Annotated in this window: 37 protein-coding genes (2 of these 37 running past the window's edge); 24 read left to right on the top strand and 13 right to left on the bottom strand. The window is 48.2% G+C overall.

Translation table 11 applies throughout. From position 1 onward, the window contains the following. The 3 genes in view from KVT36_RS09020 to KVT36_RS09030 are tightly spaced (at most 40 nt apart) and all read left to right on the top strand, a layout consistent with a single transcriptional unit that may run on beyond the window. Window positions 1-8,826: the end of a Calx-beta domain-containing protein gene (locus KVT36_RS09020; protein ID WP_217603163.1), read on the top strand. The gene continues 15,963 nt to the left of window position 1, outside the view; only the last 8,826 of its 24,789 coding nucleotides appear in the window; its start codon lies off the left edge, out of view; the stop codon is at window positions 8,824-8,826. A gap of 40 nt (window positions 8,827-8,866) precedes the next feature. Continuing rightward, a complete protein-coding gene (locus KVT36_RS09025) occupies window positions 8,867-9,859 on the top strand; it encodes a type IX secretion system membrane protein PorP/SprF (RefSeq protein ID WP_217603164.1) in 993 nt (330 codons plus the stop codon). 18 nt (window positions 9,860-9,877) lie between these two features. Next, window positions 9,878-11,701, top strand: coding sequence for an OmpA family protein (locus KVT36_RS09030; protein ID WP_217603165.1), 1,824 nt, complete (start codon window positions 9,878-9,880; stop codon window positions 11,699-11,701). 126 nt (window positions 11,702-11,827) lie between these two features. Here KVT36_RS09030 and KVT36_RS09035 read toward each other — a convergent pair whose 3' ends face one another. From KVT36_RS09035 to KVT36_RS09070, 8 genes are all read right to left on the bottom strand, one after another. Next, complete coding sequence (locus KVT36_RS09035; protein ID WP_217603166.1) at window positions 11,828-12,217, bottom strand: 4-fold beta flower protein; 390 nt, start codon at window positions 12,215-12,217, stop codon at window positions 11,828-11,830. 202 nt (window positions 12,218-12,419) lie between these two features. After that, window positions 12,420-13,475: a hypothetical protein gene (locus tag KVT36_RS09040; protein WP_217603167.1), complete on the bottom strand. Its 1,056-nt coding sequence runs from the start codon at window positions 13,473-13,475 to the stop codon at window positions 12,420-12,422. A gap of 169 nt (window positions 13,476-13,644) precedes the next feature. Then, entirely contained in the window at window positions 13,645-14,976 is a 1,332-nt protein-coding gene (locus tag KVT36_RS09045) for a DEAD/DEAH box helicase (protein WP_217603168.1), read from the bottom strand. A gap of 133 nt (window positions 14,977-15,109) precedes the next feature. Beyond that, on the bottom strand, window positions 15,110-16,000 hold the full coding sequence (locus KVT36_RS09050; RefSeq protein ID WP_217603169.1) for a right-handed parallel beta-helix repeat-containing protein: 891 nt from the start codon (window positions 15,998-16,000) through the stop codon (window positions 15,110-15,112). Between the two features lie 149 nt (window positions 16,001-16,149). Further along, on the bottom strand, window positions 16,150-17,430 hold the full coding sequence (locus KVT36_RS09055; protein WP_217603170.1) for a mandelate racemase/muconate lactonizing enzyme family protein: 1,281 nt from the start codon (window positions 17,428-17,430) through the stop codon (window positions 16,150-16,152). 22 nt (window positions 17,431-17,452) lie between these two features. After that, window positions 17,453-18,400 carry an RraA family protein gene (locus tag KVT36_RS09060; RefSeq protein ID WP_217603171.1) on the bottom strand — a complete coding sequence of 316 codons (948 nt, stop codon included), beginning with the start codon at window positions 18,398-18,400 and terminating at the stop codon, window positions 17,453-17,455. A 10-nt stretch (window positions 18,401-18,410) separates the two neighbouring features. Beyond that, on the bottom strand, window positions 18,411-19,967 hold the full coding sequence (locus KVT36_RS09065; protein ID WP_217603172.1) for a gluconokinase: 1,557 nt from the start codon (window positions 19,965-19,967) through the stop codon (window positions 18,411-18,413). 11 nt (window positions 19,968-19,978) lie between these two features. Beyond that, window positions 19,979-20,866, bottom strand: coding sequence for an AraC family transcriptional regulator (locus KVT36_RS09070; protein WP_217603173.1), 888 nt, complete (start codon window positions 20,864-20,866; stop codon window positions 19,979-19,981). A 162-nt stretch (window positions 20,867-21,028) separates the two neighbouring features. On the opposite strand from KVT36_RS09070, the gene KVT36_RS09075 reads away from it, so the two are divergent. From KVT36_RS09075 to KVT36_RS09120, 10 genes are all read left to right on the top strand, one after another. Further along, window positions 21,029-24,205 carry a SusC/RagA family TonB-linked outer membrane protein gene (locus KVT36_RS09075; RefSeq protein ID WP_217603174.1) on the top strand — a complete coding sequence of 1,059 codons (3,177 nt, stop codon included), beginning with the start codon at window positions 21,029-21,031 and terminating at the stop codon, window positions 24,203-24,205. 11 nt (window positions 24,206-24,216) lie between these two features. Beyond that, window positions 24,217-25,758, top strand: a complete 1,542-nt coding sequence (locus tag KVT36_RS09080; RefSeq protein ID WP_217603175.1) for a SusD/RagB family nutrient-binding outer membrane lipoprotein — start codon at window positions 24,217-24,219, stop codon at window positions 25,756-25,758. Between the two features lie 352 nt (window positions 25,759-26,110). Beyond that, a complete protein-coding gene (locus KVT36_RS09085; protein WP_217603176.1) occupies window positions 26,111-26,677 on the top strand; it encodes an RNA polymerase sigma-70 factor in 567 nt (188 codons plus the stop codon). A 63-nt stretch (window positions 26,678-26,740) separates the two neighbouring features. Further along, complete coding sequence (locus KVT36_RS09090; protein WP_217603177.1) at window positions 26,741-27,943, top strand: FecR family protein; 1,203 nt, start codon at window positions 26,741-26,743, stop codon at window positions 27,941-27,943. Window positions 27,944-28,117: 174 nt separating this feature from the next. Beyond that, entirely contained in the window at window positions 28,118-31,366 is a 3,249-nt protein-coding gene (locus KVT36_RS09095) for a SusC/RagA family TonB-linked outer membrane protein (protein ID WP_368670013.1), read from the top strand. Between the two features lie 33 nt (window positions 31,367-31,399). After that, window positions 31,400-33,190: a RagB/SusD family nutrient uptake outer membrane protein gene (locus KVT36_RS09100; protein ID WP_217603179.1), complete on the top strand. Its 1,791-nt coding sequence runs from the start codon at window positions 31,400-31,402 to the stop codon at window positions 33,188-33,190. A 41-nt stretch (window positions 33,191-33,231) separates the two neighbouring features. After that, window positions 33,232-34,200: a discoidin domain-containing protein gene (locus tag KVT36_RS09105; protein ID WP_217603180.1), complete on the top strand. Its 969-nt coding sequence runs from the start codon at window positions 33,232-33,234 to the stop codon at window positions 34,198-34,200. 43 nt (window positions 34,201-34,243) lie between these two features. Next, window positions 34,244-37,417 carry a glycoside hydrolase family 2 TIM barrel-domain containing protein gene (locus KVT36_RS09110; protein ID WP_254639918.1) on the top strand — a complete coding sequence of 1,058 codons (3,174 nt, stop codon included), beginning with the start codon at window positions 34,244-34,246 and terminating at the stop codon, window positions 37,415-37,417. Window positions 37,418-37,594: 177 nt separating this feature from the next. After that, window positions 37,595-38,629: an SGNH/GDSL hydrolase family protein gene (locus KVT36_RS09115; protein ID WP_217603181.1), complete on the top strand. Its 1,035-nt coding sequence runs from the start codon at window positions 37,595-37,597 to the stop codon at window positions 38,627-38,629. A 28-nt stretch (window positions 38,630-38,657) separates the two neighbouring features. Next, window positions 38,658-40,064 (top strand): S41 family peptidase, encoded by a 1,407-nt coding sequence (locus KVT36_RS09120; protein ID WP_217603182.1) that lies wholly within the window; start codon window positions 38,658-38,660, stop codon window positions 40,062-40,064. A gap of 18 nt (window positions 40,065-40,082) precedes the next feature. Here the strand turns inward: KVT36_RS09120 and KVT36_RS09125 are convergent, their stop codons facing one another. Further along, entirely contained in the window at window positions 40,083-40,382 is a 300-nt protein-coding gene (locus KVT36_RS09125) for an antibiotic biosynthesis monooxygenase (RefSeq protein ID WP_256449953.1), read from the bottom strand. Window positions 40,383-40,593: 211 nt separating this feature from the next. Between KVT36_RS09125 and KVT36_RS09130 the strand changes: the two genes are divergently transcribed. Both KVT36_RS09130 and KVT36_RS09135 read left to right on the top strand, forming a co-directional pair. Beyond that, complete coding sequence (locus tag KVT36_RS09130; protein ID WP_217603184.1) at window positions 40,594-41,073, top strand: DUF2975 domain-containing protein; 480 nt, start codon at window positions 40,594-40,596, stop codon at window positions 41,071-41,073. A 3-nt stretch (window positions 41,074-41,076) separates the two neighbouring features. Then, window positions 41,077-41,301, top strand: coding sequence for a helix-turn-helix transcriptional regulator (locus KVT36_RS09135; RefSeq protein WP_217603185.1), 225 nt, complete (start codon window positions 41,077-41,079; stop codon window positions 41,299-41,301). On the opposite strand, the gene KVT36_RS09140 is transcribed toward KVT36_RS09135, so the two are convergent. The 3 genes from KVT36_RS09140 to modA are packed head-to-tail and all read right to left on the bottom strand — an operon-like array spanning window position 41,296 to window position 43,595. Then, window positions 41,296-42,144 (bottom strand): ABC transporter ATP-binding protein, encoded by an 849-nt coding sequence (locus KVT36_RS09140; RefSeq protein WP_217603186.1) that lies wholly within the window; start codon window positions 42,142-42,144, stop codon window positions 41,296-41,298. The genes KVT36_RS09135 and KVT36_RS09140 overlap by 6 nt on opposite strands. A gap of 24 nt (window positions 42,145-42,168) precedes the next feature. Further along, window positions 42,169-42,843, bottom strand: a complete 675-nt coding sequence (modB, locus tag KVT36_RS09145) for a molybdate ABC transporter permease subunit (RefSeq protein WP_217603187.1) — start codon at window positions 42,841-42,843, stop codon at window positions 42,169-42,171. After that, on the bottom strand, window positions 42,840-43,595 hold the full coding sequence (modA, locus tag KVT36_RS09150) for a molybdate ABC transporter substrate-binding protein (protein ID WP_217603188.1): 756 nt from the start codon (window positions 43,593-43,595) through the stop codon (window positions 42,840-42,842). The genes modB and modA overlap by 4 nt, the downstream gene beginning before the upstream one ends. Window positions 43,596-43,805: 210 nt before the next feature. Between modA and KVT36_RS09155 the strand changes: the two genes are divergently transcribed. The 6 genes from KVT36_RS09155 to KVT36_RS09180 all read left to right on the top strand — a co-directional run bounded on the left by KVT36_RS09155 (window position 43,806) and on the right by KVT36_RS09180 (window position 52,987). Beyond that, complete coding sequence (locus KVT36_RS09155; RefSeq protein WP_217603189.1) at window positions 43,806-44,753, top strand: hypothetical protein; 948 nt, start codon at window positions 43,806-43,808, stop codon at window positions 44,751-44,753. A gap of 125 nt (window positions 44,754-44,878) precedes the next feature. Continuing rightward, window positions 44,879-45,454 (top strand): RNA polymerase sigma factor, encoded by a 576-nt coding sequence (locus KVT36_RS09160; protein WP_217603190.1) that lies wholly within the window; start codon window positions 44,879-44,881, stop codon window positions 45,452-45,454. 42 nt (window positions 45,455-45,496) lie between these two features. Beyond that, a complete protein-coding gene (locus tag KVT36_RS09165; RefSeq protein ID WP_217603191.1) occupies window positions 45,497-46,648 on the top strand; it encodes a FecR domain-containing protein in 1,152 nt (383 codons plus the stop codon). Window positions 46,649-46,746: 98 nt separating this feature from the next. Next, entirely contained in the window at window positions 46,747-50,082 is a 3,336-nt protein-coding gene (locus tag KVT36_RS09170) for a TonB-dependent receptor (RefSeq protein WP_217603192.1), read from the top strand. Between the two features lie 11 nt (window positions 50,083-50,093). After that, window positions 50,094-51,743 carry a RagB/SusD family nutrient uptake outer membrane protein gene (locus tag KVT36_RS09175; protein WP_217603193.1) on the top strand — a complete coding sequence of 550 codons (1,650 nt, stop codon included), beginning with the start codon at window positions 50,094-50,096 and terminating at the stop codon, window positions 51,741-51,743. A gap of 86 nt (window positions 51,744-51,829) precedes the next feature. Next, complete coding sequence (locus KVT36_RS09180; RefSeq protein WP_217603194.1) at window positions 51,830-52,987, top strand: glycoside hydrolase family 130 protein; 1,158 nt, start codon at window positions 51,830-51,832, stop codon at window positions 52,985-52,987. Between the two features lie 20 nt (window positions 52,988-53,007). On the opposite strand, the gene KVT36_RS09185 is transcribed toward KVT36_RS09180, so the two are convergent. Next, window positions 53,008-53,916, bottom strand: coding sequence for a DUF6268 family outer membrane beta-barrel protein (locus KVT36_RS09185; RefSeq protein ID WP_217603195.1), 909 nt, complete (start codon window positions 53,914-53,916; stop codon window positions 53,008-53,010). 183 nt (window positions 53,917-54,099) lie between these two features. Between KVT36_RS09185 and KVT36_RS09190 the strand changes: the two genes are divergently transcribed. From KVT36_RS09190 to KVT36_RS09200, 3 genes are all read left to right on the top strand, one after another. Further along, window positions 54,100-55,128: a sensor histidine kinase gene (locus tag KVT36_RS09190; protein WP_217603196.1), complete on the top strand. Its 1,029-nt coding sequence runs from the start codon at window positions 54,100-54,102 to the stop codon at window positions 55,126-55,128. A 1-nt stretch (window position 55,129) separates the two neighbouring features. Beyond that, a complete protein-coding gene (locus tag KVT36_RS09195) occupies window positions 55,130-55,885 on the top strand; it encodes a LytTR family DNA-binding domain-containing protein (RefSeq protein ID WP_217603197.1) in 756 nt (251 codons plus the stop codon). A gap of 271 nt (window positions 55,886-56,156) precedes the next feature. Continuing rightward, window positions 56,157-57,671, top strand: partial view of a PSD1 and planctomycete cytochrome C domain-containing protein gene (locus KVT36_RS09200; RefSeq protein ID WP_254639919.1) — the 5' portion only. The gene runs 759 nt beyond the window's last position; 1,515 of the gene's 2,274 nt are visible here — the first part of the coding sequence; it begins with the start codon at window positions 56,157-56,159; the stop codon falls past the right edge of the window.

The following is a 57,671-nucleotide window of genomic DNA, read 5'->3' on the forward strand; positions in this document are numbered from 1 at the left end:
AGCTCCGAAGACGTGGTAATTACTTTCAACACTACAGGCACTGCTTTCACCACAACCGATTATACCTTGTTGGGTCTGTCCTCCGGCAATATCGTTATCCCTGCAGGGGCCAATGAAGTGTACATTGATGTAGATGCCGGTAACGACGGCATCATAGAAGGCCCTGAAACCGTGGTGCTCAATCTCACAGGTGCTGCTTCTTCCAGTTATCCGTTCACAATAGACCCTTCAGGCAATGGGGCGGTGGTGAACATTGTGGATGCCAATGCTGCAAGCAGTACCCCATTACAGGTGATCACCGGCACTAATGCAGCAGAACCGGCCACCAACGGTACCTTCACCGTGAAGCTGGCAGGCGTTGCTACATCAGCATGGCCCGTTACAGTAGGGTATCGTGTGTCCGGTACCGCTGTTTCCGGCCTGGACTACGCGGGCATCGGTAGTGTCGTGATCCCCGCAAACACCAACAGCGTAACAGTCAACCTCAATGTGCTGGATGACCAGATCATTGAGCCTGCTGAAACAATGACGTTCACGCTCTTGTCCGGCAGCGCTACAGATGGCGGCGGTAATGCCTTCATTTTCCCGCCGGATCCGGCTAACGATGATATTACCGTGAACATTGCGGATAATGACGCCACTGCCGCCAACCAGGTGCTGGCTGTAGTGAAAACCACCGATGCCGCCGAACCAGGCACCCCGGGTACTTACACCGTGAGCCTGCCTGCCGGTTATACTTCCAGCGCCAATCTTACACTTTCATACACCATGAGCGGCACTGCTACCCGCAATACCGACTATACTATCTTCACGATCACACTGCCGGCTAACTCCAACAGCATAACGCTGCCATTAAACGTAACAGACGATAAGATCATAGAGAATACGGAAACGGCTATACTCAATCTCAGCGGTGGTACCGATGGTAACAGCTTTACCTATACCGCTGCTCCGGGCAGTAACACTGCAACGCTGAACATTGCAGATAACGATAACACCGCCGCTAATAAGGCACTGCTGGTAACCAATACGGCAGATGCTGCCGAACCGGCCACCAATGGCGCCTTCAGTATCAGCCTGCCAGCAGGTTATACATCGGCTGAACCGGTTACCGTGAGCTATACCGTAGCAGGTACCGCCACCAGCGGCACTGATTACGCTGCACTCAGCGGAACAGTGGTATTACCTGCCGGTGCTAATAGTGTAAGTGTACCCGTAACCGTAATAAACGACAACCTGATAGAAAATACCGAAACCGTAGCGCTCACCCTCACCGGAGGTGCATCTGCCAGCTTTACATTTACACCGGCTACCGGCAACGACAATGCCATTGTAAATATCACAGATGATGAAAATACCCCGGCTAACCTGGTGCTGGCTATAGATCCCGTAAACAATGGAGCAGAGGGCGGCGCCAATGCTGATTTCAGGGCCTACCTGGCAACAGGTGTTACCACTGCTGAAGCCATTACGGTAAATTATACCATTAGCGGTACGGCCATAAACGGCACGGATTATACTACCCTGAGCGGTACAGCAACAATCCCTGCGGGAGCGGGCAGCGTGATCATAAACGCAGTGCCTGCAGATGACCAGATCATAGAAGGTACGGAAACCGTAGCGCTTACCCTTACCGGCGGCGCCTCTAACAGCTTTACCTTCACCGCCAGTACTACGAATGCCAGCGCTACGCGCAATATTGCAGATAATGACAACACCGCCGCTAACCAGGTGCTCAGCATTGCTAAAACAGCCGATGCATCAGAACCGGGTACCAACGGCGCCTTCCGTATTAACCTGCCTGCAGGTGTCACCGCAGCAGAGCCCATTACGGTAAATTATACAATTACAGGTACAGCCATCAACGGCACGGATTATACCACCCTGGCTGGTACAGTGCTGATACCTGCGGGCCGGAACGGCGTAAATGTAACAGTACCTGTACTGGACGACGACATCATAGAAAATACCGAAACAGTGATCTCAACGCTGACCGGCGGCGCCAGCACCAGCTTTACGTTCACCGCCAGCAGCACCAATGGTACCGCCACGGTAAATATTGCAGATGACGATAACACCCCGGCTAACCAGGTACTGAGCGTGGTAAGGACCACGGATGCCGCAGAACCGTCTACTAATGGCGCCTTTACCATTAGCTTACCGGCAGGTGTAACAGCAGCAGAACCTATTACAGTGAATTATACCATGGGCGGCAGCGCTGTTAATGGAACAGACTATGCAAACCTGGGTGGAACTGTTGTGATACCGGCAGGACAAAACGGTATAACCGTACCCGTAACTGTTACCGATGACCAGATCATTGAGAGCACAGAAACTGTTGTACTGACCCTTACCGGTGGCGCAAGCACCAGCTTTACATTTACAGCCAGCACTACCAGTGGCAATGCAACCGTAAATATTGCCGATGATGATAATACGCCGGCTAACCTGGTGTTGAATGTGGCCAAAACGGCCGATGCTGCAGAACCGGGCACTAACGGTACATTTACCATCACCCTGCCGGGAGGCGTTACAGCTGCCGAAGATATTACGGTGAACTATACCGTATCCGGTACAGCCACCAGTGGAACAGATTATACATCCATCGGCAGCTCCATTGTATTACCGGCAGGTCAGAACAGTGTAACCGTACCGGTTACTGTAACAGATGACCAGATCATTGAAAATACAGAAACCGTAATAATAAGCCTTAGCGGCGGTACCTCTGCCAGCCTCACATTAACGGCCAGCGCTGCCAATGGCAATGCCGCAATGGATCTTGCAGATAACGATAATACCCCGGCCAACCTGGTGCTGAGCATTGCCAACACCGGCGATGCGGCAGAACCGGCCACCGATGGCAGCTTTAGTATCAGCCTGCCTGCAGGCATTACCGCAGCTGAAAGCATTACGGTGAATTATACCGTAACAGGTACTGCCACTGGCGGTACCGACTATACGCCTTTGAGCAGCTCCGTAACAATACCCGCTGGTCAGAATAGTGTGTCCGTGCCAGTTACCGTAACGGATGATAAGCTGATAGAAAATACAGAAACAGTAATAACAACGCTCACCGGTGGCGCCAGCACCAGCTTTACGCTTACAGCCAGCACTACCAGTGGCAATGCAACTGTAAATATTACAGATGATGATAACACGGCAGCTAACCGCGTGCTGAGTGTTGTAAAAACAGGCGACGGTGCAGAACCAGGCACCAACGGCACTTTCAGCGTTAGTCTTCCGGCCGGTATTACCGCCGCTGAAGATATTACCGTGACTTACACCATAGGTGGCACTGCTACCAGTGGTACAGACTATACAGCCCTCAGTGGTACAGCAGTAATAACAGCAGGTCAGAACAGCGTGGCCATACCCGTGCCTGTGCTGGATGATCAGCTGATAGAAGGCACGGAAACCGTAATGCTCACCCTCACAGCCGGCGCCAGCACCAGCTTTGCATTCACTGCCAGCAGCACCAGTGGTAATGCTACTGTGAATATTGCAGACAATGACAATACCGCTGCTAACCGTGTGCTGAGCGTAGTGAAAACAACCGATGCCGCAGAACTGGGCACCAATGGTACCTTCACCATTAGCCTGCCTGCAGGTATCACAGCCGCTGAAAACGTAACAATAACTTATACAGCCGCAGGTACAGCCACCAGCGGTGCTGATTACACCGCATTGAGCGGATCAGTAGTGTTACCGGCGGGCCAGCATAGTGTAACCGTTACCGTGCCGGTGCTGAACGACCAGATCATAGAAAACACCGAAACGGTGATATTAACGCTTACCGGTGGCGCATCTGCCAGCTTTGCGTTCACTGCCAGCAGTACCAGTGGTAATGCTACAGTAAATATTACGGATGATGACAACACCCCAGCTAACCTGGTACTAAGCATTACCAATACAACCGATGGGGCAGAACCGGCTACCAATGGCGCCTTTAACGTAAGCCTGCCCGCTGGTATCACGGCAGCAGAAGCCATTACCGTAAATTATACGGTAAGTGGTACAGCCACAGGTGGCGCCGATTACACCACCTTAAGTGGTACGGTGGTAATACCTGCCGGCCAGAATAGTGTGGCAGCACCAGTAACAGTAACGAACGATCAGATCATTGAGAATACGGAAACGGTTATAGCAACCGTTTCGGGGGGATCTTCTGCCAGCTTTACGCTTACGGCAAGCACTACCAATGGCAATGCTACGGTAAATATTACCGACGATGATAATACCGCGGCTAACCTGGTATTAAGCGTAAACAATGCAGGTGATGCTGCAGAACCGGCTACAAACGGCAGCTTCAGCATCGCCCTGCCTGGTGGGGTAACGGCATCTGAAGATATTACTGTGAATTATACCATCAGCGGCACAGCGGTGAATGGTACTGATTATGCCACCCTGAATGGCTCCGTAGTAATACCGGCCGGCCAGAATAGTATAACCGTACCGGTTACTGTGATCAATGACCAGCTCATTGAAAATACCGAAACCGTGATCATGACGCTTACCGGCGGCGCCAGCACCAGCTTTACACTTACCGCCAGCGCCACTAACGGTAATGCCACGGTGAACATTACAGATGATGAGAGCACACCTGCCAACCTGGTACTGAGCGTTGTAAAAACACTGGATGCCACAGAACCGGGTACCAATGGCGCCTTTACGGTTAGCCTGCCGGTAGGTGTTATTAGCGCTGAGGACATTACTGTGAGCTACACCATCAGTGGTACGGCTATTGGCGGCACTGATTACACCACCCTGAGTGGTACCATTACCATTCCTGCCGGCCAGAATAGTGTGAGTGTTCCCGTAGCTGTGATCGATGACCAGGTTATTGAACCAGCTGAAACCGTGATCCTGACCCTTACCGGTGGTACCTCTGCCAGCTTTACATTCACGGCCAGCACCACCAATAGTAATGCTACGGTGAATATTGCAGATGATGATAACACAGCGGCCAACCGTGTGCTGAGTGTTGCCAAAACAACCGATGCGGCAGAACCAGGTACCAACGGCGCCTTTAACATTAGTTTGTCCGCAGGCGTAACAGCATCTGAGGACATTACCGTGAATTACGCGGTAACAGGTACTGCTGCAAACGGTACGGATTATACTACCCTAAGTGGTACAGTAGTAATACCGGCGGGCCAGAACAGCGTTGCCGTACCGGTAACTGTTACCAATGACCAGATCATAGAGGCCACAGAAACAGTAGTGCTTACGGTCACCAACGGTACATCTGCCAGCTTTGCATTTACGGCAAGTAGTACCAATGGTAACGCCACCGTGAATATTGCGGATGACGACGCCATACCGGCTAACATGGTACTCAGCGTAACAAAAACAGCTGATGGAAGCGAGCCAGGTACCAATGGAACATTTACTATCAGCTTACCTGCCGGTATAACGGTAGCAAATAACCTTACCGTAAACTATACCATCAGCGGCAGCGCTACAGCCGGTGCAGACTACAGCACCCTGGGCGGAACCGTAGTGATCCCGGCCGGCCAGAATAGTATAACCGTTCCAGTTACCATACTGGACGATCAGCTCATAGAACCAACAGAAACAGTGATCCTCACCCTTAACGGCGGTACGGCTGCAACCTTCACCTTTACGGCCAGCAGCACCAATGGTAATGCTACCGTTAATATAACAGATGATGAGAGCACCCCGGCTAACCTGGTGTTGAGTGTAACCAAAACAACCGATGCAGCAGAACCAGGCACTAATGGCGCCTTTAGCATTAGCCTGCCTAACGGCATCATACCATCTGAAGACATTACGGTAAATTATACCATAGCTGGTACGGCTGCCAGCGGCACGGATTATACTGCCATCAGTGGTACGGCCACTATCCCTGCAGGCGCCAACAGCGTGAGCATACCGGTTATTGTAACAGATGACCAGGTGATAGAGCCAACCGAAACCGTAACCCTGGCGCTCACCGGTGGTACATCTGCCAGCTACAGCTATACCGTAAGCGCTGCAAATGGCAACGCTACTGTGAATATTACAGACAACGAAAGCGCCACACCTGCAAACCTGGTGCTGAGCATAACGAAGGACACTGACAGCGCCGAACCGGCTACGAACGGTAGCTTTAATATCAGCCTGCCTGCCGGTATCACTTCATCAGAGAACATTACGGTGAATTATACCATTGCAGGTACCGCTACCGCAGGCACAGATTACACTACCCTGAATGGCACAGTAGTAATACCGGCCGGCCAGAATAGTGTAGGCGTACCGGTTACCGTGATAAACGACCAGGTGATAGAGCAAACAGAAACCGTGATAGCAACACTCACCGGCGGCACTTCTACCAGCTTTACATTTACTCCTGGCACAACGAATGGTAATGCCACCGTGAATATTACAGATGATGAAGCCAGCACTCCGGCTAACCTGGTGCTGAGCGTTACCAAAGGAACTGACGGCGCAGAACCGGCTACTAACGGCAGCTTTAACATTAGCCTGCCGGCAGGTATCACTTCATCTGAAGCCATTACCCTGAGCTATACCATAGCAGGTACAGCCACCGCAGGTGCAGACTACACAGCTCTTAGCGGCACAGTAACCATCCCTGCAGGTACAAACAGCATAAGCATACCGGTTACCGTAACAGATGATCAGGTGATAGAACAAACAGAAACGGTGATCATGACGCTTACCGGTGGCAGCAGCAGCAGCTTTACATTCACAGCTGGTGGCAATGCTACCGTGAATATCACCGATAATGAAGCCAGCACACCAGCTAACCTGGTGCTTACGGTAACCAAAGGTGCCGACGGCGCAGAACCGTCCACTAACGGCAGCTTTACCATCAGCCTGCCGGTAGGTATCACTTCATCAGAAGACATTACGGTGAACTATACCATAGCAGGTACGGCTACCGCAGGTGCAGACTATACCGCCCTTACCGGCACCGTAACTATCCCTGCAGGCACAAACAGCGTAAGCATACCGGTAACCGTAATGAGCGACCTGCTGATAGAGCAAACCGAAACCGTGATCATGACGCTTAGCGGAGGTACCTCCACCAGCTTTACTTTCACCGCCACAGGCAATGCCACGGTGAATATTACAGATGAAAGTAACCCGGCTAATCTGGTGCTGAGTGTAACAAAAACAACCGACGGCGCAGAACCGGCTACCAGCGGCAGCTTTAATATTAGCCTGCCCACCGGTATAATGGCTGCTGAAGCCATCACTGTAAATTATACGGTAAGCGGTACGGCTACAGCCGGCACAGATTATACCACGCTTACCGGCACGGTTGTAATACCCGCAGGCGCCAATAGCGTAAGTGTGCCGGTAACTGTAACTGACGATCAGGTGATAGAGGGAACCGAAACAGTGATCCTGACACTGACCGGCGGCACATCTGCCAGCTTCACCTATACACCCAGCACTACGAATGGTAATGCTACGGTAAATATTACGGATGATGAGAACATCCCCGCTAACCTGGTGCTGAATGTAACCGGTACCAGTGCAGCAGCAGAACCAGCTGCCAATGGCTCCTTTACCATTGGCCTGCCGGCAGGGCTTACTGCAGCTCAGGATATTACGGTTACCTATACCATAGGTGGTACTGCCACCGCTGGTAATGACTATACAGCGCTTACCGGTACCATTGTGATACCGGCTGGCCAGAACAGTGTAACCGTACCAGTTAGTGTACTGGATGATGACCTGATAGAACCATCAGAAACAGTAACAGCCACTATAACAGGCGGCACTGCCACTGGCTTCACCTTTACGCCGGGCAGCACGAATGTAGCCACGGTAACCATTGCAGATGATGACCATGCAAACCTGAACCTGGTAATAAGAGCCAGCAAGCCGGATGCAGCAGAACCAGCCACTAATGGTGAATACACCATCAGCCTGGCTGGTGGTAAACGCACGGCAGCACCCATTACCCTGCAATACATGATAAGTGGTACCGCTACACTGGATGCAGATTACAGGGCCATTACCGGCACCACCACTATCCCGGCAGGTGCGAACAACGTGAGCATTCCGGTAACAGTGATAGATGACAGCGAAGTTGAACCTGCAGAAACGGTGGTATTTATGCTCACCGGCGGACAATCAGCTGACTACACGTATACGGTAACCGCACCAACAGAGGCTACCGTAACCATTACGGACAATGATAAGCTGGCAGGCGACCTGCTGATCACCAAAGAAGTAGTAGTGCCCGCAGTAGGTCCCTACCGGATGGGACAAGACCTGACCTACCGGATAACGGTAACGAATAAGGGTAACATAGCCGTAACGGGCATAAAAGCAGAAGACCGCTTGCCGGTACAGCTGGATGTACCTACGCATACCTCTGCGGAAAGAGGCGTGGTAACAGTAACGCCCAATACCAAGCTGGTAGAATGGAGCATAGGCGATCTGCAGCCGGGCAGCACCGTACAGATGACGCTTACCTCCCGTGTAATAGAAGGCGGACAGCTGATCAACGAAGCATCAGCCTACAGCGCAGACATGCCGGATGCAGATTCTTCCGATAACGTTGCCGCTTCCAGCATAGCAATAGAAGGTACAGACCTGTCCTTCCCGAATACGATCACACCCAACGGCGATGGCAAGAATGAAAGGTTCATCATCGGCGGTCTGGAAAAGTATCCGGGTTCAGGCCTGTATATCTATAACCGCTGGGGTGGTATGGTGTACCAGTCAAAAGATTACCGTAATGACTGGAATGGATCGGACCTGAATGAAAGTACATACTACTATATACTGGAAGTGAAGAAGCCGGACGGCATCAGGAAGTATAAAGGCTGGGTAACAATAGTACGGTAAAAGACAACAATATCATCTGCGGATCTAAAAAGTGTTAAAGATGCAAACAGTAATCAGAGCAGGAATAATTGTCTTGCTGTTAAACATAGGATTAAGCGTAAATGCGCAACAGAACATACAGTTCAGCCAGTACGTCTTTAACGGCTTAAGTATAAACCCTGCTTATGCCGGATATAAGGAAGACCTGTATGTGAATGCCGTGTACCGTCATCAGTGGGCCGGCTTTCCCGGCGCGCCGCGTACCGGTGGCGTATCTATAGATGGTATTACAGGTGAAAAGGTAGGGCTTGGGCTACAAATGTTATTTGACAAGCTGGGGCCGCAGGAAGCGCTGTCCTTATATGGCTCTTACTCATACCGCATACCATTGGACGATGAGGGCACACGGCGTTTATGTTTTGGTATAGGCGGCGGCGTTACCCAGTATTCCATAGATGGCAATGCCCTGCGGTATACCGACAATGACGATGTAGCCTTACCACTGGGTAAAAAGAGCGTTTGGGTGCCGGATGCCCGTTTCGGGATCTACTATTACACACCGCGGTTTTATGCCGGGGCTTCTGTTATGGACCTGTTTTCGCTGTATACAGATGCCTCCCGCTATTCCTGGAAAGGGAACAATTATTCCACCATCCGGAAAACGCAGCACCTGTATGTTACTACCGGAGCCATGTTCCCCTTATCGGAATACCTGCAGCTAAAACCATCCATACTAATAAAAGAAGACTTTAAGGGGCCAACAAATGTAGATGTGAATGCATTTCTTTTGATCAATGAAATACTATGGATAGGCGCCTCTTACCGCACCGGCGTAAAATTGTGGAATAAAAATAACCTGCCGGGTGATCTGAACCAGCTGGATGCTGCCAGTGCAATGGTGGAATATTATGTTTCAGAGAAGCTGCGCATCGGTTATTCCTATGACCTGAACGTGAATAAAATGGCAGGTTACCAGGGCGGCTCCCATGAAATATCCCTCGGTTTTTTATTCCCTTCCAAAAAATATACTGTGCAGAACCCCCGATATTTTTAAACACCTTACTTACGTTCTATGATACGTTGCAGTTTAACATTAGCCCTGGTAATGATACTTAGCGCCAGGCTGTATAGCCAGGAACAGAAAAGCGTATTGCGGTCGGCAAATGAAGCATATGCCCGGGAGGAATATGCGGTGGCAGGTGCGCTTTATAAGCGGCTGGCACGTAGCAAGGGAGATAAAATGCCGGTTGACCAGTGGATGAGAATGGCCCGCTGTTACCAGGAGATAGGTGATTTTAAGGAAGCAGCTGATTTTTACCAGCATATCATAAGCCGGCCGGACCATCCTTCCTCCGCATATTTTGCATATGGGGAAGCCCTGCGGCAGCTGGAACAGTATGATTCAGCCAGGCAGCAATATACCCAGTTCACCACCGGCAATACAGACAGCCTGCAGCTGAAGGCAGTGGCATTGCAAAGCTGCGACAGCGCTGCCATATGGGCCAGGCATCCTGCTTCCGTACAGCTGAAGGCGTTAAAGGAGCTGAATACATCCGGCTCCGACCTGGTAAGCGGTGTGGTACAACGGGGTTTGCTGTTAATGTCAAACGGTTACCGTTCACTGGGGCTGAACGGTGGGGCAGAGGCGCACCCGGCAACGGATAAACGTACGGAACAACCTTATTATAAAGCATACATTTATAAACAGTATTCGCAGGGTAACGCTAATATGTTCCTGGAAGAGCTGGTACCTGCACTTTTAGGGAAGGCCGACTATCATATAGGGCCGGTTTGCCTTAACAGAACAGAAGACACCCTGTATGCCACTATCAATATACAGGGGAAAGATATACCCTACACCGGCAAAGGCCCTGTTAATGGTATCAGGCGCCTGCAGATCTTCCAGTCCGTAAAAAAAGACGGGAAATGGACACCATTGGTGATGCTGCCGGGTTTGAACGTAGCCGGCTATTCATCCAGCCATGCAGTGCTGAACAGCAACGGAAGTATCTTATACTTTGTATCAGACCGGCCGGGAGGGTATGGACAAACAGATCTCTGGTACTGCGAAAAGCAGGCAGATGGCAGCTGGGGCCAGCCGGTTAACTGCGGGGACAAGGTAAATACCGTAGCCGCAGAAATTTTTCCCACGGTTAATGAAGAAGGTATCCTGTATTTTTCCAGCAAGGGATACGCCGGTTTTGGAGGATATGATATCTATCGCGTAAAAGGCAGTAAAGCCAGCTGGGAAGTGCCGGTGAACATGAAAGCCCCGTTCAATTCCGGCGCCGATGATATAGGGCTTATACTAAAGCAAAATAATTATGAAGGGTACCTGGCATCCAATAAACCAGGCGGTATGGGCCGTGATGATATTTATTATTTCGCTGACCCCAATTACATTAACCGCGTTAATGGGAACCCTTCTCCGTATGATGAGCATAAAATCCCGGGTAATAATAATGTGCCCGGAACGGCTACCCCCGGCGGGCAGCCTGCACCGGTTATAAGAAAACATACCGCGGAAGAAGAAGAGGATAAGCGTCAGCTGGAACAGCTGAAGTTCTACTATGATTATAACAGCGCGTCCCTGCTCACGGAATCACGAAAGGTATTGGACCTGGTGGCCGGCGTGCTGAAACGGAACCCTGGCTGGAAGATGGTGATCGCCTCTTTTGCAGACAGCCGTGGCCCTGATCAGTATAACACGGATCTGTCGGCCTTACGTTGTTATGCAGTAATAGACTATCTCGTTAGCAAAGGTATTGATCCTAAGCGGCTGTATTATACCAATAAAGGTGAGCAGGATCCTGTGAACAAGTGTAAGGATGAGGTGCCCTGCTCGGAAGAGGAATATAAGCAGAACCGGCGTTCAGAGCTGAAAGTTAGCTGGTAAAAATAACAGGAAGCCGCCTCAGGGCGGCTTTGTTGTTAGCAGTATCTTTATTAGTGAATATCTTTTGATGTTAAAGTTGAGAACTGTCGTGAATAGACAAACCTTTTCAAAAAACGGTCAAAGCAATTAAAATACGGAGACCGGCTCATTAACCGGGGTAACTGTTTCCCGCATATGCCCCATAAAAGCATAAAAACTTTTTGTATCCCATTGGTCCAAAGCAGGTACCCAAATGGAATAATCCGGCTTAACTTTTTTTATAATCTCTGAGGCGGTCCCTACATTAAGTGTAAACCCCTTTTTGGAGAATGCTACTATACCTGGAATTAATTTGCCCGTAATTAAGCCATCGGCATTCCTGAAATACTCGTCAAATAATTTTCCAACCCAGGCCCCATCCAGGGAATACACCCCGTTCCCCAAAACTATACCCAGGGGCTGAAAAGTGCTGACGTGAAAAATAACCTTACTATCTATAAAGGCTACGGCTTTTCCTGTTTTATCAGAGATGTACATAATGAGACGTTTATATATGCAATAAAAACATCAATTCCTATCTTGACGGCAATATTACTGTTGGGAATAATGGTGGCTCAAAAATAACACTCTGTTTATAATATCTATGTTAAGAATTGTTCACATTCGATGCACATTCGGTCTATTGCTGTATGCGGCGTATGTAATTGTAATTGGATGTTACGCTTTCTTTTATTTAGCCTCAATTATTTATTTTCTGTAAGGTTATTGTCATTGAATCATTCCCCATCATTCCGGTCAGCATTAAATTGCCGGCAGCATTAACCGGCGACATTGCAGCTGTAAAGACGGGTTTACCCGCCGGAGCACGCCACTTTACTTCCAGGTGACCGTTCGCTTTTTTATAAACACCATACCATCTTCTTTGCAGGTTGTTATATTCAAATACACATCCATTTTTACTATCAAAGTATACGAGAGTAAGTATGCTGTCTGCGCAGCTGGTACGGCTAAGAACCCGCTGATCTACCTTTATTTGTTCCACTTCATACTTTCCCCTGAGGAGTGGATCTTTATCAGGAGTGCCACGCATAGCAATTAACAGCAGGGGGATATAAATGATAGAAAGACGCACCGCTATTTTTAAATATTTGGAAAAATGCAGCGTGGGCAGCTGATCTTTTGCTGCAAAGAAGAACTCCTTTAACCGGTTAAATTCTATGAACAGGAAATACAAAGTGCCGGAGATCATGATGGAGGCGTGAACAACTACGCTGGCGCCGATCTGGTAAAAAATATCCATCAGTAAAATGTTTGCCAGCACGGGCAACAGTATAAAAACACCCGCCAGTCTTGTTCTGCGGAACAGGAGTAACATTGCTCCGGTTAGCTGGCATCCGGCAATAATACAGCCAAAGGGATAAGAGTAGCTGAAAAAGGCCCAGAATAGCTCCTGTGATGAAAAGCTGCTGTAAGGGAGGTCTAGCTTGCTCAGTGGCATAACAAACTGCAGATGAAAAAGTTTTTCCCATCCAAAGGTAGCCAGGTCAAAGGCCACGCCATAACGTAAAAGGCCTTGCCAGAAAGCCAGGGTAGCCGGTTGATTGGTTTTCCGGATCTGCCATATCACCGCGTAAATAATCGCAGCAGCCAGCAGCAGAAAAGGCACGATACCGATCATCCTTACCGGGATCCATGCCCGCAGGAATGTAAAGCTTATGCGTAAGGTGGAAGCGCCGATTACCAATCCTGCCAGTGCGCAGGTAATGAGTTTCTTGAAGAAGGAGATCTGCTGCATACAATATAAAGCGGGTTACTAAATATAATATTTAGAAGGAGATGCAGGAGAAAAGATTTTCCATAATGCTTCTTTCCGGGGTGATTTTACTTTCAGGTGGAGGAATGCGCATGGTGCGGCGCCTGATACCAATACTAAGCAGGAGGGAGGCGTTAAACCTCCCTCTTTTTTATTTCTTTTTAGCGCCCCGTGTTTTAGGTTTGCCATATTTCTTCATCATTTTCTCCGAGTGCCGGACCTTTACATTTACCTTTTTGTTCTTCGCTGATTTCTCGTGGAAGGCAGCTCCGGCATCATCGCGCTTGCGTTCTTTTAACACGATGTTTGGTACAATAAATTCCGGTTCTTCCTCCTTTGTATGTTTATCCGAGATCTCCAGGTGCTCAGGTAAAGGCAGCTCGGGGATCTTATAATTCATCAGGGCCTCTGCTTTTTCACGCAGCGGCTGCTCCTGTGCTGAAATGAAGCTAAGCGCTATTCCCTTTTTATCTAAGCGGCCGGTACGGCCAATACGGTGAATATAACTTTCCGGCAGCTCCGGCATATCAAAGTTGATCACATGTGATACTTCGGAAATATCCAGCCCGCGTGCAATAATATCTGTAGCGATCAGCACCCTGTAATTACCTTCCTGGAATTGTTCTATGGAGTTGAACCGGTAATTCTGTTCCTTGTTGGAATGGATCACACCTATCTTATCCGGAAACTTTGCGGCCAATGGCTCATACAGCTCATCCGCCAGTTTTTTTGTAGATACAAATACCAGCACTTTCGTCATATCCCCCTGCTCGCGGATCAATAGTTCCAGCAGGTTTACTTTTGTATAGAAGTTGGGAACGATGTAGGCATGCTGGCTGATATTCGTTAAAGGGCTTCCGGCAGGCGCAGCTTCAATCGTAACAGGACTATTAAAGAAAGTATCCATTAGCGCCTCCACCTCCGGCGTGATGGTGGCTGAAAAAAGGAGGTTTTGTCTTTTTGCGGGCAGCAGATCCAGGATCTTCACCAATTGAGCACGAAAGCCGAGGTTCAGCATTTCATCCATCTCATCTATCACCAGCTGTTTAATGGCTTTCAATTTTAATGTGCCGCTCAGCACAATGTCCACCAGTCTGCCCGGCGTAGCTACCACCACATCCAGCTTACCCGCTGCTGTAGCCATTTGTGGGTTCATATTCACTCCCCCATAGAAGCCGGCTACTGCTACGCTCATGTAACCCGTAAGCCTTTTAACAGATTCCTCCACCTGCAGCACCAGCTCCCGGGTAGGCACAACGATCAGGATCTGCGGAAACCTGTCTTTGGTGAAAGACCACATGCGCAGGCAGGGCAGGAGGTAAGCGAACGTTTTACCGGTACCTGTTTGGGCAATGCCACACACATCCCGGCCTGACATTGTTACGGAAAATACCCTGCTTTGAATAGTGGTAGGCGTTGTGAAATTAAGATCCTTCAGCGCTGCCAGTAAAGGTTTATTCAGATTTAAATCCTCAAAAGTCATATGTGCCAGTAAAAAATGAACTACAAAAGTAGCGTTATTCCGGGGTTAGGCGAAATTCATATTAATTCTTCAGGCAGTGGATAGAAAAAGTGCCCCCAAAAATGATACACTTTGAGGGCACTGTAAAGTAAGATTAATATAACCTGTAAAACAGTGTTTTACCATTACCGGTGCCGGTGCTGCCGGTAATAGTAATATGACCGGTATTCCCGTTTCCATCATAACCGGAGGCCATGTTATAGCTCGATGTGCAGTTGGTTACCGTATGCGGCACATTTTGGCCGGAGCTGCCCAGTTTAAAACCATTGCCATCCCCATTGCCGCCATATCCGTTGTTGGTGGCAGTACAATTAGTGATGGTAACGGTAGCAGGCTGTCCGTACAGGTCCCAGCCATCATCTGAATTGTGGTTGGCAGTGCAGTGGTCAAACTTGTTTCCTGCACCGGCTGATAATTTGCAGGCAAAACCATCGGCATTTTCACCACCGTTCTGCGTATCATAATTGTCATTGGATTTGCAGTAGCTCACGTTATTGTGATGCGACTGGTTGTAGATCTGCAAACCGGAATCGTGATTGCCGGAAGTGGTAATGTTATAAACATAGTTATAACCGCCATACTGGAATACCAGCCCGCAATCAGGAGCATTCTTAATAGTCATGTTAGTAATGTTCCAGTAGCTCCCGTTACACTTTACACCCCAGCCGGATGAGATGCCGGAACAATCCAGCGTGCCGCCGGTGAAATTGATCTTGGAGCTGGAAGTACCGCTGTTGAGCAGCTGTAAGGTACTGGTAAGTTTAATAGTGCCGCTGACAGTAATGATGTCGCCTGGCTGTGCTGCTTTTATAGCAGCTTTCAGGGCTGTTTCTGTTGTTACGGTTACGCTGGTGGCAGCTGCAGTAACAAGTGTAGCAGCAGATGAAGCCAGCTTTTCGTCAGCAGTGCCAGGGGTTACGCCATTGTTCTTTTGACAGCTGGCAAATGCAATGCACAGCAAAGTAATAAGGGTTCCATTTTTCATAACAGTGGGTTTTAATTATTAGGAGATAGTAATTAGGGTATGCTGAAATTCAGCAATTAATTGATAAGTTGATTACCACTGCGTTGTTTTATTTACGCAATCGTTATCGGCAACGATTGCACGTAGGATCCCGTTATGTTATTTGCTGCTTACTCAAAAAATGGCACCCCTGGTATCGCATATTTTTTCATGCCGGCTTCATTGATCTCCACGCCAATGCCGGGTTTATCCGATACCGTTATAAAACTGTCTTTCACCCATTCACCATCATAGGTAACTATTTCTTTAAACATGGGCTGTGTATGAAAATAGGATTGCCATTCCATGATCATGAAATTAGGTACGGCTGCGCAAACATGCGCACAGGCCATAGCGCCCAGGAAAGAGGCTACCATGTGAGGCGCAAAAGGTACATAGTATAAATTAGCCAGGTTGGCAATACGTTGTCCTTCTCCCAGTCCGCCGCATTTTTGCAGATCCGGCATTACAATATCTACTGCGCCTGTTTCAAGCATTCTCCGGAAACCATAGGCCAGGTAGTGGTTTTCGCCGGCGCAGATGGGAGTGCTCGTTGATTCCGTGATGAGCTTATACGCTTCTACATTCTCCGCTGGTATCGGTTCTTCCAGCCACATCAGGTTCAGGGGCTCCAGCCTTTTCGCAATGGCTTGTGCGGTTACGGCATCGTAGCGCCCGTGCATATCGGCGCAAATATCGATCTCAGGGCCTACGGCCTGGCGGGCGGCGCTCAGCTGATCGTACATGCGTTGCAGTTCGGCAGGGCTGGCCGTCCAGTTATAACGATCGTATTTGTTAGGATCGTTGGCCTGGTCCAGGTCGAACTTAATAGCATTGAAGCCCATTTTTTTTGCTTTCGTAGCTGCTTCGGCAAAATCAGCCGGTTTGGGCAGGTGCTGCTGGTACAGAGCAGTATCGCAATATACACGTATCTTATCCCGGAACTTGCCGCCCAGCAGCTGGTACACGGGCAATTGCAGGGCCTTGCCGGCCAGGTCCCACAAGGCTGCTTCTATGGCTGATAATACAGCTACATACATGCCTGACTGTGCGCCCTGGAAGAAACCCGATTTGCGGATGTCTTCAAACAGGCGGTGCACATTCAAAGGATCCTGCCCTTTGATGCGCTCACCGAAATTCTTTACCAGGTAATAGGTACCGGGAATGGCGTCCACGCCTTCGCCACATCCCCATATACCCTGGTCGGTATATATTTTTACAAACAGGCTGCCCCTGATGTAACCGCATTTCACTTCGGTGATCTTTAGTTTGGAAGGAGCGGAAGCTTTGGGAGTACGGTTCAGGGCTTGTTCATATCCCTGTCCAAAGGCGGGTAAAGCGGCCAGGGGCGCCATAGCGGCTGCGATGGCAGCCTTGGTTATAAAGGATCTGCGTGATGTTGGATTGGTCATTATAATTCGTTTTTTTTAAGGTTTACCATGTTCTTCCTTTCAAAAATTCCTGTACCTGGCTGCTGGATACAGGCAGCTCGTTAATATGATCGTGCAGCCATTTGGAGAAATCCCTTTCTATCTCATCGCTCCAGCGTGAGTCGATCTGTCCGGGTGTATATGTTCCTGCGCGCAGCCGCTCATGGCCAAACATATCGCGCAGGCGCACGATCTCAGAGGTTACTACTACTTTTTGTACCAGCTGCGGCGGAATGAAGATCACACCGCCATCCCTGCCCAGCACCACATCACCCGGCATTACAGTAGCCTTGCCTATGCGTGTGGGCTGGTTAATGCCGGCAAGCGTGGTATTTAATTCGCCCGCAGGATTGTTCAGGTGGTGTGATGGATGATAGCTGCGAAAAAAAGAAGTGAAGGAGCCGATCTCTTTCAATCCTTTGATATCACGGATGGCGCCATCGTATATGATGCCGTTGCCGGTTTTGGCATAAATAGAATTGCCGAGATTATCTCCTATTGTAGGACCGTCTTCATAAGCATCAAACTGGTCTACTACATACACATCGCGTTTCACCAGCAGGTCAATAGGCCAGGAGTTCTGCGCTTTCACTCTTTTATCACGCAGGCCAAACTGGTCTATGACGCGGTGCAGGTCCGGGCGGCCGGGCACAAAGATGGCAGTAACGGCGCGGCCTACCAGCACACTGTCGGGGTTAATGGTCTGCCATTCACCTTCATACTGGTGTTTGTAATTTTCATTCCGGAGTACAGCCCATGCTTCTTCCAGGGTTACCAGCTTCATACGGTCCAGCAGGCTGTCAGGTACTTTAGGCCTGCCATCGGCAAAGCGTTCACCTTTCCATTCAGGTGTGAGTGCAATAAGCTGCTCGCGGCTGATCTGCTGGGCATGTATTGAGCCGTATACCCAAAACAGTAATACTGCTGTCAGCCAATATTTTGATCTGTGCATAGCAATAGGTTTATAATGGTGAATTATGTGGTAACAGGTTAGTGGCGGCATATTGCTGCTGCAGGTTGCCAATGGCCTCAAATTCATCAAACAATTTGGTGCTCAGCTTTTCAAAGATGTTGAAGTAGTCGGCATACATTGCATGGCGCTGTTGATCCGGTTCATACATATCAGGCAGCTCCACAATGCGGGCCGCTTCATCCAGCGATCTGTAAAGGCCCATTTCAGTAGCGCTCAGTAACCAGGCGCCAAAGCTCACGCTGTGGAATTCCCGCCGCAGGCGCACGGGTTTGTTGAACATATCGGCAATGATCTGGGTGCAGAAGGGAGTAGTACCAAAGCTGCCGTTCACTGAAAGGCTTTGGATGGTGCGCTGTTCACCAAGGCTTTTGCCAATGCTGTATATTTCATACAGGATGCCCTCAATGGTAGCGCGTATAAAATGTTTGCGTTCATGTTTAATGTTCAATCCAAAATAGGAGCCCCGGGCATTGGCATTCCAGATAGGAGCGCGTTCGCCCAGCAAATAGGGCAGGAACAGCAGGCCGTCCGAACCTGCCGGTACCTGTGCTGCTTCTTCCAGGAGCTGCTGTATACTGTGTGTTATATCAAAGGGTTTTGTGAAATCACCGAACTGCTTTGCAAACCAGTCAAAGATATTCCCGCCGTTATTGGTAGGCCCGCCACTTACATAACAATCATCGGTAAGCAGGTAATTGAAGAAGCGCATTTGCTCATCTTTCAATACAGTGGGGCCCATTACCCGTACGGCCCCGCTGTCTTCAATGGTAATGGTGGCTTTTCCTTCGCCTTTTACGCCGTCGCCCAGCGTGGCCAGGCAGCCATCGCTGGAGCCGATAAGTATTTTGACGTCGGCAGGCAGGCCCAGTGATTGCTGGTAAGCCATTTTCAATTTGCCGGCAGTAGTAAATATGGGCGCCAGCTCAGGTAGTTTGGCTGCTGTAATACCTGCATACTCCAAAGCATCCGCTTCCCAGGTTACGGTATGTATGTTCAGCAAACCGGTAGCAGAAGCAATGCTATAATCTATCAGGTACTTACCTGTGAGCTGGTGAATGATATAACTTTTTATAGAAAGGAATTTACTGGCTTGTTTGAACCGTTCTTTATCCCGGGTCCTTAGCCACGCTATTTTCAGCAGGGGCGACATGGGATGAATGGGTGTGCCCGTGGCTGCATACAGGCTGGGGCCAAGGGCCGACCGGCGCAGCTCCTGCGCTTCTTTCTTGGCGCGGTTATCGGCCCAGGTAATGGCGTTGCCGAGCGGGTTGCCATTTTTGTCCACTGCCAGCAAACTATGCATGGCGGCGCTGAAACAGATGCAGGCTACTTTATATTTTTTCGGGTAAAGATATTGGTTCAGCAGGTTCTTTACCACATACAATGTGGTGATAAAGATCTGTTCGGGATCCTGCTCACTGTGATCAGGGTCAGTATGAAATGTAGGATAATGGCCTTTCATCGAATGGAGGACGTGGCCGCTCAGGTCAAAGGCAAAAACCCTTACCCCGTTTGTTCCCAGCTCAATAGTAATGATACATTCCATGTCTATCGTAATTATTTATTGTATAAATGGTTTTTTCTGAACTCACTGGGCCGGTAACCGGTCAGCTTTTTAAAGGTGGTGGAAAAATGTTGCGATGAATAAAAGCCGGTATCCAGCGCTATATCTGTTACGCTGATATCCGGCCGCTTCAACAGTTTGATGGCTTCGGAAATACGGATGTTGATCAGGTAATTGATGGGTGAAAAACCGGAGTAGCTTTTTACCCGCTCTGTGAACAGGGTGGTGCCCAGCCCAACCAGCGCCGCCATTTCTTCTACCGTCCATTGATAGCTCAGGTCCCGGCGCAAAGCTTCTTCCAGGTGCATGAATGTTTTGGGGAAGTCGCGGCCGGGATTGTTTTGCATGGTCATGTGCCGAGTTACCTGTATCAATAGCTCATCAAGCTGGTGATTGACCCGCGTTTGATATCCTATTTCATGACCGGACAATTCTGCGTGTATGCATTTAAGTATTTTACCGGCTTCATTGAACCTGCAAAGAACGGGGGTGTAGTTTAATAATAATATTTTGCCGATAGCGGCGCCTTCGCTTTCCGATAAGCCGCTCCACTTACCAGGCAGCAGATGGCCGTTTTCCAGCTTTTGCATGCTGATATGCAGCCAGGTGAAAGAGCCGATCTCCAATACGCCGTCATCGCTGCCAAACGGCACGCCGGGTAATACCAGCGCTACATCGCCCGGGTATAAAACATAAGGCTGATGATTGATACGCCATGCGAATTTGCCTTCTATTATATAATACAGGCGGATGTCTTCCGTGGCTGTGCTGAGAAAGGTATTGAGCTGAATAGCGCCATTCTTTTTTATGCCCAGCTCAGAAATATGCGGGAACAACCTCAGTTCTGCCGATTTACCGCGTTGTAGTACAAATTGATGCATAAGGTTTATCTAAATACGGGGTAATCAGTTTCACTCGTGGAATACTGTATAAAGAAAAGAAATTTATTCTTTAGAGATGTACAAAATTCAACGCCGTTCTATTTTGGAAGTTTTTGAATGTAATACCGGATAATTTGTTGCTTGAACTTACAACTTCCCGTTATGAAAATGTATACCAATGGCAGGCGTCCTTGCCTGATCAGCTTTTGGCTGCTTTTCTTTCTTTTTCTATTGCGATCTGCTGCTCATGCACAAACGGTTACAGGTACTGTGTCGGATGATAAAGGTGTGAAACTTTACCGTGTTTCTGTGGGAGTAAAAGGAACCACACATGGTACAACCACCGATGGCGATGGCAGATACAGCATTCCTGCTGCAGCCAATGCCACGCTGGTGTTCAGCTCAGTAGGGTATAAAACAATGAATGTGGAAGTTGCCGGGCGCGCCGTGGTGGATGTATCTATGGCAGAGGAGAACCAGAGCCTGGGTGAGGTGGTGGTTACGGCCCTGGGCATCAGAAGGCAGGCCCGTAGCCTGGGATATTCCGCCACCAGCGTTAAAACTGAAGAGCTGACGGTGAACCGCACCAGCAATGTAATGAATGCCTTACAGGGTAAGGTGGCTGGGCTGAATATTTCATCGCTGGGCACAGGTCCCGGTGGTACCTCCAAAGTCCGTATCCGTGGCCAGTCGTCCCTTTCAGGGCAGAATAATCCACTGATCGTTATCAACGGCGTGCCGGTTGATAATACTAACTTCAACGACAATATCATATCAGGCGTTGTAAAAGGAGGCGGGGTGTTTGCAGATGGGGGAGATGGCTTATCCAGCATAAACCCTGATGATATAGAAAGCATGACGGTCTTAAAAGGAGCGCCTGCATCGGCGCTCTATGGGTCGCGCGCTAAAGATGGTGTGATCATGATCACCACTAAAACAAGAGGGAAAACAAAAGGTATTGGCGTTACCTATAACCTGAACTATACCAATGATACACCATTGGATTTTACAGATTACCAGGATCAATACGGACAGGGTGAGAATGGTGTCCGCCCTACAGCTCCTAATCCTACTTCAGGACAGTGGTCGTTCGGGGAAAAGTTTGCACCCGGTATGACGCAGGTGCTGTTCGATAATCTAACGGTTCCATACCAGCCGCAGGGCAGCCGTATTAAGGAGTTCTACCGCCATGGCCAGAATGTTGCCAACACAGTGGCATTTGAGGCCAGTAATGATAAAGGCGGTATGCGCCTGTCGCTGAATAATACGGAGAACAGAGGTATCGTGCCCAATAATTCGTTTAACCGTAAAACCATGAACCTGGGTTATAGCTATAACCTGTCAGAACAGCTCATTTTGTCCGGCAATATCAACTATTCCAGGGAAGTCAATAAGAACCCGCCGAATATTGCTAACCAGGATAATTCCATTCCTACCTCTATAATGGCCATGTCAACCTCCATGCCGTTAAATTTGCTCAATGAGAACAAATACAATGCAGCAGGCAATGAAAATCCCTGGTCCAGGTTCACGAACCGCACCAATCCGTATTGGGTGCTGGCGGAACAGTTCCACAACATTAAACGCGACCGCATCTTTGGCAATGTAGCATTGAAATATAATATCCTCCCATGGCTGAGTGTACAGGGCCGCTTTGGGCAGGATTACTGGTCACGTGATGAGGAGGTGAATAACTTCCCAACCGGTCAGGCTTCCAGGGCAGCTGCGCCTCCCGGTTTCGTGAACGGTTTGTTTACCCAGGAATCGCGCCGCTTCAGGGAAACGAACCTGGATTTCCTGGTGAATGCAAACAGGCAGTTCGGTGATCTGGGATTGAGCCTGAATGCCGGCGGCAACCGCATGCGCAAAAGGTCCGACATTAATAATGTAGTAGTTACCGATTTTATCATCAGGGATTTGTATACAGTGCAGAACGGGCGGGCAAAAGATCCGGTGTACACGCTTACAGAACAGGGCGTGAACTCGCTCTACAGCTCAGCGGAACTGAACTGGAAACAAACCTTTTATGTAACAGGCACCGTGCGTAATGACTGGTTCTCTACACTGTCTCCGGCAAACAGGAGCATTTTATATCCATCCGTTTCAGGCAGCTATGTGTTTTCCGAACACCTGCCTGCTTTAAGCTGGCTGAACTTCGGTAAGGTGCGGCTGGGTTATGCGGAGGTAGGCAGCGACGGCGATGTAGCGCCTTATTCGGACCGGCTGTTCTATACCCCGAACCCCAATTTTGCTACTAATCCCAATGGTGTACCGGTACCGGTAGGCACCAGTAATATCAGTAACGGTGTTACCGGCACCACCTTGCCCAATCCCCGGCTGAGACCCAGCCGTGTAGCAGAAACAGAAGCCGGCCTGGAATTACGCATGTTTAACAGCCGTGTAAACCTGGATGTGGCAGCCTACCGGAAGATCACAAGCGACCAGATAGTGCTGGTGCAGATCTCTGACGCCTCCGGTTTTTTCAATACACCCATCAACAGTGGTAAAAGCCGCAATTACGGGTTTGAGGCCCTGTTAAACCTGGTGCCGGTAAGGACCGGAAAGTTCAATTGGGAATTTACGGCCAATACTTCTTACAACATTACTAAAGTGCTGAGCATTGTTACTGACAAACCCGGTGAGCGCATTACTACGGGCACGCATGTATTTAATGGTGAAACCCGGCAGGTGGTGGGTGAAGAGATAGGCCAGATCGCCGGTTACGGGTATGCGCGGAATGAAAAAGGACAAATGATCTTTCAGTCGAACGGTTTGCCCCAGCGCACACCCGACTTCGTGTTGTTTGGCAGTGCCCTGCCCAAATGGGTAGGCGGTTTCCTTAACTCTTTTAATTACAACGGCATTACACTGAATGTGCTCATTGATTATAAGCTAGGCAATAAAATGTTGTCGGGCACCAACTTCAACGCCGTGCGGCATGGCCTGCATAAAATGACGCTGGAAGGCCGTGAATCAGGTGTGAAAGGCAACGGTGTGGATGCTAATGGTGATCCGAACAACGCGGTAGCATCGGTACAAACCTATTGGGAACATCTTCGCACACAGCAGATCGTAGAAGCAGTTGTTTATAATGGTGGTTACTGGAAGCTGCGCCAGCTAAGCCTGGGTTATGACTTTACAAAACATCTTTCCCCTAAATGGCCTATCAAAGGTGTAAAGCTTGATTTTGTAGCCAATAATGTACTGATCATCAAGAAATGGGTAGACAATATCGATCCTGAAACATTTGGTTTTGGATCGGATAACCAGGTGGGGCTGGAATCGCCCGGCCTGCCCAGCACCCGCAGCCTTGGATTGAATTTGAATATTAAATTCTAACAACCTCCGTCATGAAAAAGATCTTAAACTATAGCATTGGGTTCTTATTATTGCTGGTCATGGCTTCCTGCGAAAGTGGATTGTCCGATCTGAATGTGAACAAAACAAATCCCTCTTCGCTTGACCCCGCGCTGTTGTTGAACCAGGGCATTATTAATACTTCCTTTCCTGTAAAATCACTGGTATTCGATGTGGGCATTGTGCAGCAGATGGTATCGCCCAACGGCGGGGTGCTGGCCGGCGCCAATTTCAACCAGGACAGCCGCGATGTAACTACGCAGCCTCTATGGGCAGTCTATTATCAAAGTGTGATCAAGAATACGCATGATGCCCTGATGCGTACAAAAGACGATCCGGCCAGGAGTAATATGTACAATATGGCGCGCATTTACCAGTCGTACGTTTTCATGATACTAACAGATGAATATGGCGACATACCCTATACAGAAGGAGGAGCCGGTCTTTCAGAAGATATCCTGTTCCCTGAATATGACGGCCAGCAGGACATCTACCCCAAGATCATCCAGGAGCTGACAGAGGCGGCAGCCGCCCTGAACCCGGCAGGGACTATTGAAACCGGTGATGTATTATATGCCGGTGATGTGGCCAAATGGAAAAAATTTGCTTATTCCCTGCTGCTGCGCGCCGGTATGCGGTTAATAAAAGTAGATGCAGCAAAAGCACAAAGCACGGTGCAGGCAGCCGTGACCGGCGGCGTGATCACCGGCAACGCAGATAATGCGTATATCCGTCATGATCCCAATTTCACCCAGCCCATAGGCGCAACGCTCAACGGCAGTGAAGCCGCTAACTTTTACCTCGCCAGGCCCTTTGTAGACCAGCTAAAGAATACGAATGATCCCCGTTTACCGGCCATTGCCATCCGGTATGTAGGGGCCGGCAGCGGTACAGGACAAACGGTAGCCGTTGGCACCACCGATCCTGCAAAACAAATAGGTATGCCCATGGGGAAAGATAATGGTACCATCGGAGCTGCCGCCACTGCCGACGGCCTGGCCAGCTTCTATGATTACAGCCAGGTAGATCGCCGCAGGATCGTGAAGATCTCTTCGCCGGTATTCCTGGTAACTGCCGCGCAAACCAATCTGCTGCTGGCTGAGGCGAGCTTCAGGGGCTGGATCACCGGTGGTACTGCAGCCCAATATTTTGCAGACGGCATCCGGGCGCATATGGACCAGATGGCTGCATATGATCCCAATTCCGCTGTTCCTGCTGCTGCCCGTGATAATTATGTTACTGCCAACCCATTAACGGCCGGCACTGAGCTGCAGCAGATCAATACACAATACTGGATCGCTTCTTTTCTGAACGGGCCTGAGGCTTTTGCTAATTTCAGAAGAAGCGGTTTCCCGTCACTGACACCCAATCCATACGGGCAGCCCAGTAATCCGGATGTGCCAAATGGTACTTTTATCAGAAGGCTCACCTATCCAACATCTGAGCTGAGTGTAAATACCGATAAGGTGAATAAGGCAATTGAACGTCAGGGCGCTGATAAGCTGAGCACCCGGGTATGGTGGGATAAACCCTAAAACCACCATGCGTAGTTTGACTTTTCCCTTGAATAGCTTTTAGGCCAATGGCCGCAATACCTGTGCCCTGATGTGGCACAGGTTTACCTCCCTCATAACCCACCCGGCTCACTTCCCCTGGCTTAATAAAAAATAAACTTCTGCGGATTTTTGTAATTTCAGCCGCCTTAAACCGGGTATTCAATGCAGGCCATGGCAGCCTGCAAAGTTACAAAGACATGAATACCATTGTTTATATACAAGGCTTCAGCTTTGAACAGGAACATTTTGCGCTACATTTAGCAAACCGAAAGCAGAGTTATTCAGATTGTCAAACCAGGAGGTACATAACGAACAGGATTTGCTCATGCGCATGGCAGCAGGGGACACCGTTGCTTTTGATACCCTTTTCCGCCTTCATTGGGATCATGTTTATTCTGTTGCCTTCCTGGCTTCAAGATCAGCGGATTTTGCCAAGGATGTAGCACAGGAAGTTTTTCTATGGGTGTGGAAAGAGCGGCAGCAAATGACTACGGTACAGAATATACGTGGTTATTTGTACCAGGCCACCCGGAATTTCATCCTCAGAAAGCTGAAACGCGTTACCATTGAAGAAAGTTATAAAAGATCCCTGTCCCATCCTCTCGGTTATATTACCCAGGCTGAAGCCACCCCGGAAATGAACGCCCGTCTGAAAGAGCTGCAGCAGCTCATAGAAGCAGGTATACGAAAACTTCCCCCGCAGCAGCAGCGTGCTTTCCGGCTTAGCCGGGAACAGGGCCTGTCCCATGAGGCTATTGCCCGGGAAATGGGACTGAGCGGGCATACTGTAAAGGATTATATTGTAAAGGCGCTGGCTTTTCTGCGAAAATATATCACCCAGTATGGAGATATTTTGCTGGTATGCCTGTTTGCCAGTTATGTAAAAAATTTTTTTTAACCCGGACACGTCCTTTTTCTTAAGCTGGGTTCCATTATTATAAGCCGGTAGTAAAATTGTACAATGCAACGAGCAGAACTAGACAAATTATTTGACCAGTACCTGGCAGAAACCATTTCTGCTGCAGACCTGCAGCGGTTATGTGAAACGCTGGAGAAACCGGAGCATGCTGCCGCCTGGGAAGCGTTTATTGAACAGCTATGCAACCGCGAAAACCTGCATGGGCTAACAAATGCAGATGATGTTGAAAGCGCGCTTGCAGCAATTAAGCAGCAAATGGCAGAATTGGATGGCGCTGCAGTGCTGGCGCCCGTTGCGGATTCCGGCCATACTACTCCCCGTATCCTTTTCCTGCGCCGCTGGGGCTGGGCAGCGGCTGCCAGCATCCTGCTGCTGCTGGCAGCCGGCATTTATTACTGGCCGCGCGGGCCGTTTAAACAGCCGGCAGCCATTGTACAAAAGACGGCTGATGTGGCGCCTGGCGCTAACAGGGCCATCCTCACCCTGGCAGATGGGTCCAGGGTTACACTGGACAGCACCAGTAACCAGGTTATCCGGCAGGGCGGCACTGCCGTTCGCCAGCAGGGGGATAGCCTGCAGTATGAGGCAAAAGAAAAAGAAGCGCTTATTGCTTATAACACGCTGGCTACTCCCCGCGGAAGCCAGTTCCGGGTAACATTATCAGATGGTACAAAAGTATGGTTGAATGCAGCTTCATCACTGCAGTTCCCGGTAGCTTTTACCGGTGCGGAAAGGATCGTAAAGCTGTCCGGGGAAGCCTATTTTGAAATAGCCGGCAACCCGCAGCAGCCGTTTAAAGTGGTAGTCAATGGCATGGAAGTACAGGTGCTGGGCACCCGGTTCAACATTTCAGCTTACCAGGATGAAACCCCGGTGAAAACTACGCTGCTGCAGGGCGCTGTGAAGCTGGTATCAGCTGCCAGCCAGGTATTGCTGCAGCCGGGAGAGCAGGGGCTGCTGCCCTCGCCGCTTGCTGCTTTCCGCGTAAGAACAGTAAACCCGGAAGATGCAGTGGCCTGGAAGAACGGTTATTTTGCCTTTGACAATGCCGGCATCCAGGAAGTTATGCAGCAGATTGCACGCTGGTATGATGTAGAGGTGGTATTTACAGACAACAGCATAAAAAGAAATTTTGGGGGAACAGTGTCACGCTATAATGATGTAACAGCCGTATTAAAACGGCTGGAAATGACCGGGGTTATTCATTTTAAGAAAGAAGGCCGTAAGATTATTGTTATGCCGTAAACTATTGTAACTAATTCCGCGTATGAAGTATTAATTCCACAACCACATAAATTAATCAACCAAATGGGTATGTTTTTTAATGCATGTTTATGCAAACGGGATCGCTATGTCCCTGATCGCCGTTGGCATGCAATTCCACGTAAGCTTATACTGATCGTTTTCTGTTTGCTGCTGGTGCCCCTGGCGCGTGCACAACAGGTAAGCCTGCACGTAAACAATGAAGGGCTGAAAGAAGTGTTCCGGCAGCTGCGGCAGCAAACCGGTTTTGACTTCCTGTATGAAAATGAAATGCTGAAAGAAGCAAAGCCGGTAAGCCTTGCTGTAAGCAATCAGCCTTTGAAACAAGTGCTGGAACAGTGTTTCAGGGATCAGCCCCTGACCTGTGAGGTACTGGAACATTCCGTTGTTGTAAAAAGAAAGCCGGCCCCCGCAGCGCCGCAGATAACAACGGTCAGCGGTACGGTAACCGATGCAAAAGGGCAGCCCCTGCCCGGCGTAACCATCACCAGCAAAGTATCAAAAACAGGCACCACCTCTCTTTCCAATGGGCAGTACACCATCCGGCTGCGGGCAAACAATGATACGCTGATGTTCAGCTTTGTAAGTTATATAACGCAGGCCGTGCCGGTAAATAACCGCAGTGAGATCAGCATCGTAATGCAGGAGCAGGTCATGGGCCTGAATGATGTGGTGGTAGTAGGTTATGGCCAGCAGAAAAGGATCACCACCATTGGCGCGCAAAGCACCATTCGCGCAGAGGAGCTGAAGCAGCCGGTGGCCAACCTCACCGATGTAATAGCAGGGCGGGTAGCAGGAGTAATAGGCGTGCAGCGCAGCGGGCAGCCGGGGTATGATAACGCTGAAATTTATATCCGCGGCATCTCTACTTTTACCAACAGCAAACCGCTGGTGCTGGTAGATGGTATTGAACGCGACTTCGCTAACGTGGACCCTGAGGATATTGCCAGCTTCAGCATCCTCAAAGATGCTTCCGCAACAGCGGTTTACGGGGTAAGAGGCGCCAACGGCGTTATACTTATCCAAACCAAAACCGGAAAGGTAGGCCGTCCCCGGATCAATATGCAGTATGACCAGGGTATAACACAGTTCACCAGCATACCAAAATTTGCAGATGGCGTTACCTATATGCAGATGGCGAATGAAGCATACCGGAACTCCAATCCTGATGATCCGCTGCCGAAATATTCAGCAGAAAGAATTGCACTTACCGCCAATGGTAAGGACCCGGATCTGTATCCCAATGTTGACTGGTTTAAAACGCTGTTCAATAAATACGGGCAGAACCGGCGCGCCCGCGTAAATGCCAGCGGCGGCTCAGACAATGCACAGTATTATCTTTCCGTAGGATACTATGATGAAAATGGCATGTACAAAACAGATCAGCTGGCAAATTATAACTCTGCCATCAAATACACCCGTTACAATTTTACCGCTAACCTGAACCTGCAGCTGAGCAAAACAACCAAAGTGGATTTTGGCGCAGCCGGCTGGATCAGCAATGGCAATTTTCCCGGCAGCTCTGTAGATCAGATCTGGGGCTCCGCCTACCTGCTGCCGCCCATTCTCATACCCCCTGTTTATTCCAACGGCCTCCATTCACAGATCCGTACGGGCGATATCAACAATCCCTACAACCTGCTTACCCAAAGCGGTTATGTGAGCGAGTTCAGAAGTCAGCTGTGGAGCAATATCCGCCTGACACAGGACCTGGGCAGCTGGCTCAAAGGATTATCCGTAACAGGCATGTTCTCCTTTGATAACTATAACGCACATACGATAAGCCGCACCAAAACCGTTGACGGCTACCTGGCGCGTGGCAGGGACTCCGCCGGAAAGCTGCTGCTGGACCAGACCTCCATTGGCAGCAACTTCCTGGGTTACAGCCGCAGCAACGGCGGCACCCGGCAGTTTTATACGGAAGCGGCCATCAACTATAACAACAGCTTTGGCAAGCATAATGTAACAGGCATGTTGTTATACAACCAGTCCGACAAGGAAGATGCATTTGCCGGTGACTTCATTAGCTCTATCCCTTACCGTTATATGGGACTGTCTGGCCGTCTCACCTATGCTTATGACAACAGGTATCTTGCCGAAGCCAATTTTGGCTACAACGGCTCAGAAACTTTTGCACCGGATCACCGCTTCGGTTTTTTTCCCTCTGTTGGAGCAGGCTGGGTAGCTTCTGAAGAACCCTTTTTTAAACCGCTCAGCAATGCCATACAGTTCCTCAAGCTCCGCGCTTCGTACGGCCTGGTGGGAAACAGCAATATCGGCGGCCGCCGCTTCGCCTATATTTCTACAGTAGGCGGTGGTAATGGTGGTTATTCCTATGGGCGCAATGGCGCTGACAATAATATAGGTGACGGATTGGATATTGGCGATTACGCAGTGGCTGTTACCTGGGAAAAAGCTAAAAAAACCAATGTTGGCGTAGAGATCAAAACCCTGCGCGACGCGCTTTCCCTGGTAGTGGATGTTTTTAATGAGAACAGGACAGGCATATTCCGGCAGCGCGGTGATGTGCCGCTGTATGAAGGCATCCGCACGCTGCCCTACGCTAACCTGGGCGAGATCCATAACAGGGGAGTGGACGCAACCCTGGAGCTCAATAAAAGAATAGGCAAAGATCTGATCATTGGCCTGCGTGGCAATTTTACCTGGAACAGGGCCTTTGTGATCAACGATGCCAACGCGCCCTGGCCTTATCCCTGGCAGCAGCGTATAGGCCGCAAGCTGGGCCAGCGCTTTGGTTATACGGCACTGGGGCTTTTTCAGAGCGATAAGGAAATTGCCAACAGCCCTTACCAGACCGGCACCAACCGGCCGGGGGATATTAAGTACAAGGACCTGAACGCCGATGGTAAGATAGACACCTACGATCAGGGTCCCATTGGTTATGGAAGCATACCGGAAATAGTATATGGCTTTGGACCTACCATTAACTGGAAAGGCTGGTCGCTGGCGGGCTGGTTCAAAGGTATCAGCAATGTGGATATACAGCTGAACGGCGACGGCCTGCAGCCTTTCAGCCAGGGCGGGGAGCGCGGTAACCTGCTGTCACAGATCACAGACCGCTGGACGCCGGACGGCGCACATCCTCATCCCCTGTACCCGCGCCTTACCTATGGTAACGATAATATGAACTATGCCAACAGCTCCTGGTGGGTGAAGAACGGCGCTTTCCTGCGCCTGCAAACGCTGCAGTTCAGCTATAACCTGGCAGGAAAACAATGGCTGAACAACATGGGCGTTTCCAACCTGAACCTGTATTTCATTGGTTACAACCTCTGGACCATAAGCGGCTTTAAGTTATGGGATGTAGAGCTGGGAGATGGCCGCGGCTCACAGTACCCGCTGGTAAAAACCTATAACCTGGGCGCCAGGCTCACACTGAAATAAAAACAGCTGCTAACAATCAAAGATCTACTGACAATGAACAAAAACCTGATTTACCGGAGCATCCTGTTATTCGTGATGGTAAGCTGCAGCTTTGCCTGCAAAAAATACCTGGACCAGGTGCCGGATGACCGTATTACAATAGAAGAGGTGTTCCATAAAAAAGCCACCTCCGAACAATACCTTGCCAATGTGTACAGTTATGTGGATGATGAATCCAATCAATGGGATGGCTGGCCATGGCTGGGCAACAGCGATGAAGGAGATATTACCTGGTCAAAATATACCATTTACAATCTTAACATCGGCAACATCAGCGCAGGTAATAACCTGTTTGAGAAATGGGGCTACTATTATAACGGTATCCGCTCTGCCGGATATTTCATTGCCCATATTGATGAAAATGAGGAGATACGTTCTTTGAACGGCCAGCAGCTGATTGACCAGTACAAGGCAGAAGCCCGTTTCCTGCGTGCTTATTATTACTTTCTGCTGATGCGGCAGTACGGGCCGGTAGTGCTTGTAAGCGATACGCTTACGCCGCCGGATGCGCCGGCCGCAGACATGCAGCTGCCGCGCAGCCCATTTGATAATTGCGTTGATTTTGTGGTAACAGAGCTGGATAAAGCTGCTGCAGTGCTGCCCCTGACACCACAGAGCAATGGCCTTAACTCCGACCGCGAATACGGCCGCGCCACCAAAGGCATGGCCCTGGCGGTAAAGGCAAGGCTGCTGCTGTATGCCGCCAGTCCGCTTTATAACGGCAATACGGAGATGGCAGGTTTCCGGAATGCAGATGGTACCGCCCTCATTTCCCAAAGTTATAACCAGGAAAAATGGCAGCGTGCAGCCGATGCTGCTAAAGCAGTTATAGACCTTAACCTTTACTCGCTGTATAAAGATCCGGGCGGAGATCCTGTTAAGTCCGTGCAGGGCGCGTTGATGGAGCCCTGGAACAACGAGCAGATCTTTGTGCGTAAAGATAATAGCCTGTGGGACTGGGATGTAAACTCCATGCCCCGCCAGGCAGGGGGCTGGTGCGGTATTGCGACCACGCAGGAGCAGGTTGATGCTTATTTTATGAAAGACGGCCGTTCTATCCGGGAATCTTCCCTGTATTCTGAAACAGGTTTTACGGATGTAAATGGCGTGCAGGTGTTCAATATGTACATAAACCGGGAGCCCCGCTTTTATGCCGCTATTACTTACAACAACAGCATTTTTCAGGGCGGTAATATGAGCGCGCCGGCGCCGGTATCATTTTTTATTTCCGGCCCCAATGGCAAGAACGGGCATCCTACGGATTGGTCTAAAACAGGTTACCTCATCCGCAAAAATGTAGGCCCGCAAACCAACGCCGGCTCCGGCGGTAATGGCCAGCATCAAAACAGGCCGCTGGTGTTGTTCCGCCTGGGAGAAATATACCTGGACTATGCCGAAGCGCTGAACGAGTATGACCCCGGCAATGCCGGTATACTTAAATACCTGAACTTGGTACGGGAGCGCGCCGGTATTCCGCAGTATGGCGCCGGTGATAATCCCCTGCAGGTACCGGCAGGCCAGGCTGAGATGCGTACTAAGATCCGTGCAGAGAGAAGGGTGGAGCTGGCCTTCGAATACCACCGCTGGTTTGATATACGCCGCTGGAAAATAGCGCCGCAGGTAATGGGCGACCTGCATGGCATGAACATTAACCAGGACAACAATAGCTTTTACCAGCGGATAGTGGCCGTAAAACACCTGTGGCTGCCCGGCAGCTACTGGTTCCCCATTAGCCAGTATGAGCTGGACAGGGGCCGCCTGGTAGTGCAGAATCCGGGTTGGTAATGTTGTATCAATAGTTTTGAACGCTCTAAAAAATGAAAAATATGTCTTTCAATAAATTCCGCGCGCTGTATGTTATTATTGCCAGCCTGCTTTTGCTGGCCGCCTGTAAGAACAAATACGACCTGCCTGATCAGCCCCTGGCTAATTACATAAAAGTATATATGCCGGCAGCTGTTAATAACCCGGTAAGCCGTGTTTTAGCGATCACAGACAGCGCCCAGGTGATCATTTACGGCGCGGATTATGGCGGGGCCGGTTATCCGCAGGCAGATATACCCGTAACCTTTAGCGTGAACCCCGCGCTGGTGGACAGCTTTAACCGGGCTAACAATACCGCATATACGCTTTTGCCGGAGCACGGTTACACGCTCAGTGAAACCAGCGCAATAATACCCCGCGGGCAGCTCAGCACACCACCGCTGGAGCTGGCTGTTAAAACCAGCGGTGCTGATGGCATTGCCGCACTTAAAGACTACCTGCTGCCAATAAGCATTGTAAAATCAACCATAACGGTAAATGAGCAGCTGCGTACAGTGTACTTCGTTATCAGGGTGCAGCCTGACCTGGCGGATTATCCCGATTTTGACAGGTCGGCATGGAGCATCACAGGCTTTTCATCACAGGAAGCCAACGGGGAAGGAGCGGATAATGGCCGGGCAATTTTTGCCATTGACAATAATAATGCTACCTACTGGCATACCCAGTGGCAGGGCGGCAGTCCTGGCCCGCCCCATTATATTACGGTTGATATGGGCGCCGTGAAAACCCTGCACGGGTTATCTTTCCTGGACCGCCAAAGTGATAATGACGGTAAGCCGCAGTCAGTGACAGTAGAAACCAGCATAGACAATCTCAACTGGGAGCCGGCCGGCTCCTTTACCCTGCAGAATACCAAAGACCTGCAAAAGCAGTTCCTCTCCGGTTTCAGGGATGCCAGATACTTCCGGGTGAATATCTTATCCGCCTATAACGCCACTTATACACACCTGGCGGAGTTGAATGCCTTTTAAATGTTAATTTTCTCAGCTAAAATAAAACACCTGCAGAATAGCAATGCGAATGAACAAAATTACCTGGTTACTGGCCGCCGGCCTGGCGCTGCAGCTGGCGGCATATGCGAATAGAACTGGCTTTGATACAGACAGCAGTGGCAACGCACCCGTTCCGCATGAAATAGAAGACCCGCAATGCCTGGGCGTTAACAAGCAGCCGGCGCATGCCACCTTAATGCCTTATGGTGATCTGAAGGAAGCATTACGAGCCAACCTGCATGCCTCTTCCTTTAACATGAGCCTTAACGGCATGTGGAAGTTTAACTGGGTAGCGTGGCCGCAACAGCGGCCGGTAGATTTTTATAAACCCGGTTATGATGTTTCAGGCTGGAAAGAGATCAAAGTACCTTCCAACTGGCAGGTAGAAGGATATGGCACACCGGCCTACACCAACTTTACCTTTCTTTTCAAAAAGGACTTTCCGCGTGTAATGAGCACACCGCCTGAAAAATACACCACTTACAAAGAGCGTAACCCCGTAGGCAGCTACCGGCGCAATTTTGTGGTGCCGGCCGGCTGGAAGGGCCGCCGCATCTTTATTACATTTGATGGGGTGGATGCCGGCTTTTTCCTGTGGGTGAACGGCCGCAAGGTAGGCTACAGCGTAAACAGCCGTAACGCAGCGGATTTTGACATTACCTCTTTTGTGCAGTCAGGTAATAACATGATTGCAGTGGAAGTATACCGCTTTACCACCGGCAGTTACCTGGAAGTCCAGGATATGTGGCGCTTGAGTGGCATTTTCCGCAACGTTAGCCTTTGGAGCAGCCCGGTAACGCATATACGGGATTTTGCCGTACATGCAGAGCTGGATGGGCAGTACCGTGATGCAGCCTTACAGGTAACCGCCAAAATAAAGAACTATGGCAGCAGCGCAGTACCGGCCCGGCAGCTTACGGTTGATCTGTACAACGGCCAGCTGCCCGTAAAAGGAAGCAGCGGCCAGGTTCCTGTGCCGGCATTAGAACCCGGCCAGGAAACCATTGTAAACACTACGGTGCCTGTACAGCACCCGCAGCAATGGACAGCAGAAACACCCCGGCTGTATACTACCGTGCTGACCCTGAAAAACGGGAACAGGACAGAAGAGATCCTGTCGGCACGTACCGGCTTCCGCAACCTTGCCATTAAAGGCCGCCAGTTCCTGGTGAACGGTGTTCCGGTAAAGCTCAAAGGCGTTAACAGGCACGAGCACTGGCCTGAGGTGGGCCATGCCGTTACAGAAGCGCAGATGATACGGGATCTGATACTGATCAAACAGGCTAATTGCAACCACGTACGCACCTGCCATTACTCAGATGATCCCCGCTGGTATGAGCTGTGTGATGAATACGGTATTTACGTGCTGGCAGAGGCAAATGTGGAATGCCACGGCGCCATGGGCGATTTTGACGAAGAGCCGCGTATAAAGGCCGCCATCATAGACCGCAATGTGGCCAATGTAGAGAATTTTAAAAATCACCCGTCTGTTATTATCTGGTCTTTAGGTAATGAATGCGGCAGGGGAGGCTCTAACTTCCGCGCAGCATTGCAGGCCATCCGTGACATTGACTCCACACGGTTTACACACTATGAAGGATTTGGCATTGATAAAGATAACCCGGCTGATATTGACAGCCGCATGTACACCTCACCCGGAGAGGTAGAAAAGCTGGCTAACGATAACGGTTATACTAAACCCTTTTACCTGTGTGAATATGCGCATGCCATGTTCAACTCCATGGGCGCGGTAGATGATTATAACAACCTTTTCGACAAATACCCTTCGCTGCTGGGGGGCTGCATCTGGGAATGGCAAGATCAGGGGCTGTGGAACCGGCGTGATCCCAAACACCCCATACTGGCCTTTGGCGGCGGTTTTGGGGAGTACCCGAATGATCATTATTTTATACATAAAGGCGTAGTAGCTTCTAACCGTTCAGAAAAACCACACTATCCGGAATTAAAACATGCTTACCAGTGGATAGGTATACAGGGTACGGATCTGGCAAACGGTATGGTGACCATTAAAAACCGTTACCAGTTTATTAACCTGGATTCCTTTGCCTGCAAGTGGACCTTATCAGAGAACGGGAAGCTAACAGACAGCGGCCGCCTTGCCATAGGCCAATTGGAGCCGGGCGCAGAAAGAACAGTAAAAGTGCCTTATCACCTGGGCCAGCCGGAACCCGGGGCCGAATACTTTTTACGGCTTTCCTTTACCACCCTGCAAAACCAGCTATGGGCACCCAAAGGTTTTGAGGTGGCCGCACAGCAGCTGGCGCTGCCTGTTGCCGGTGTGCAGCCACCAGCGCCGGCTGCGGCTGATCTCCCTTTGCAGCTCACAGATGCTGACAGCAGTATAAAGATCAGCGGCCGGCATTTTTCGCTGGTGTTTAACAGGCATACCGGCACTTTCAGCAGCATGGCAGTGAATGGCCGGCAGCTGCTGCAGGCAAGCGGCGGCCCGCTGCTGCACCTGTGGCGTGCACCGCACCGCAATGATGATATGTGGGCTAATGAGGGATGGGAAAAATATGGCCTGAAACACCTGCAATGGTCGGCAGACAGTATTAGTCTTGTACAGCCTGCGCCAGGCACGGTGCAGATCACTGCGTTTCTCACAGGAACGGGCAGGCAACACTTTACTGTGCATCATACCGTTGTATATACCATCCATGGCGATGGCAGCCTGCTGGCAGATAACAGCGTTGTTTTCAGCAACCCGGATCTGGTGCTGGCCCGCCTGGGTGTACGGCTATTCCTGGCAAAAGATATGGACAAATTCAGCTACTTTGGCCGCGGGCCTATGGAAAACTATGCTGACCGGAAGAGTGGTTTTGATGTAGGTGTTTATCACAGCACGGTGAAAGAACAGCTTACACCTTACGAAAAACCAATGGAGTGTGGTAATCATGAAGACATACGCTGGGCAAAGCTGAACAGCTCCCTGGGTGCTTCCCTTACCGTGCAGCAGGATACAGCCCTGCTGCAGGTATCTGCCTTGCCCTACAGTGATGACGATCTGGAAAAAACAGAATACAGGATAGACCTGCCGGTGTCGCGGGGCACAGTGCTGTGTATTAGCCGGTATACGCTGGGCGTAGGCTCCAATTCATGCGGACCGCGTCCGCTGCCTCCCTATGTGGTGCATGCAGCGCCTGCGCGGTTTAGCTACCGCCTGCGGTTACAGTAGGATCTTCAATAAAAAACGGCTGCACGAACTGCAGCCGTTTTTGTTAGCACGTTTATATGGCAGGCAATAAACCTGAACCGGTAAAAATTTATGACTGTTTTAATATATTTTTACCGGACTGTATAAACATTTTAATTGATGAGAATATTCTTAGTTGTTCACCTGTTCTTGTTAATCTTGCAGAGCTGCACAGCACAAACCGTTGTAAAAAGCAGCGATCCGCATATTCATTATATGGGCCGGATGGCTTTTAAACAGGATGCAGCTGAATTAAGCTGGCCCGGTAATTCCATTAGCATAAATTTCAGCGGCACCGGGGTAAAAGCCCTGCTGAAGGACCAGTTTGGGACTAATTACTTTAAGGTTATTGTAGATGACAGCTTATTGCCTGATCTGCAGCTTGATTCATCAAAGCATATCTATACGCTGGTATCAGGTTTGCCGGCAGGCAAACACCGGTTAACCTTATTTAAACGTACGGAATGGAGCTTTGGTAAAACCTGGTTCTACCAGTTTGAGCTGGCCCCCCATACCACTATCGGCCCGGCGCCTGCGGCTAAAAAGCGAAAGATCGAGTTCTATGGTAATTCCATTACCTGCGGATATGCAGTGCTGGACACCACGGGACAGGACCGGAGCACTGCGCCTTTTGAAGATCATTACCTGAGTTATGCCGCAATAACTGCCCGCCATTTCAACGCAGAGTATAGCTGTATAGCTAAAAGCGGTATTGGTGTGCTGGTTAGCTGGTTTCCGCTCATTATGCCGGAAATGTTTGACCGCCTGGATGCGACTGATGAAAAAAGTAAGTGGAACTTCAGTCAGTTCAAACCGGATGTGGTAGTCATAAATCTTTTTCAGAATGATTCGTGGTTAATAAACCAGCCGCAACACCCTGAATTTATTCACCGTTTTGGCAGCAGCCGGCCAACAGCCGATCAAATTGTTGCAGCGTACCAAAAATTTGTGAAAAGTATCCGGGTCCGGTATCCCCAGGCTCAGATCATATGTGCCTTGGGAAATATGGATGCAACAAAGAAGGGTTCAGCCTGGACCGGGTATATATCCAAAGCAGTGGACAACCTTCACGACCCGGCGATCAGCACACATTATTTTCCTTATAAGGATACGCCGGGGCATCCGGCTAAGCGTGAGCAGGAAGCCATGGCAAAAGACCTGATCAGCTATATAGAGCATAATATCCGGTGGTAAACCCGTGTGAACTCAATATTCTATTTTTATGAAAGTAAAGCTGATCATCTTATTTGCTGTTTTTACCATGCCCTTCCTGGCTTCCGGCCAGGGAAGATCTTGTGATTGTCTCGCAAATCTCAATGAAACAATTAAGAAAACGGAGGAAAACTATGCTGGTTTTCCTACAAAAGTAAATGCCGGCTATCATACGCTTGTCGGAAATCTTCAGGCTAAGGCAGCTTCGGAGACTGATGCGAAGCGTTGTTTTTACCTGATCAGGGACTATGTACGTTTTTTTAAGGACAAGCACTTTTCGTTTGCGTACATGAACGCGGATGATCCTGATCTGGAGATGGTTGAGGATGATGCCATAAGCGGCAATGCTGATGCTGTAGAAGGGATGTGGGTAAATCCTGACAGCACGGTCTGGCTCAGGATCAAAAAGTTTCCGGGAAATGAGTATAAAGCCATCATCGTAAAAGCAAAGGATGAAAAGCTAAAGAAAGGGCTCGTGTATTTTTCTTTGACACCCCATAAGAAAGGTTTTTTGCTCAAACAATATAACGTGTTCAATAGCGTAGATATGTACGCAAAACAAAGAGGCGGATTATTGCAATTATGGAATTTCGCGCTTTATGGAAAGGTTGGCCCAACAGCCATGACCACGGCGGAAAAGGCAGAGCTGAACAAATGGCGGGATAATAATAACGGGTTGGATTTTCAAATGCCCGATAAGGAAACCGCATTGGTTAAGATCCCCACTTTTTTTAATAACGACAGCAAAGTTGAGAAGCTGATCTCTGCTCATGATAAGGAGATCAGAAATAGTAAATACCTGGTGATAGATCTGCGAGGGAACGGCGGTGGTAATTCAGGCTGGAGCTTTCTTTTGCCTTATGTGATGACAGATCCAATAAAACAGGATGTTCCCTTACTGAGGGTTTCACCTGATAATGTGAAGCTGAAAAGGGGAGAGCTGGAGTATTTTGTTAAAAACCCGGTTCCTGCAGAAGCAAAGAAATACTTTCCTGATCCCTTTGTTGCACAGCTTAAAAAAACATATGAGGAATTACCCGTAACAAAAAAAGCTTTTTACGCGGTACCCGGATTAACCATTCCGGTTGACAGCGTATTACAGAACCCTTCAAAAGTAGCGCTCATCACCGATGATCTCTGTGGAAGCTCTGCGGAGTACTTTTTTAAGCTGATGGCGCAAAGCAGGAAAACAGTGAGATATGGTATAAACAGCGTTGGTATGATGGATTATGAAGGGCCCGGGACAACAACTCCGCTTCCACATAAGCAGTTCATATTAATGATCCCCGTTTCAAAATCAAGCTGGACCGATGAAAACCCGATTGATGATACAGGTTTTACGCCTGATGTGAAGCTTAATATGCCTGAAAAGGAATGGGTTGAGTATGTATTAAAAGATCTAAAGAAAAGATCCTGATAAGCGCAGGCGCTTTTGCTAGCCGGCTATTTCGTAGTGTTTCACCGCTTTATCATAACGGATCATTATCTCCTGCACTGTCTGTGGCACCACTGCTACTTCAGGATCAGCGCCTGCAAATTGTTGGATGGCCTCCAGCGATTCCCATTCGGTAATGATCATGAATTCTACACCTTCCGGAACTTTTCTTTTCAGTATGGATGCTTTTATGAAGCCTTTCATAGAGGATAATTTGGGAAAGGTATCGTTTTGAAGATGAGCAATATATACAGGTGCTTTTTCTTCGGGAGTGATACCAGTCCATTGCCGGGAGATCATAATTTATTGGTTTGCTTATTCAGGCAATTTACTGAATAGTAAAGTCAAAATCAACGCATCTCACAGCCGGAATTCAAATGATGAATTTGTAAATCAGTTTGACAAGACAAGACATCTATTTCCCCGAAAATTTCTAAAATCGCTAAATATTTATTGTTTATCAATAAATATTTATTATGTTTGCAGCATGATCTAAAATTCATAAATCATTATGAAAAGAATTTCAATAGTATTTCTTCAGGCAGTCGTCGTGCTTATTGGCATTGTGGCACTTGCTATTTTGATCCGGTTTCCCTTAACCGAAGGAAGAGCCGCAAACTTAGACCTGTTTAGCATTTACTTTAACCCGTTCATCTTATATGGATACGCAGCATCCATCGCTTTTTTTGTTGCGTTATACAAGGCGTTCAGATTACTTGGATATATCGGACAAAATAAAGTATTCTCATCAGACGCTGTTAAGGCTTTAAAGAGCATAAAGTATTGTGCGATCGTAATAAGTGTTTTAATTGTGATAGCAGGACTATACATAAGGATAGCCCATAATAAGGAGGACGATCCTGCGGGTTTTCTTGCCATATGTATCGTGACTACTTTTGTTACTGTTGTAGTTGCAACTGCTGCGGCAATATTTGAAAAAATATTGCAGAATGCCATAGATATGAAATCTGAAAATGACTTAACAATTTAAGCTATGCCAATTATTGTAAACTTAGACGTGATGATGGCAAAGCGAAAAATTTCTCTAAATGAACTTTCTGAAAGAGTTGATTTGTCATTATCTAACCTTTCTATCTTAAAGACAGGGAAGGCAAAAGCAATTCGTTTTAGCACATTAGACGCAATTTGTAAAGCATTAGACTGCCAGCCGGGTGAGATTTTGGAATATGTAAAGGACGAAAAAGACCGGAGGCTATGATCTTATTATAGAAACCCCTGCAGGATCACAGGTAATTTCAACCTTATCATTGATCTGGAGCTTTTTAACAGATACATCTATCCTTATCATACGATCATCGATCAGCACAACAGCATTACCATTGTCTTCAATGGCCACAATAGTGCCTGTCAAAGTTCCGGGGGTAAATGAGTGCAGGAAAAAAGCTGCCGGTGCAGCCAGTTGCTGGAACTTCCCATTTCCAAGATGGAAAACGGTATCTGAAAGCCTGATGATCTCGTCGCTGTTATGGCTTACCAGGATGGTCGTTAATCCAAAGCGTTTGTGCATTTCAGCCAGAGTACCCTGTAATTGAGCGCGCATGCCGCTATCAACAGCAGACAACGGCTCGTCCAGCAGTAATACAGACGGTTTTTTTACAATGGCCCTTGCCAGTGCAACACGTTGCTGCTGCCCGCCGGAAAGTGCCTGGATCTTTCTGGCAGCCAGATTCGATAATCCGCTCAGCTCCAGTAATTCATCAACAATTTCTTTTGATTCATTTTTTTTCAATGCAAATGAAATGTTTTCCCGCACATTCATATTTGGGAACAACGCATAATCCTGGAATACAAAACCAATTTTCCGGTGCTGGGGTTCGGCATTGATCTTTTTTGCACCGTCAAACCATACGGTCTCATTTACTTTTATATATCCGTTCTCCGGTTTCATAAATCCGGCCAGCATCCGCAGGAGGGAGGTTTTGCCGGAACCGGATGCCCCATATAAACTAACGAATTTCCCGCTCTCGATCCGTGCGCTTACGTTTAATTGCATTTCACCTTCGGCGGTATGTAACGTTTTATTTAAAGAGAACTCGATCATAACTTTTCTGTCGTTATCCAATGGTTAATAAAATCCCTGCTGCTGCGTTTTGCGGTTGAATGAATATAGGATCAATAAGGTAGTAAACGACAGGACCAGTAAAATACCCGCATATACGTTGGCGTTATAATAATTGAATGTTTCCACTTCATCGTAGATGGCAATAGAGGCGGTCCGTGTTTTTCCAGGCATGTTGCCTCCTATCATCAGTACCACACCAAATTCACCAACAGTATGGGCAAACGATAATACAATGGCGGTAAGCAACGATGGTTTGATATTCGGCAGCAACACTTTGAGCAATGTTTGCCATTTGGTTTTTCCCAGGGAATAAGCGGCCTCTTTTAAGCTGGGGGGTAATGAGGACAGCCCGGACCTGATAGGGTGTACCATAAAAGGCAGGCTGTAAATAACCGATGCTATTAACAGGCCGCCGAATGAAAATACCAGCCGTACGTTTAGCCATTGTTCCAGCCATTTGCCAAAGCCGTTTGCGGGGCTGAATGCCAGCAACAAATAAAAGCCTATTACTGTAGGGGGCAAAACCAGGGGCATGCTTACAATGGCCTCAATGACTGTTTTAAAAATATTCCTTTTCCCGGAAAGCCAGTTGGCAAGGGGCACAGCTACAATGAACAGGATAAGCGTTGTGCCGAACGCCAGTTTTAAGGTGAGCCATATAGGATCAAACTTTATCATTTTACTAAATATCCTGATTGTTTATAAATAGCTTTTGCTGTTGGTGAACAAAGAAAGTTGTAGAACTTTCTCGCTGCAGCCTCATGGTCGCCCCGGGCATTTTTTAAAAGTACAGCCGCCTGTTCGATCGGTGGATAATCGCCGGCGTTAAGCTCCACCCATTTGCCCTTATCTTTCATCTCTTTTGAAACCACAATTGATTTTGCCGTGAAACCTATGTCTGCACTTTGCGTAGCAATAAACTGGCTCGTTTGGGTAATGCTTTCCCCGGTTACCAGTTTAGACGAAACCCTGTTGTACAGATCATACTTTTTCAGCAGGGACTGTGCTGCGCTGCCATAAGGAGCCGTCTGGGGATTAGCAATAGCAATGCTTTTGATGACGGTATCCTGCAAGAGCCCCAGATCGGCTGCAGGCTGGATCTCAGGCCGGACGCTCCACAGCACAAGCACTCCCTGGGCATATACCCGGGGCGGTTCAAGTGCGAAATGAGCATCAGCCAATGTCTGAGGGAATTTTGTATCGGCAGACACAAAAATATCAAAAGGCGCATCGTGCATGATCTGCTGTGTAAGCTTACCGGATGCACCCAGCACAACATCAATTTTTGTTTGGTCTGTTTTATTGTATTCCGTTACCAGGGCCTCTATAGTATATTGCATATTTGCAGCAACGGCTACCGTTAGTTTTGGCTGTTTGGATGATTGGCACGAAATAAATGCCAGTAAAAGAACAACTGCTATTTTCTTCATGATCTTACTATTTAACCGGCCTGTCCACATCAACAGGGATCTTGCTGGCAGCTGGTGTTGCGTCTCAGAAGAAGTAAATATAGTGCCGTGCTGCAATTTCGCCTAATTTTTTAAACCTTTTGCTTTTTCCGGCTGTTATTAACCTGCTAATTGTCATTGTGAACATATCCTATCACTCAAAAAACCACTCTTCACCCTCAAACCTTCATTATGAAACGTATTGTATTAATTGGTAACAAATCATGGGAAGTTGAACCCATCCTGAATGCCCTGCTGAATAGCACTATCCGTCCGCAGGCGCTGCCCAATCCCAGCAAGTTAAACTATCCCTGGACCCTTAAGCAGGGAGCTGCTGAACCCAGGGCCGTGTGGGATAATTTTTCCCAGGTTACTGTGGAACTATGGTGTATCCAGGACATCATGGACCCGCAGTGGAACCCCTCCAGCTCACAGGGCAAACATGCCAGCCTTCCCAAGGTGCTGGCTTACCGGCAGGAACCGCCTGACCTGGTAGTCGCCATGGGAACGGCTGCGCTGGGACTGGATAATAGTAATAACAATGGCTGCGTAACCGTGGGCAGCAACATCTTTATCCACAATTTTCATCCTAACGGCGAAAACCCGCAAAGTAAATGGGACGATCCTGCCCATTTTGAGAAGGTGCTGCCCTCTGCTATTGCTCCCGACTTCTTTAAACTATTAGATGCAGCTACTGTCAGCGCAATAGAGTCGGGGTTATTAAAGCCCTACCTCAATCCATCCCCAAATATTGAGGTAATGAGCAACAAAGACTATGTTGGCGTAAGTGTGGTGAATATCACAAACTATGCGGATTATGCCACCTCTGATACAGCGGGCCTGCAGGCATTGGCTAACACCGGCAACAAGAACCCGGTAGGCTCCGTAGAAACCACGCATGGCGTAATACGGCTGTTATGTGATGCACCTTTTATTTTCATGTCCGGTATTACGGACAGGGAAGGGCATTTTGCTGATGATGTAGATGGGAAAGATGGAAAGGGAAATGTAAAAACAGCTGCACAGAACTTTACTGCTGCATTTAATATAGGCGTATGCCTGAGCCATATGATCCCTAAAATGGCTGCCTATGTAACTGCCGGCCAGCCCAAAGTTGTAAAGGTGCCCCAGGCGCTTTAATATATTAAAGAACCGGGAGCGCTTATCTCCCGGTTCTACCCCGCCACGCTTATTCCGGTTCGCCGGTATTTTTAGCCGTAGAAAATTTTTTTTCTATTTTTAGCGCGGTCAAAGCTCGCGCTATATTGTCTGACAGTTTCCTACATACAGAGAAAGATATTTTCCAACAGATTGCTAACGGGGATCATGATGCCTTTACCCGCCTGGTGGATAGGTATTGGAATAACCTGTATGGACAGGCTATGGCTTACCTGAAAGACTCTCATAAGGCCCAGGATGTGGTACAGGAAGTATTTCTGACCATTTGGAAGAACCGCAAAACCCTCTCAGACATAGAACGGCCGGAGCATTATTTGTACACGATGGCCAAGAACAGGATCCTAAGTGAATTTAGAAAGAAGCTGCTGATCCCGATCCCGGACAGTATGGAGCAGCTGCAAACGGCAGCTGATTCCCCGGCCGATGAGCAGCTGTCTGCCAAACAGCTCCAGGAGCTGGTGCAAACAGTGGTAGAACAGATGCCGCCACAGCGCCGGGCGGTTTTTGAGCTGAGCCGGCATGAGGGGTTAAAGTATGAGGAGATTGCAGCGCGGCTGGGAATTTCCCGGGAAACAGTGAAAGGCCATATGGTAAAGGCCCTGGCGCAGGTACGGACCTTTATACGGCATGCGCTGCGGCTGCTGTTCCAAATTTTTTTTTAAAGAGAGCAACCCTCTTTTGACGCTTGCGCGTCTTTATACTATATGCACACCGACGAATTCAAGGAGCTATTGGAAAAATACCTGGATGACAGGATTACACCGGACGAACGCCGGCAGCTAACGGCCGCGCTGGAAGACCTGGCCTGTGTGCAGCTGCTGGACGGGACGATCTACGATGAGCTGGTGGCGCGGGCCTATGAAGGAACGCCGGATGAAGGGATCAGGCAACTGATCCGGCAGCGGCTGGATCAGGAAGTGGCGCCTGTTTATACCATCAGGCCCCGGAGAAGGTATCAATGGGCGGTGGCGGCCGCGGTACTTGCGCTGGTGGCCGGAGCATATTTATGGTTGCAGCGGCCGGCCACGCGGCCCCTGACACAACAGCCTGTCACCAATGTGATGCCCGGCACACACAAGGCTATCCTGACCTTATCAGATGGGTCCAAAGTGACTTTGGACAGCACCGGCAGCCAGGTGATCCGGCAGGGCGCAACGGCTATTCATCAACAGGGTGGCCAACTAAAGTATGAAGCTCAGAGCACGGCCGCTGCTGTTCAGTATAATATACTAAGCACTCCAAGAGGCGGCCAGTTCCGGATCACACTCCCGGATGGCACGCAGGTGTGGTTAAACGCGGCATCCACGTTACGTTATCCAACCGCCTTTACGGGCCCGGAAAGGCTCGTGGAGATAACCGGAGAAGCTTATTTTGAAGTAACAGCCAATGCGGCTCAGCCATTCAGGGTAAAGATGAAAGATGCTGAGGTGGAAGTGCTGGGAACAAGCTTTAATGTGAATGCCTATGCAGATGAACCAACCATACAAACTACTTTACTGGAAGGCTCTGTTAAGCTCTCTTCCAATAACAGCCACCTATTACTTAAACCGGGACAGCAGGCAATTTTAGGGGTTAACAAGGAGTTCAACATCAATCAGGTAGATCCTAACGATGCCATTGCCTGGAAAAATGGCTATTTCCTCTTTAAAAATGAGGGCATCGAAAGCGTTATGAGAACCATTGCACGCTGGTATGACGTGGACGTCAGCTATCAGGGCGATGTGCTGAAGCAGCGCCTGGGGGGAACAGTGTCCCGTTATGAAAAACTGGAAGATCTGTTAAAGACAATTGAATTAACCAAAAGCTTAAAATTTAAAATTGAGGGAAGGAGGGTAACCATTATGCCATCAAATTAACTCGCCAGCTAATTAATTAAGCCTAACATTTATTTGTGAATTTCTAATGCACATGTGTGCAGGCGGGTGTCCTGTGCGCGGTTTAAATATTCCTAGTTATGAAACTTACGATAGTTCTATTGCTTGCAACAGTTTTGCAGGCGAGAGCGGCAACATACGCTCAATCCATTAATCTGAATGTTAAGAATGCATCCCTCGAAGAAATATTTACCCAGATAAGACTGCAAACCGGCTTTAACTTTTTATATAATCCCAGTGCGTTGGAAGATGCCAGGAAAGTTTCAATAACTACCACTAATGCATCGTTAAAAGCAGTGCTGGATCAATGTTTCAAAGACCAGCCTGTAGTATACGTGATCACGCAGAATAATGTGGTCATCAGCCGCAGAACTTCAGAACGGGAAACGCCTGCCGCTCCCCGGGCCGCCATCACAATAACCGGTCAGGTAAATGACAGTAAAGGCCAGCCTGTTCCCGGTGCATCGGTAACCGTTAAAGGCGCTGCCACCGGCGCCATTACAGATGCGAATGGTAAGTATAGTATTTCAGTGCCGGATAGATCTGCGGTCCTGGTATTCCGCTCTCTTGGTTTTGTAAGCCAGGAAGTAGCGGTAAATGATCAGACAGTGATCAATGTAACCTTAGCTGAAAAGCGCTCAGCTTTGAGTGAGGTGATTGTGGTGGGTTATGGCTCACAAAAGAAAGCGGATGTAACCGGCTCCATTGCATCTATAAATGAAGAAGCTATAAAAAGCGTACCGGCAAGTAACCTGGTAAGCGCCCTGCAAAGCCAGGCGCCAGGCATTGATATACAAAAAGCCGGCGGCAACAGCCATCCGGGCGCCACGCCATCTATCTCTGTCAGGGGCCAGCGTTCTTTGGGTGCAGCCAACGATGTGCTTTATGTGGTGGATGGTATACCGTACAATGGCAATTACATTAATGACCTTAACCAGGATGATGTAGTGGCTGTACAAATATTAAAAGATGCATCAGCAACCGCTATTTATGGTTCAAGGGGCGCAAACGGCGTAATACTTATTACTACCAAACGGGGTAAAACAGGCGCGCCTGTAGTCACTTACAGCAGTTATGCCGGCGTGGTAAGCCCGCTTGGCCACTATGATGTGATGGACACCAAAGCTTATGAAACCTACAAAAAATGGGGCAACTATAATGCAAACAATCCGAACGTCATTGGCGCACCTAACCCTTATAATGGAATAGATGATCCCAGATTCTATACAGATGGTATCACTTTCCTGCCGGCTGAATTAGCCGGTATAAAGAACGGAACTGCTACCGACTGGCAAAAGCTGATCTTTAAGAACGGCTTTAAAACCAATCATCAGCTGGGCGTGTCCGGTGGTACACAATCAACAAAATATGCGGTTTCCGCTGGTTATTATAATGAAACCGGCGTGTTTCCCGGTCAGTCATTCAGGCGTTATACCGTCAAAGTAAGTATTGACCAGCAGTTGGGCAAGATCTTCAGGATCGGCGTAAGCTCGCTGAATACCGTGAGTAAGATCAATGGGGAAAGCATTAACCCGGTGGCCCAGGCGCTTACATCCAGCCCGCTTACCGTGCCTTATGACGACAAAGGCAATCTTATTCCATTCCCGGGCGGCGGCTCTTTAACATATAATCCCCTGGCCAATCTGGTGAAGGGCGCGGTTGTTCAGAACCGCTCCAGGTATAACACTTTTACAACCGCCTATGCGGAAGCACAGATCACGCCGCACCTTAAATACCGTTTTAACGGGGGCATAGAAATTACGCCGGAAACCTACGGCGAGTTTTATGGCAGCGCCACCTATCAGAACCTGAGCGGCCCTTCCACTGCTAAAAATACCAATTATGACTATCACGATTATACGCTGGAAAATCTGCTGGTGTATGAAAACACGTTTGCTGAAAATCATCACATAACAGCCACCGGCCTGTTTAGCTACCAGGATGACTATAAAGCCTCTACCAGCTTTAGCTACAACAATATCCTTGCAGATTATATCCAGTATTTTAACCCGGCATTAGGCGCCAATCTCAATGGATCAGGCAGTTACTCGAAGTTTAACATCGTATCGTTCATGGGACGTATTAACTATGACTATATGAGCAAATACCTGTTAACCCTCACCATGAGATCTGATGGCTCCTCTACGCTGGCGCCGGGGAATAAGTATCATCTCTTCCCATCCGCAGCTGTTGGCTGGAATATCACCCAGGAAGATTTCATGAAGAACATCCGGGTGATATCAGGCCTGAAATTGCGTGCCGGTTATGGCTCGGTAGGAAATGCCGCTGTAAGCCCCTATCAAACACTTGGCGGGCTGGCATCCATCAATTACAATTATGGCTCAACAAACGTTACCGGCACTTATCCCAATAACGTTCCTAACCCCAAACTGGGCTGGGAGTATACTGCAACCTTGAATTTAGGCCTGGACTTCAGCCTGTTCAACGACCGCATTAGCGGTTCTGTTGACGCTTATCAGCAACGCACCAGCAATCTTATACTTCCGCAAAACCTGCCTATTACAACAGGTTACACCTCACAGTTCCTTGCCAACGTGGGTAAAACAGAAAATAAAGGGCTGGAGATCAATATCGCTTCAACCAATATCAGGGCGGTTGACCGGAAAGATTTTGGCTGGACAACCAATTTTAACATCACCTTTAACCGCAATAAAATTACTGCGCTGCAAAATGGCGTAACGCAGGACATTGGCAATAACCGGTTTGTTGGGGCGCCTATTAATGCGCTGTATAACTATGTAAGATCAGGCATCTGGCAAAATACTGCAGCCGATTCAGCCCTGGCCCGGAAGCTTAATTTAACGATGGTGGGATCAGGTTCTGTGATCGGTACTATAAAGGTAGCTGACCTGAATGGGGATGGTGTCATCAACTCAAACGACCGCACCATTGTCGGCTCACGCCAGCCAAAGTTTTTCGGTGGTTTTACCAACCGCTTTAGTTATCGTGGTATTGACCTGACCATGGTAGCTACTTACCGCGTAGGGGGCACACAGATCGCCTACTGGCTTCAACCCGGCAGCAATGTAAATGCGTTGAACGGGAAAATGAATAACCTGGATATCAATTACTGGACCCCTTTTAATCATGAAAACACGTACCCTAAACCTAATTTTAACGTAGGCACGCCCACCTATGGCGATCTGCTGGGTTATTATGACGCCTCTTACCTTAAAATAAGGACCATCAACCTGGGCTATACGCTGCCGCCTTATCTGATCAGCAAAATGCATTTACAGTCCCTCCGGGTTTATAGCAGCTTCAATGATGCCATCATCCTATTCTCACCCTTGCATAACCGGTTCCATGGTATAGATCCCGAGTCTGCAGGTACCTTAGGCGTAGATACCCCACCGAATAAATCGATACTGTTTGGTTTAAATGTTACATTTTAATTTCTATCACCATGAGAGTTAGCATATATAAATCTATTCCACTGGCAGCGATCACTTTTTTAAGTTTGAGCTGTAACAAGCAATTAACAGAAGAACCACATTCGGGGCTCACCCCTCAGTATTTTAATACAGCGCAGGGCTTTCAGTCCGGGCTGGATGCAGCTTATGCCGGTAACCGGAGCATATGGGGAACTGAGAATTTTATGACCATGACCGTGCCCGGCACCGATGAGTTCAAATCCGGCGGGGGCGGTAACAATGATTTTAATATTTATTCAAGCAGCTTTGATGCCAGCAGCGGCTGGGTATCGGGCATCTGGAATGCCTGTTACACGTACATAAATGATTGTAATGGTATCATTGACAATGGGCCCACCGTTACCGGCCTTGATGCGGCCACGGTGAAGCAAAAAGTGGCCGAAGCTAAATTTTTACGCGCAAATTATTATTTCATACTGGTGCGTTTCTGGGGGCCTGTTACGCTGAATACCCATTTTATTACAGAACCCAGTACCAGCGCCACCAGGGCGCCCATGGGTGATGTTTACAGCTTCATTATCCAGGACTTAAAAGATGCCATTGCCGGATTACCACCAAGCCCGGTGCAAAATGGTGTATTGCCCGGTAAGGCTACCGGCGCTGCCGCATCGCACCTGCTGGCAAAAGTATACCTGACCCGGGCATACTCTTTAGTGAAACAGCCGGATGATTTTCAGAATGCTTATACTACTGCAAAAGGCCTGATTGACAATGGCGCCGGCTTAGGCCTTGGGCTGCTGCCGGATTTTGCATCGGTGTATGCGGAAGGTAATGAGGCAAGCAAAGAGGTGCTCTGGAGTGTACAACATACTCCCAACCTTACTTATAACAATAATAGCAACGAATTAAATTTTCACTATGTAATGGGTTATGAAAATTTCCCGGGCCTGGTTCGCTCTATGGCTTATGGCCGCCCGTTTGCGCGCGTTGAATTAACCCGCTGGATGAGCGATACCTGTTTTGCCGATAAAACAAACGACACCCGGTATTACAAAACATTTCAATCGGTATGGTTATCTAACTCCGCCGACAAAATTCCTAAGGTAAATGGCGTTCCCAAATATGCATTGGGTGATACAGCCATTTATATGCCCGGGGTGGATGTTAGTAATGCTGATATTACCTCCATACGCTACCTGCTGGTACCGCCGCGGAATTATACCCTGCAGTTATATCCCACCATGCTCAAATACCAGGATACCAAAAGGGCGAGTATTAATGATCCATCGGTAAGGCCGGTTATTGCTTACCGCCTGGCCGAAACCTATCTGTTGGCAGCAGAAGCGGCTTTCAACATGAACGATAATGCCAGCGCCGCTAAATATATTAATGTGGTACGGGAGCGGGCAGCCTACCCAACCGGAAACGCTGCCACCATGTCTGTTAAACCAGCTGAGGTTACGCTGGACTATATCCTGGACGAGCGGGCACGTGAGTTAGCCGGCGAACAAACCCGCTGGCTGGACCTGGTAAGAACAAATAAGCTGCTGGAACGTGTAAAATTACATAATCCGGATGCGGGGGTGAATATTAAAGACAAGCATATACTAAGACCCATTCCTCAAAGCCAGATAGACAGGACCATTACCGGTGACAGATATCCGCAAAATGCAGGTTATTGATTAGAAAAGTATATTGCACCAGCCCGCGGATCATTTTACAGATCCGCGGACTGATGTATTTAATTCAAAAGATATTAAACTACATTATGATTAAAACATACTTCCGCGGTTTTCTCCTGCTGTTTTTTTTCATCACTCAAATAACATTCGCTCAGTCTGCCAACTCTTTGCCGGATTGGGCTTTGGGCGGTTTTTTAAGACCGCAGGGGGAGAACCCCATCATTTCGCCGGACACCACTGCCACGTTCACCGATCCAATGAGCAGGTCAAAAATAAAGTGGGAGATCAACGATACCTTTAACCCCGGGGCAGCAGTTAAAGATGGTAAAATAGTGGTCCTCTACCGGTCTGAAGATAACAGCGGCGTAAAGATCGGTACCCGTACCTCACGCCTTGGTTATGCAGAGAGCAAGGATGGCCTGCATTTTAAACGAAAAAAGGAACCTGTTCTTTTTCCGGCAGATGACGAGCAAAAAACATTTGAATGGCCCGGTGGTTGCGAAGATCCGCGAATAGCAATAACTGAAGATGGTACTTATGTAATGCTGTATACACAATGGAACCGTAAGGTGCCGCGCCTGGCAGCAGCTACCTCAAAAGACCTGGTTCACTGGACCAAGCACGGGCCTGTTTTTCAGGACGTTTATAATGGCAGGTTTTTCAACATTGCTACTAAATCGGCATCTATCCTCACCCAGGTTAAGGGCGATAAGCAGGTTATTGCCAAAGTAAACGGCCAGTATTTTATGTATTGGGGCGAACGGCATGTGTATGCTGCCACCTCAGCTAACCTTACGGATTGGCGCCCTTTAGTGGATGATAAAGGTGAATTGCTGATCCTGGCGTCTCCCCGTAAAGACTATTTCGATAGCGACATGACCGAATGCGGCCCACCTGCTTTGTTGACAGATAAAGGCATCATCCTGTTATACAATGGCCGGAACAGTGCTGCCAGAGGCGACAAACGTTTTGCCGCCGGAACATACAGTGCCGGCCAGATGTTATTCGACAAAACCGAACCCACCAAATTGATAACGCGGCTTGATGTGCCATTTTTCAGGCCCCGCGAGGCTTTTGAAAAACGGGGTCAGTATGCAAGCGGAACTGTATTCATTGAAGGCATGGCATGGTTTAAGCATAAATGGTACCTCTATTACGGCTGCGCGGACTCCAGGGTAGGAGTGGCCATTTATGACCCGCAGCACCCGGCAGCACCGGATCCTGTTGAGGACCCTGCCCGGTAACAACCTTTAAAAAATAACTTTTAAAACCTGATCTGTAAACCAGCCGACACATAAGGAGCTGCCTGGAAATGGTATCCTCCATCCTGAAAAATGCTTTTCAGCTTTCTGTCCATCATTTTTGCCGGGCGCGTGGCGCTAATGCCGGCTGTAATAGGTATTGATACCTTTTTGCCGATCTTTATTTCCGGTCGAAAACCTGCCACCAGGTATTGATGCGCGAATATTTTATCTTTTCCGTCCTGCTCCAGCAGCGCCATTTGTCCATTCAATTCGGCTATAAAGCTTAAACTCAGGTTTTCATAAGCATTATATCGGACGGACATTTCTAAGCCTTTCATAGCTGCTACCTTAACCGCATATTTACCTTTTGTTTGCCAGTTTATATAAAAGGCCGGGAATAACATCGGATAACCAAAAGAGTTATTGATGGCAAGGCCTGCTCCCAGCTGCAGGTTGGGCTTTAGATGATAAATGAAAACAGCTCCAACACTTCCAAGTACATTTTTAAAACTTATTTGAGAGAGCCGGGTACCTGGCATATAAATTCCGCCACCGACCGTTGCCATCATAGACCACCTGTTATTCAGAGGTCTTACATGGTTAAGGCTTAAACCAATATTCAGGATCTCATCAATAACCAAAGGCTCAGTAAAGTTTTTATTATCGAGTTTTGCATATTCACCACCCACATTTATTGTCCATAGGGTTGGGCGATTGTTTTCATCCAATTTTTCATATAGCGGAATATTAACACCTCCCTCATAAACCATTGCCGAGCCTTCACTATTTCCCACTCTCTCGTTCCTGCCATCTTTAGTTACACGATAGCCCGATTTTCCAAAATATTCAGTTTTAAACATAACTTTAACCTGCGCGTTTATGTCCGAATTCCCAACAATCATAAATACGAAAAACAATAGCTTCTTCATTCCAGTATTTTTAGTCAAAAGTTTGATGTTTATTGCCAAAGCTCTGTGTTTAGGAGATCTTGTGGAACTCTTTTTGACGAATCATAGCTTTACCTTTGACGAATGGCCGTACATTGTCATGTTAATCCGTTAATTTTAGCAGAAAGGAAACATTGACTGTTCATCACAGCCCAAAGACAGATTATGTTGCTGAAAATAAAGAGCCGTATAAAAGAGAATTATGCAATTCTTGCCTGCTGGACAATGTTGTTTTTTGCCTTGTGGTTACAAATTATACCAGATACAGGGTCTTTGACCGAAGCAACGTTATATCCAGTTTTAACACTCCTGTCTGTTTCCCCCATTACAACCTATCTCAGTGAAACTTTGCTGCCAAAAGCCATCAGGCAAAAAGCTGCGGTAACCTTTATTCTTCAGTTCCTTGGTTTTTCCATCCTGGTTGGAATGGTACGTTTTTTCTATTTGTATCTTTTTGCTTTTTTAGAGGGAAAAGGCGTTTTCCCCCTTTCAGAATATTTTAATATCAAGGTGCCGGCGTATTATTTACTCGTATCCATCCCAACAGGGATTGCGATCAATCTATGCATCTGTGGCGTCCGGTTCTTTCAGGAAAATTTAAAGCTGAAAAAAACAATTATAGAATATCAATTGCGTACGCTTCAACATCAGGTTACCCCGCATTTTATGTTCAACGTATTGAACCATATCCATATTTTGATGCAAACCGATGTGGATCTGGCTTCCGATCTGCTCATAAAATATTCTGAAATATTACGTTACCAGCTTTATAATGGCGACAAACAAAAGGTAACATTGGAGCAGGATATTCAATTCCTGAAAGATTTTATTGCTGTTGAAGAAGTACGCTGGGAAGACAAGCTAACGGTTTCCTGTTCGTGGAAAATAGAGGATCCTAAAAAAGAAATACCCGCGCTTCTTTTTATTACATTCGTTGAAAATACATTTAAACACGTCTCGAAATCTGATTTTGAAAAAGGATATATCCATATAAATTTTGAACAAACAAATAATACCATCTCCTTTTATGTAGAGAACTCAAAATCTACCTTACCTGTAAAGAAGAAAAGTACAGGTGGTGTGGGGCTTAAAAATATACAGGAACGCCTGGAAATATTATACTTCGGAAAATATGATCTATCCGTTGAGGAAACCGATCGAGTTTATCAGACAAAACTTGTTATACAGTTATAAAATGGCAGAACTAATATCAAAACAGATTACACCATCCAGGATCAAATGCCTGGTCGTTGACGATGAATCTATTGCCATAAAGGGGATCATCAATTATATGGACAAGCTGGATTTCCTGGAAGCCACGGCTTGCTGTTCTTCTGCATTGGAAGCAGCAGAGATCCTTAAAAAGAAAGAAATAGAACTGATGTTCCTGGATATTAATATGCCTCACCTTTCGGGATTGGAGTTTTTAGAAGCGCTTGACAAACCTCCTTTAACAATTATAACAACAGCCTATTCCGAATATGCTATTGAAGGATTCAGGCTTCATGTGGTGGATTATTTGCTGAAGCCTATCGCTTTTCAACGTTTCTTCCAGGCGGTATCGAAGGCACAGACTATGTTTCGTTCGCAGCTGATACTGAGAGATGGGCATGAGGGAACAAAATCTGATATGTATATCAGGCAGGGGGGAGATGCTTTCCTGCGAATTGAATGGGAAGATATTCTTTATGCGGAAGGAATGCAGAATTATGTGAAATTATATTTCAAGGATAAGGTGCTGACCATTCATCAAACAATGGCTTCACTAGAGGAAATATTGCCTAAGGATCATTTTTTCAGGATACACAGGTCCTATCTTATAAATATATCCCATATTCATAAAATTTCAGGAGGACAGGTTAGCATCAATGGAAGCAACCTGCCTATCGCAAAGCCCAAACGGCAGGATCTGTTAAATGCCGTAGTGTATAAGAACCTGATAAGTAAGTAAAATTTATTTTATTGAAGACCCTCCACCGTGTAATAAGATACTACTTGGCTATTTGTAGGTATGTATATACATAATGCGAACAAACTATTACTATGAGATAAAATACTATCAAAGTGGTGCCTGATTATAGCCGATCTTTACTATAGCAGCCGGATCAACGTTATAAGAAATCAATCGCCGGATAATTCGCCCATACCAAGACAGTTTTAATTAATTGCTGAAAATTATGTTCCACCGTTATGTCAGACTCGTCATCTGTTCTCTTGCATTTTTGTACGCATGCAATAATAGCAATACACCGGAAAACCAGCCAGAAAAACTACCCGAAATTGTAGACTATAATTTTGATATACGGCCCATTTTATCAGATAAGTGTTATGCCTGTCATGGTCCTGATGCCAATAAACGGGAAGCCGGCCTGCGGCTCGACATTGCCGACAGCGCTTATAAAGCACTCCGCGAAATACCCGGCGCACATGCCTTAGTACCCGGAGATCCTTTAGCTTCTGTAGTATACCAGCGTATCAGTACTACTGACACTTCCATGCGTATGCCGCCTCCATCCACCAATATGGCGCTGAGTAATTATGAAGTAAAGCTGATTGAGAAGTGGATTAAACAGGGTGCAAAATATAAACCGCATTGGGCATTTGTGGCGCCGGTAAAATCTGCATTACCCAAAGTAAACAAGGAGCAATGGGCGCGCAACGAAATAGACTACTTTGTATTGGCCCGCATGGAGGAACACGGGCTGAAACCCAATCCTGCAGCAGATCCCGAAAGACTGCTGAAACGCCTTTGCCTGGATCTTACCGGCTTGCCGCCCTCGCTTGAAAGAATGGAACGTTTTGCCAAAGATACCAGCGAGGCGGGTTATGAACGCATGGTAGATGAGCTGCTGGCCGACAGCGCCTATGGCGAGAAAATGGCGGTACACTGGATGGATGTGGCCCGGTATGCGGATTCACACGGTTACCAGGACGACAACTACCGCTCCATGTGGCCCTGGCGCGATTGGGTGATCCATGCATTCAATGAAAACCTTTCTTACAAGGATTTTATAACCTGGCAGCTGGCAGGAGATATGATCCCCGGCGCCACCCGCGAACAATTGCTTGCAACAGGCTTTAACCGCAACCATAAGATCACTGAAGAAGGCGGGGTAATAGATGAAGAATACCGTATTGAATATGTGACGGACCGTACCAACACATTCGGCAAAAGCATGCTTGGTATCACTATTGAATGCGCGCACTGCCACGATCACAAATATGATCCTTTCTCCCAAAAAGAATATTATGAGCTCTTTGCTTTCTTTAATAATGTGAAGGAAGCAGGGCTGCAATCTACTGTAGGGGGCCCTGAAACCTATGCTAAAACGCCCTATATGGAGATCACCAAAGAAGATCTCAAAGACGTGCTCAGTTTCATTAATAAACAGGACACCAATAAGCTGATCGTATCTGTAATGGGGGAAAAGGATACTACGCGAAAAACGTATATTCTTGGCCGTGGTAACTACGATAACCCTACACTGGAAGTACAGCCGGAAACACCGCATGCCGTGTTGCCCTTTAATGTGAAGCAATACCCGGCTAACCGGCTTGGCCTGGCGGGTTGGTTGTTTGACAAGCGGAACCCGCTCACAGCAAGGGTTTTTGTGAACCAGCAATGGCAGGAAGTATTCGGCAGAGGCATTGTGAAAAGCAGCGGCGACTTCGGGATGCAGGGAGATCTACCCAGCAATCCGCAGCTCCTTGACTGGCTGGCGGTTGATTTTATGCAG

It is taken from the genome of Chitinophaga sp. GbtcB8, from assembly GCF_019091455.1.
GTDB lineage: Bacteria > Bacteroidota > Bacteroidia > Chitinophagales > Chitinophagaceae > Chitinophaga.

Bases quoted from the DNA above. Each gene is read 5' to 3' on its own strand.
- KVT36_RS09100 (WP_217603179.1), top strand. From the start codon at position 31,400: ATGAACAAAAACCTGATTTACCGGAGCATCCTGTTATTCGTGATGGTA.
- KVT36_RS09055 (WP_217603170.1), bottom strand. From the start codon at position 17,430: ATGACCAATCCAACATCACGCAGATCCTTTATAACCAAGGCTGCCATC.
- KVT36_RS09185 (WP_217603195.1), bottom strand. From the start codon at position 53,916: ATGAAGAAGCTATTGTTTTTCGTATTTATGATTGTTGGGAATTCGGAC.
- KVT36_RS09075 (WP_217603174.1), top strand. From the start codon at position 21,029: ATGAAAATGTATACCAATGGCAGGCGTCCTTGCCTGATCAGCTTTTGG.
- KVT36_RS09065 (WP_217603172.1), bottom strand. From the start codon at position 19,967: ATGGAATGTATCATTACTATTGAGCTGGGAACAAACGGGGTAAGGGTT.
- KVT36_RS09050 (WP_217603169.1), bottom strand. From the start codon at position 16,000: ATGAAAAATGGAACCCTTATTACTTTGCTGTGCATTGCATTTGCCAGC.
- KVT36_RS09040 (WP_217603167.1), bottom strand. From the start codon at position 13,475: ATGCAGCAGATCTCCTTCTTCAAGAAACTCATTACCTGCGCACTGGCA.
- KVT36_RS09195 (WP_217603197.1), top strand. From the start codon at position 55,130: ATGGCAGAACTAATATCAAAACAGATTACACCATCCAGGATCAAATGC.
- KVT36_RS09180 (WP_217603194.1), top strand. From the start codon at position 51,830: ATGATTAAAACATACTTCCGCGGTTTTCTCCTGCTGTTTTTTTTCATC.
- KVT36_RS09155 (WP_217603189.1), top strand. From the start codon at position 43,806: ATGAAACGTATTGTATTAATTGGTAACAAATCATGGGAAGTTGAACCC.
- KVT36_RS09190 (WP_217603196.1), top strand. From the start codon at position 54,100: ATGTTGCTGAAAATAAAGAGCCGTATAAAAGAGAATTATGCAATTCTT.
- KVT36_RS09110 (WP_254639918.1), top strand. From the start codon at position 34,244: ATGCGAATGAACAAAATTACCTGGTTACTGGCCGCCGGCCTGGCGCTG.
- modA (WP_217603188.1), bottom strand. From the start codon at position 43,595: ATGAAGAAAATAGCAGTTGTTCTTTTACTGGCATTTATTTCGTGCCAA.
- KVT36_RS09135 (WP_217603185.1), top strand. From the start codon at position 41,077: ATGCCAATTATTGTAAACTTAGACGTGATGATGGCAAAGCGAAAAATT.
- KVT36_RS09130 (WP_217603184.1), top strand. From the start codon at position 40,594: ATGAAAAGAATTTCAATAGTATTTCTTCAGGCAGTCGTCGTGCTTATT.
- KVT36_RS09140 (WP_217603186.1), bottom strand. From the start codon at position 42,144: ATGATCGAGTTCTCTTTAAATAAAACGTTACATACCGCCGAAGGTGAA.
- KVT36_RS09060 (WP_217603171.1), bottom strand. From the start codon at position 18,400: ATGCACAGATCAAAATATTGGCTGACAGCAGTATTACTGTTTTGGGTA.
- KVT36_RS09175 (WP_217603193.1), top strand. From the start codon at position 50,094: ATGAGAGTTAGCATATATAAATCTATTCCACTGGCAGCGATCACTTTT.
- KVT36_RS09105 (WP_217603180.1), top strand. From the start codon at position 33,232: ATGTCTTTCAATAAATTCCGCGCGCTGTATGTTATTATTGCCAGCCTG.
- KVT36_RS09070 (WP_217603173.1), bottom strand. From the start codon at position 20,866: ATGCATCAATTTGTACTACAACGCGGTAAATCGGCAGAACTGAGGTTG.
- KVT36_RS09080 (WP_217603175.1), top strand. From the start codon at position 24,217: ATGAAAAAGATCTTAAACTATAGCATTGGGTTCTTATTATTGCTGGTC.
- KVT36_RS09170 (WP_217603192.1), top strand. From the start codon at position 46,747: ATGAAACTTACGATAGTTCTATTGCTTGCAACAGTTTTGCAGGCGAGA.
- KVT36_RS09125 (WP_256449953.1), bottom strand. From the start codon at position 40,382: ATGATCTCCCGGCAATGGACTGGTATCACTCCCGAAGAAAAAGCACCT.
- KVT36_RS09045 (WP_217603168.1), bottom strand. From the start codon at position 14,976: ATGACTTTTGAGGATTTAAATCTGAATAAACCTTTACTGGCAGCGCTG.
- KVT36_RS09120 (WP_217603182.1), top strand. From the start codon at position 38,658: ATGAAAGTAAAGCTGATCATCTTATTTGCTGTTTTTACCATGCCCTTC.
- KVT36_RS09025 (WP_217603164.1), top strand. From the start codon at position 8,867: ATGCAAACAGTAATCAGAGCAGGAATAATTGTCTTGCTGTTAAACATA.
- KVT36_RS09165 (WP_217603191.1), top strand. From the start codon at position 45,497: ATGCACACCGACGAATTCAAGGAGCTATTGGAAAAATACCTGGATGAC.
- KVT36_RS09085 (WP_217603176.1), top strand. From the start codon at position 26,111: ATGGCAGCAGGGGACACCGTTGCTTTTGATACCCTTTTCCGCCTTCAT.
- KVT36_RS09035 (WP_217603166.1), bottom strand. From the start codon at position 12,217: ATGTACATCTCTGATAAAACAGGAAAAGCCGTAGCCTTTATAGATAGT.
- KVT36_RS09090 (WP_217603177.1), top strand. From the start codon at position 26,741: ATGCAACGAGCAGAACTAGACAAATTATTTGACCAGTACCTGGCAGAA.
- KVT36_RS09030 (WP_217603165.1), top strand. From the start codon at position 9,878: ATGATACGTTGCAGTTTAACATTAGCCCTGGTAATGATACTTAGCGCC.
- modB (WP_217603187.1), bottom strand. From the start codon at position 42,843: ATGATAAAGTTTGATCCTATATGGCTCACCTTAAAACTGGCGTTCGGC.